55 protein-coding genes and 1 riboswitch (2 of these 56 cut by a window edge) are annotated in these 56,951 nt (G+C 56.9%); of the genes, 26 read left to right on the top strand and 29 right to left on the bottom strand.

What is annotated here, in order from left to right:
- Window positions 1–280: the start of an allantoinase PuuE gene (gene puuE, locus ACR0NN_RS08070; protein ID WP_170721327.1), read on the bottom strand. The gene continues 1,139 nt to the left of window position 1, outside the view; 280 of the gene's 1,419 nt are visible here — the first part of the coding sequence; the start codon lies at window positions 278–280; its stop codon lies beyond the left edge, outside the window.
- A gap of 162 nt (window positions 281–442) precedes the next feature.
- Here puuE and uraH point away from each other — a divergent pair, with 162 nt between their 5' ends.
- A complete protein-coding gene (gene uraH, locus ACR0NN_RS08065) occupies window positions 443–799 on the top strand; it encodes a hydroxyisourate hydrolase (RefSeq protein ID WP_170721330.1) in 357 nt (118 codons plus the stop codon).
- A 2-nt stretch (window positions 800–801) separates the two neighbouring features.
- Here uraH and ACR0NN_RS08060 read toward each other — a convergent pair whose 3' ends face one another.
- On the bottom strand, window positions 802–1,716 hold the full coding sequence (locus tag ACR0NN_RS08060) for a LysR family transcriptional regulator (protein WP_170686039.1): 915 nt from the start codon (window positions 1,714–1,716) through the stop codon (window positions 802–804).
- Between the two features lie 96 nt (window positions 1,717–1,812).
- On the opposite strand from ACR0NN_RS08060, the gene ACR0NN_RS08055 reads away from it, so the two are divergent.
- From ACR0NN_RS08055 to ACR0NN_RS08045, 3 genes are all read left to right on the top strand, one after another.
- Complete coding sequence (locus ACR0NN_RS08055; protein WP_170721333.1) at window positions 1,813–3,036, top strand: urate hydroxylase PuuD; 1,224 nt, start codon at window positions 1,813–1,815, stop codon at window positions 3,034–3,036.
- 153 nt (window positions 3,037–3,189) lie between these two features.
- A complete protein-coding gene (locus ACR0NN_RS08050) occupies window positions 3,190–4,995 on the top strand; it encodes a BamA/TamA family outer membrane protein (RefSeq protein ID WP_170721336.1) in 1,806 nt (601 codons plus the stop codon).
- On the top strand, window positions 4,995–9,077 hold the full coding sequence (locus tag ACR0NN_RS08045; protein WP_170721339.1) for a translocation/assembly module TamB domain-containing protein: 4,083 nt from the start codon (window positions 4,995–4,997) through the stop codon (window positions 9,075–9,077). The genes ACR0NN_RS08050 and ACR0NN_RS08045 overlap by 1 nt, the downstream gene beginning before the upstream one ends.
- 63 nt (window positions 9,078–9,140) lie before the next feature.
- On the opposite strand, the gene fdhF is transcribed toward ACR0NN_RS08045, so the two are convergent.
- The 3 genes from fdhF to ACR0NN_RS08030 all read right to left on the bottom strand — a co-directional run bounded on the left by fdhF (window position 9,141) and on the right by ACR0NN_RS08030 (window position 14,612).
- A complete protein-coding gene (fdhF, locus tag ACR0NN_RS08040) occupies window positions 9,141–11,927 on the bottom strand; it encodes a formate dehydrogenase subunit alpha (protein ID WP_170721343.1) in 2,787 nt (928 codons plus the stop codon).
- 14 nt (window positions 11,928–11,941) lie between these two features.
- On the bottom strand, window positions 11,942–13,645 hold the full coding sequence (locus ACR0NN_RS08035) for an NAD(P)H-dependent oxidoreductase subunit E (RefSeq protein WP_170721345.1): 1,704 nt from the start codon (window positions 13,643–13,645) through the stop codon (window positions 11,942–11,944).
- Between the two features lie 85 nt (window positions 13,646–13,730).
- Window positions 13,731–14,612, bottom strand: coding sequence for a LysR family transcriptional regulator (locus tag ACR0NN_RS08030; protein ID WP_170721350.1), 882 nt, complete (start codon window positions 14,610–14,612; stop codon window positions 13,731–13,733).
- Window positions 14,613–14,756: 144 nt separating this feature from the next.
- Here ACR0NN_RS08030 and ACR0NN_RS08025 point away from each other — a divergent pair, with 144 nt between their 5' ends.
- Window positions 14,757–15,125, top strand: a complete 369-nt coding sequence (locus ACR0NN_RS08025; protein WP_480684380.1) for a YybH family protein — start codon at window positions 14,757–14,759, stop codon at window positions 15,123–15,125.
- Window positions 15,126–15,148: 23 nt separating this feature from the next.
- On the opposite strand, the gene ychF is transcribed toward ACR0NN_RS08025, so the two are convergent.
- Window positions 15,149–16,246 (bottom strand): redox-regulated ATPase YchF, encoded by a 1,098-nt coding sequence (gene ychF, locus ACR0NN_RS08020; protein WP_170721353.1) that lies wholly within the window; start codon window positions 16,244–16,246, stop codon window positions 15,149–15,151.
- Between the two features lie 200 nt (window positions 16,247–16,446).
- On the opposite strand from ychF, the gene ACR0NN_RS08015 reads away from it, so the two are divergent.
- The 7 genes from ACR0NN_RS08015 (at window position 16,447) to ACR0NN_RS07985 (ending at window position 22,476) form a co-directional block, all read left to right on the top strand.
- Window positions 16,447–16,932, top strand: coding sequence for an acyloxyacyl hydrolase (locus ACR0NN_RS08015; RefSeq protein WP_170721356.1), 486 nt, complete (start codon window positions 16,447–16,449; stop codon window positions 16,930–16,932).
- A gap of 79 nt (window positions 16,933–17,011) precedes the next feature.
- Complete coding sequence (gene trpA, locus ACR0NN_RS08010) at window positions 17,012–17,803, top strand: tryptophan synthase subunit alpha (RefSeq protein WP_170686049.1); 792 nt, start codon at window positions 17,012–17,014, stop codon at window positions 17,801–17,803.
- 161 nt (window positions 17,804–17,964) lie between these two features.
- Window positions 17,965–19,131 carry an alpha-hydroxy acid oxidase gene (locus ACR0NN_RS08005; protein ID WP_170721358.1) on the top strand — a complete coding sequence of 389 codons (1,167 nt, stop codon included), beginning with the start codon at window positions 17,965–17,967 and terminating at the stop codon, window positions 19,129–19,131.
- A 254-nt stretch (window positions 19,132–19,385) separates the two neighbouring features.
- Entirely contained in the window at window positions 19,386–20,042 is a 657-nt protein-coding gene (locus ACR0NN_RS08000) for a 50S ribosomal protein L25/general stress protein Ctc (RefSeq protein WP_170721361.1), read from the top strand.
- 130 nt (window positions 20,043–20,172) lie between these two features.
- Window positions 20,173–20,850 carry an aminoacyl-tRNA hydrolase gene (gene pth, locus ACR0NN_RS07995; protein WP_170721367.1) on the top strand — a complete coding sequence of 226 codons (678 nt, stop codon included), beginning with the start codon at window positions 20,173–20,175 and terminating at the stop codon, window positions 20,848–20,850.
- Window positions 20,851–20,922: 72 nt separating this feature from the next.
- Window positions 20,923–22,086: a serine hydrolase domain-containing protein gene (locus ACR0NN_RS07990; RefSeq protein ID WP_170721370.1), complete on the top strand. Its 1,164-nt coding sequence runs from the start codon at window positions 20,923–20,925 to the stop codon at window positions 22,084–22,086.
- A gap of 9 nt (window positions 22,087–22,095) precedes the next feature.
- Window positions 22,096–22,476, top strand: a complete 381-nt coding sequence (locus ACR0NN_RS07985) for a DUF2237 domain-containing protein (RefSeq protein ID WP_170721373.1) — start codon at window positions 22,096–22,098, stop codon at window positions 22,474–22,476.
- Here the strand turns inward: ACR0NN_RS07985 and ACR0NN_RS07980 are convergent.
- The 9 genes from ACR0NN_RS07980 to ACR0NN_RS07940 form a co-directional block, all read right to left on the bottom strand.
- Window positions 22,473–23,105 (bottom strand): class I SAM-dependent methyltransferase, encoded by a 633-nt coding sequence (locus ACR0NN_RS07980; RefSeq protein WP_170721376.1) that lies wholly within the window; start codon window positions 23,103–23,105, stop codon window positions 22,473–22,475. The genes ACR0NN_RS07985 and ACR0NN_RS07980 overlap by 4 nt on opposite strands.
- A gap of 50 nt (window positions 23,106–23,155) precedes the next feature.
- Window positions 23,156–24,403 (bottom strand): tryptophan synthase subunit beta, encoded by a 1,248-nt coding sequence (gene trpB, locus ACR0NN_RS07975; protein WP_170721381.1) that lies wholly within the window; start codon window positions 24,401–24,403, stop codon window positions 23,156–23,158.
- Window positions 24,404–24,470: 67 nt separating this feature from the next.
- The gene (locus tag ACR0NN_RS07970) at window positions 24,471–24,806 is read right to left on the bottom strand and encodes a hypothetical protein (RefSeq protein WP_170721384.1); all 336 of its coding nucleotides are present in this window, start codon (window positions 24,804–24,806) and stop codon (window positions 24,471–24,473) included.
- Window positions 24,807–24,850: 44 nt separating this feature from the next.
- The gene (locus tag ACR0NN_RS07965) at window positions 24,851–25,495 is read right to left on the bottom strand and encodes a phosphoribosylanthranilate isomerase (protein WP_170721387.1); all 645 of its coding nucleotides are present in this window, start codon (window positions 25,493–25,495) and stop codon (window positions 24,851–24,853) included.
- 8 nt (window positions 25,496–25,503) lie between these two features.
- Entirely contained in the window at window positions 25,504–25,854 is a 351-nt protein-coding gene (locus ACR0NN_RS07960) for a LapA family protein (RefSeq protein WP_170686123.1), read from the bottom strand.
- A 6-nt stretch (window positions 25,855–25,860) separates the two neighbouring features.
- Complete coding sequence (gene ihfB / locus ACR0NN_RS07955) at window positions 25,861–26,145, bottom strand: integration host factor subunit beta (RefSeq protein WP_170721389.1); 285 nt, start codon at window positions 26,143–26,145, stop codon at window positions 25,861–25,863.
- Between the two features lie 270 nt (window positions 26,146–26,415).
- Entirely contained in the window at window positions 26,416–28,092 is a 1,677-nt protein-coding gene (gene rpsA / locus ACR0NN_RS07950; protein ID WP_170721393.1) for a 30S ribosomal protein S1, read from the bottom strand.
- Between the two features lie 334 nt (window positions 28,093–28,426).
- Window positions 28,427–30,112: a tryptophan halogenase family protein gene (locus ACR0NN_RS07945; RefSeq protein ID WP_170686059.1), complete on the bottom strand. Its 1,686-nt coding sequence runs from the start codon at window positions 30,110–30,112 to the stop codon at window positions 28,427–28,429.
- Window positions 30,113–30,280: 168 nt separating this feature from the next.
- Window positions 30,281–30,817 carry a hypothetical protein gene (locus ACR0NN_RS07940; RefSeq protein WP_170721396.1) on the bottom strand — a complete coding sequence of 179 codons (537 nt, stop codon included), beginning with the start codon at window positions 30,815–30,817 and terminating at the stop codon, window positions 30,281–30,283.
- Window positions 30,818–31,035: 218 nt separating this feature from the next.
- Between ACR0NN_RS07940 and ACR0NN_RS07935 the strand changes: the two genes are divergently transcribed.
- Entirely contained in the window at window positions 31,036–31,512 is a 477-nt protein-coding gene (locus ACR0NN_RS07935; RefSeq protein WP_170721400.1) for a YHS domain-containing (seleno)protein, read from the top strand.
- Window positions 31,513–31,538: 26 nt separating this feature from the next.
- Here the strand turns inward: ACR0NN_RS07935 and cmk are convergent, their stop codons facing one another.
- The 10 genes from cmk to miaB all read right to left on the bottom strand — a co-directional run bounded on the left by cmk (window position 31,539) and on the right by miaB (window position 42,059).
- Window positions 31,539–32,153, bottom strand: a complete 615-nt coding sequence (gene cmk / locus ACR0NN_RS07930; RefSeq protein ID WP_170721403.1) for a (d)CMP kinase — start codon at window positions 32,151–32,153, stop codon at window positions 31,539–31,541.
- Window positions 32,150–33,496 carry a 3-phosphoshikimate 1-carboxyvinyltransferase gene (gene aroA, locus ACR0NN_RS07925; RefSeq protein ID WP_170721406.1) on the bottom strand — a complete coding sequence of 449 codons (1,347 nt, stop codon included), beginning with the start codon at window positions 33,494–33,496 and terminating at the stop codon, window positions 32,150–32,152. The genes cmk and aroA overlap by 4 nt, the downstream gene beginning before the upstream one ends.
- 68 nt (window positions 33,497–33,564) lie before the next feature.
- A complete protein-coding gene (gene trmB, locus ACR0NN_RS07920; protein ID WP_170721415.1) occupies window positions 33,565–34,275 on the bottom strand; it encodes a tRNA (guanosine(46)-N7)-methyltransferase TrmB in 711 nt (236 codons plus the stop codon).
- Between the two features lie 127 nt (window positions 34,276–34,402).
- On the bottom strand, window positions 34,403–35,584 hold the full coding sequence (gene metK / locus ACR0NN_RS07915) for a methionine adenosyltransferase (RefSeq protein WP_170721417.1): 1,182 nt from the start codon (window positions 35,582–35,584) through the stop codon (window positions 34,403–34,405).
- 5 nt (window positions 35,585–35,589) lie between these two features.
- Window positions 35,590–35,638: riboswitch (SAM-SAH riboswitch) on the bottom strand.
- Between the two features lie 21 nt (window positions 35,639–35,659).
- Window positions 35,660–37,186: an apolipoprotein N-acyltransferase gene (gene lnt, locus ACR0NN_RS07910; protein WP_170721421.1), complete on the bottom strand. Its 1,527-nt coding sequence runs from the start codon at window positions 37,184–37,186 to the stop codon at window positions 35,660–35,662.
- On the bottom strand, window positions 37,183–38,067 hold the full coding sequence (locus tag ACR0NN_RS07905; protein ID WP_170686067.1) for a hemolysin family protein: 885 nt from the start codon (window positions 38,065–38,067) through the stop codon (window positions 37,183–37,185). Before ACR0NN_RS07905 ends, lnt begins: the two co-directional genes overlap by 4 nt.
- 36 nt (window positions 38,068–38,103) lie before the next feature.
- Complete coding sequence (ybeY, locus tag ACR0NN_RS07900) at window positions 38,104–38,598, bottom strand: rRNA maturation RNase YbeY (RefSeq protein ID WP_170721424.1); 495 nt, start codon at window positions 38,596–38,598, stop codon at window positions 38,104–38,106.
- Window positions 38,599–38,639: 41 nt separating this feature from the next.
- Window positions 38,640–39,662 carry a PhoH family protein gene (locus tag ACR0NN_RS07895; protein ID WP_170721428.1) on the bottom strand — a complete coding sequence of 341 codons (1,023 nt, stop codon included), beginning with the start codon at window positions 39,660–39,662 and terminating at the stop codon, window positions 38,640–38,642.
- 147 nt (window positions 39,663–39,809) lie between these two features.
- Window positions 39,810–40,574 (bottom strand): outer membrane beta-barrel protein, encoded by a 765-nt coding sequence (locus ACR0NN_RS07890; RefSeq protein ID WP_170721431.1) that lies wholly within the window; start codon window positions 40,572–40,574, stop codon window positions 39,810–39,812.
- Window positions 40,575–40,739: 165 nt separating this feature from the next.
- Complete coding sequence (miaB, locus tag ACR0NN_RS07885) at window positions 40,740–42,059, bottom strand: tRNA (N6-isopentenyl adenosine(37)-C2)-methylthiotransferase MiaB (RefSeq protein WP_170721435.1); 1,320 nt, start codon at window positions 42,057–42,059, stop codon at window positions 40,740–40,742.
- Between the two features lie 120 nt (window positions 42,060–42,179).
- On the opposite strand from miaB, the gene ACR0NN_RS07880 reads away from it, so the two are divergent.
- The gene (locus ACR0NN_RS07880; RefSeq protein WP_170721839.1) at window positions 42,180–43,043 is read left to right on the top strand and encodes a hypothetical protein; all 864 of its coding nucleotides are present in this window, start codon (window positions 42,180–42,182) and stop codon (window positions 43,041–43,043) included.
- A gap of 3 nt (window positions 43,044–43,046) precedes the next feature.
- Here ACR0NN_RS07880 and ACR0NN_RS07875 read toward each other — a convergent pair whose 3' ends face one another.
- Window positions 43,047–43,844: a phytanoyl-CoA dioxygenase family protein gene (locus ACR0NN_RS07875; protein ID WP_170721438.1), complete on the bottom strand. Its 798-nt coding sequence runs from the start codon at window positions 43,842–43,844 to the stop codon at window positions 43,047–43,049.
- A gap of 85 nt (window positions 43,845–43,929) precedes the next feature.
- On the opposite strand from ACR0NN_RS07875, the gene ACR0NN_RS07870 reads away from it, so the two are divergent.
- A complete protein-coding gene (locus tag ACR0NN_RS07870) occupies window positions 43,930–44,826 on the top strand; it encodes a LysR family transcriptional regulator (RefSeq protein WP_480684372.1) in 897 nt (298 codons plus the stop codon).
- A gap of 3 nt (window positions 44,827–44,829) precedes the next feature.
- Here the strand turns inward: ACR0NN_RS07870 and irrA are convergent, their stop codons facing one another.
- Window positions 44,830–45,246: an iron response transcriptional regulator IrrA gene (irrA, locus tag ACR0NN_RS07865; protein WP_170686075.1), complete on the bottom strand. Its 417-nt coding sequence runs from the start codon at window positions 45,244–45,246 to the stop codon at window positions 44,830–44,832.
- Window positions 45,247–45,432: 186 nt separating this feature from the next.
- Here irrA and fabA point away from each other — a divergent pair, with 186 nt between their 5' ends.
- From fabA to ACR0NN_RS07845, 4 genes are read left to right on the top strand one after another with little or no spacing between them, the layout of a single operon-like run.
- Entirely contained in the window at window positions 45,433–45,942 is a 510-nt protein-coding gene (gene fabA, locus ACR0NN_RS07860) for a bifunctional 3-hydroxydecanoyl-ACP dehydratase/trans-2-decenoyl-ACP isomerase (RefSeq protein WP_039538618.1), read from the top strand.
- Window positions 45,943–45,972: 30 nt separating this feature from the next.
- A complete protein-coding gene (fabB, locus tag ACR0NN_RS07855; RefSeq protein ID WP_170721445.1) occupies window positions 45,973–47,202 on the top strand; it encodes a beta-ketoacyl-ACP synthase I in 1,230 nt (409 codons plus the stop codon).
- A 5-nt stretch (window positions 47,203–47,207) separates the two neighbouring features.
- A complete protein-coding gene (locus ACR0NN_RS07850) occupies window positions 47,208–47,999 on the top strand; it encodes an enoyl-ACP reductase FabI (RefSeq protein ID WP_170686077.1) in 792 nt (263 codons plus the stop codon).
- Between the two features lie 59 nt (window positions 48,000–48,058).
- On the top strand, window positions 48,059–48,247 hold the full coding sequence (locus ACR0NN_RS07845) for a hypothetical protein (RefSeq protein WP_170721449.1): 189 nt from the start codon (window positions 48,059–48,061) through the stop codon (window positions 48,245–48,247).
- A gap of 11 nt (window positions 48,248–48,258) precedes the next feature.
- On the opposite strand, the gene ACR0NN_RS07840 is transcribed toward ACR0NN_RS07845, so the two are convergent.
- The gene (locus ACR0NN_RS07840; RefSeq protein WP_170721452.1) at window positions 48,259–48,687 is read right to left on the bottom strand and encodes an FKBP-type peptidyl-prolyl cis-trans isomerase; all 429 of its coding nucleotides are present in this window, start codon (window positions 48,685–48,687) and stop codon (window positions 48,259–48,261) included.
- Between the two features lie 124 nt (window positions 48,688–48,811).
- Between ACR0NN_RS07840 and ACR0NN_RS07835 the strand changes: the two genes are divergently transcribed.
- From ACR0NN_RS07835 to ACR0NN_RS07805, 7 genes are all read left to right on the top strand, one after another.
- On the top strand, window positions 48,812–49,498 hold the full coding sequence (locus ACR0NN_RS07835; RefSeq protein ID WP_170721464.1) for a haloacid dehalogenase type II: 687 nt from the start codon (window positions 48,812–48,814) through the stop codon (window positions 49,496–49,498).
- Window positions 49,498–50,325: an alpha/beta fold hydrolase gene (locus tag ACR0NN_RS07830; protein ID WP_170721467.1), complete on the top strand. Its 828-nt coding sequence runs from the start codon at window positions 49,498–49,500 to the stop codon at window positions 50,323–50,325. The genes ACR0NN_RS07835 and ACR0NN_RS07830 overlap by 1 nt, the downstream gene beginning before the upstream one ends.
- Complete coding sequence (locus ACR0NN_RS07825) at window positions 50,322–51,296, top strand: threonine/serine dehydratase family protein (RefSeq protein WP_170721470.1); 975 nt, start codon at window positions 50,322–50,324, stop codon at window positions 51,294–51,296. The genes ACR0NN_RS07830 and ACR0NN_RS07825 overlap by 4 nt, the downstream gene beginning before the upstream one ends.
- A gap of 76 nt (window positions 51,297–51,372) precedes the next feature.
- Window positions 51,373–52,161, top strand: a complete 789-nt coding sequence (pcaD, locus tag ACR0NN_RS07820; RefSeq protein ID WP_480684369.1) for a 3-oxoadipate enol-lactonase — start codon at window positions 51,373–51,375, stop codon at window positions 52,159–52,161.
- Between the two features lie 12 nt (window positions 52,162–52,173).
- A complete protein-coding gene (locus ACR0NN_RS07815; RefSeq protein ID WP_170686084.1) occupies window positions 52,174–52,887 on the top strand; it encodes an alpha/beta fold hydrolase in 714 nt (237 codons plus the stop codon).
- A gap of 164 nt (window positions 52,888–53,051) precedes the next feature.
- On the top strand, window positions 53,052–54,146 hold the full coding sequence (locus tag ACR0NN_RS07810; protein ID WP_170721476.1) for a Zn-dependent alcohol dehydrogenase: 1,095 nt from the start codon (window positions 53,052–53,054) through the stop codon (window positions 54,144–54,146).
- A gap of 21 nt (window positions 54,147–54,167) precedes the next feature.
- The gene (locus ACR0NN_RS07805) at window positions 54,168–55,400 is read left to right on the top strand and encodes a mandelate racemase/muconate lactonizing enzyme family protein (RefSeq protein WP_170721478.1); all 1,233 of its coding nucleotides are present in this window, start codon (window positions 54,168–54,170) and stop codon (window positions 55,398–55,400) included.
- A 22-nt stretch (window positions 55,401–55,422) separates the two neighbouring features.
- Here the strand turns inward: ACR0NN_RS07805 and ACR0NN_RS07800 are convergent, their stop codons facing one another.
- Window positions 55,423–56,951 carry the 3' portion of a cyclic nucleotide-binding domain-containing protein gene (locus ACR0NN_RS07800; RefSeq protein ID WP_170721841.1) on the bottom strand. The gene runs 1,468 nt beyond the window's last position, so only the last 1,529 of its 2,997 coding nucleotides appear in the window; the start codon falls outside the window, past its right edge — the gene reads right to left on this strand; its stop codon occupies window positions 55,423–55,425.

The raw sequence follows: 56,951 nt of genomic DNA, 5'->3' as shown, positions 1-56,951 counted from the left end.
GATCTTTCATCAGACGATGCAAGCGCCAGAACCCCGCCCGCGCACCGTACTCATAGATCGATTCCATGTTCCAGTGTCGCTGGCCCGGCCACTGCGCCGCCCCAACAATTTCGGACAAGAACGCCTCAGACGCGGCATCCCCGTGCAAAACACAATTCTCGCCACCCTCTTCGTAGTTCAACACGATCTGAACAGCCAGTTTTGCCCCACCGGGCCACGCGGCATCAGGCGGGTTGGCTCCGTATCCGATCATGTCGCGAGGGTAACGAGGCGGCTGCATAGGGTCTTCCAGTCAGATTAAGTGTTTCCACAGCTTTACCCCAGAAACGTGGGATAGATTATCAAATCAATCCGAATACTGCTTCCGATTCTTTCGGCATTTCCACGGTTTTGCGGTTTGCCCAGACTGTGGCACACCAAACGACACACACAGGAGAGACCTTTGGCTGGCTATCTGACGACCCATGTTCTGGACACCGCACGCGGCTGCCCCGCCGAAGGTCTGAAAATCGCGCTTTATGCGGTGTCGGGAAATTCGCACCGCAAACTGGTCGAGATGGAAACCAACGCGGATGGACGCACCAACAGTCCGATCCTGCCGCAAGAGGACTTCAAGACCGGGACTTACGAGCTGATCTTCTTTGCTGGGGATTATCTGCGCGCGACAGGACAGGATGGGGATGACCCACTGTTTCTGGATCAAGTTCCAATCCGTTTTGGCATGTCTGATGCGGAAGCGCACTACCATGTACCGCTGCTACTGTCGCCTTACGGCTATTCGACCTATCGCGGCAGCTAGCCTCAGGTTTCGGTACTGCGTACCACCTTACCGATCCGGCCAATCATGAAATCCATGAACAACCGCGCCTTGGGGTCCTGATGACGGCGATGTGTGTACAAGCAGGCCATTTGCACCGGCACCGGAGGCGTTTGCACCGCCACCGGGATCAGCCGCCCTGCCTTCAGATGCTCAGACACCTCAAAGGTGGGTTTCATGGCAATCCCCTGCCCTGACAAAGCCCAATCGGTCAGAACATCCCCATCGTCGCATTCATAGCGGCCCGACACGGCGAACCGTTTCGGACCGTCTGGCGTCTCCAGCATCCACTGAAATTCAGTCGCGCCCGGAAAGCGCAGATTCAGGCACTCATGTTTACCTGAAATCAGATCCGCGCCAGTTTCCGGCATTCCCCGCTTTTTCACATAATCGGGTGCTGCGCATAATACGCGCTGGCAGTCTGCGATCTTTCGAATGCGCAGAGTGCTGTCCTCGGGCTGGCCGATGAAAAAGGCCAGATCCAGCCCCTCGGTGGTCAGATCAACCGATCGGTCCGTCAACCTGAGCCGAACGTCAATCTCAGGGTATTCTGACAGAAAATCAGGCACATGAGGCGCCAACAACCGGCGCCCCACCCCCAAAGGTGCGGCTACAAACAATGATCCTCGGGGGGCTTCGGTCAGATGCGTTACCTGAGCCTCTGCCTCATCCACTGCATCCAGAACCGCGACCGCTCCGGGGTAGAATGCCCGGCCCTGTTCGGTCGGTGTCAGGTTGCGGGTGGTCCGCTGAAACAGGCGCACGCCCAAATGATCCTCAAGCTGAGAAATCCGCGCCGAAGTCACAGCAGGCGAGATACGCATATCGCGTCCGGCGGCAGACATGCTGCCCAAATCATAAACCCGGACAAAGGTGCGAATGTTGTCGAGATAGGACATCTTATCGTTTTTTTTGATACAGTTTGACAATATACGGGAATACCGAAGAAAAGCCCGTTTGCCTAGTGTGGCGGCAACTTATCGGAGACCTCATCGATGTACGACTTCGCCGTTTTCTGGGATTGGATTGGTTTTGGCGTGCGCTGGCTGCATGTTATCACCGCGATCGCCTGGATCGGATCATCCTTCTACTTCATCGCGCTGGACCTTGGCCTGAACCGCGACATCCCCGGACCTGCGGACGGTGAGGAATGGCAAGTTCATGGCGGCGGCTTCTATCACATCCAGAAATATCTGGTCGCGCCAGAGCGCATGCCGGATCACCTGACCTGGTTCAAATGGGAAAGCTATGCCACATGGCTCAGCGGTGCTGCGCTTTTGATGATCGTCTATTGGGTGGGCGGAGAGCTATATCTGATCGACGCCCAAAAGGCCGATCTGGCGTTGTGGCAGGGCATCCTGATCTCGGCTGCATCGCTGACTGTCGGCTGGCTGGTCTATGATTTCCTCTGCAAATCAGGTCTTGGCGAACGTCCAACGTTGCTGATGGTTCTGCTGTTCGTGCTGCTGGTGGCGATGGGCTGGGGCTACAATCAGATTTTCACTGGCCGGGCGATGATGCTGCATCTGGGGGCCTTCACGGCCACGATCATGACGGCAAACGTGTTTTTCATCATCATGCCAAACCAACGGATCGTGGTGAATGATCTGAAAAACGGACGCACGCCTGATCCAAAATACGGCAAGATCGCCAAGCTGCGTTCGACCCACAACAATTATCTGACCTTGCCCGTCGTATTCCTGATGCTGTCGAACCACTACCCGCTGGCCTTTGCCACCGAGTACAATTGGATCATCGCAGCGCTGGTCTTCCTGATGGGAGTCACGATCCGCCACTATTTCAACACCCGACACGCGCGCGCCGGGAACCCGACCTGGACCTGGCTGGTGACGGCCCTGCTGTTCATGACCATCATGTGGTTGTCGACCGCTTCGATGAACGACCCGTTAGAAGAGACCGAGGCGCGGCAACTAACGCCATACGAACAGAAATTCGCATCCGCAGATGGTTTTGAAGAAGCGCATGACATAGTTCTGGGCCGCTGCTCTATGTGCCACGCGCGCGAACCTGTCTGGGAGGGCATCCTGTGGGCGCCCAAAGGTGTCTTGTTGGAAACCGAGGCCGACATTGCGCAGAACGCACAGCAAATTTACCTGCAGTCCGGCGTCACTCACGCCATGCCACCCGCGAATGTGACCTATATGGAGCCCGAAGATCGGGACGCGATCATCCGATGGTTTCGAAATGCCAATCTGTAGCGAATTGGTACGCGGTAAAGACAATAATAATTGCCAAGTTTGGTTTAGTCCTTCCCCTAAGCGCCGCCAAATGCTCTAAATGAATTCAACAAGCCGCATTCTTTGGTTATTGCGGTTATAGCGATTTCGACTTGGGGCAGTTGGAGCTAGGAAATGACAGGGAGCAGACCGCGCAGCGCTCTGAAAGGCTGGCTTTTTGGTACGCTTGTGGCCCTATCCCCAAATCTTGCTATCGCGCTAGAAACCACACTGTCCGCCCCCGGCGCATCCGAAGATTTGGTCGACCGACTGGAAGAAACCTCATCTGTTTTCACTTCGGAATCTCGTGGGTTGGATACCTCGCTGGAAATTCTGTCGGCGGCCTTGTCCGATTACCGCACCATCGTTCAGATCCTGTATGACGAAGGCTATTTCAGCCCCGTCGTCAGTATCAAGCTGGACGGTCAAGAAGCCGCTGAAATTGACTCGCTGCACGTTCCGGCCCAATTCAAACGGGCGACGATCTTGGTGACACCTGGTCGAAAGTTCAAATTCGGAACGGCGATTGTGCAACCGCTGGCAACGGGTACGGAGCTGCCCGAAGACTTCGCAACGGGCAAAACCGCAACCACCGGGGCGATCCAACAGGCAGCTTCGGCGGGGGTGCAAGGCTGGCGCGACACCGGCCATGCAAAGGCGGAAGTGGCCGATCAAAAAGTGATCGCCCGTCATGCGCAGGCAAGGTTGGACGCGACGATCGATCTGGCCCCCGGGCCCAGGTTGCGGTTCGGTAAGATGATCATTCAGGGCGATACAAATGTGCGCCATCGGTCGATCGAAAAAATCGCAGGTTTCCCCTCAGGCGAAGTGTATTCGCCGGAACAGGTGCAAAAGGTTGGCACGCGACTTCGCCGAACCGGGACATTCGCGTCGGTGTCTCTGAGGGAGAAGGATGAGCCGAACCCTGACGGTACGCTGGATTTCGATGCCACTTTCGAAGACTTGCCACCGCGTCGCCTGACCTTCGGCGCAGAAATTGCATCACGCGACGGTGTGGACCTCACCGCCACCTGGACCCATCGCAACGTATTCCGCCGCGCCGAACGGCTGCGGTTCGAAGCTGCAATCCGCAATATCGGCGGGGCCGAGGATATCGATGGGCGCATCGGTCTGCGTCTGGATCAGCCTGATCGGCTTGGACCCGACGACAATACCTTCTGGAGCGCCCTGCTGGAGCGGCGCAATACCGAGAACTACAACGTCTCGGTCGCTTCGCTCGCCTATGGTGCCCGTCGTACCTTCTCGGACCGGCTCTATGCCGAAGCCTCAGCCGGTTTCCAATGGTCGGATGCGGATGACGCCTATGGTGATGGGCGCAAGTTTCGGTACTTCATCCTGCCCTTCCGGTCAGAATGGGACCAACGCGACAGCAAGGTCAGCGCCACCCGAGGCTATTATCTGGATTCGCAGGTTATGCCGTTTGTCGGGTTCTCCGGTTCGGATACCGGCTTGAGAATGTTCTTTGACGGGCGCGCCTACAACGATTTGGGCACTGCCGGTCGACTGGTTCTGGCGGGCCGGGTGCAGCTGGGTTCAGTCCTTGGCCCACCAGCTGATGGCGTGACTCCGGATTTTCTGTTCTTCTCGGGTGGTGCCGGAACCGTTCGCGGCCAACCTTTTGAAAGCCTCGGCATTCCGGTCGGAGACGGCGTTGCCGGTGGCAAATCTTTCCTTGGTCTCTCGGCAGAGGTTCGCGGCAAAGTCACCGACGCCATCTCATTGGTCGGGTTCTATGACTACGGCGTGGTCGACACGTCCTCATTCATCGGCAGCGGCGCGGAAGAGCATTCTGGCGCGGGCATTGGAATCCGCTATGATCTGGGTGGCTTTGGCCCTCTGCGTTTTGACCTAGCCGTGCCTGTTCAGGGCGACACGGGCGACGGGCTGCAATTCTATCTTGGGATCGGACAGGCCTTTTGATGCGTCGCGTTATATATCCCCTGTTGCTAAGCTCAGCAGTGATCTCCGTCCCCGTCGGGGCGACCGCCCAGGACGAGGGCGGCAGCATGATCGAACGGTTCCTGCAGGACACGCTCTCGGGTGATGATCAGAACGTGCGGGTGATTGGCCTGGAGGGCGCGCTAAGCTCTCGCGCGACCATTCAGGAGATCACAGTCGCCGATGACGAAGGTGTATGGCTGACCATCAAGAATGCCGAACTGGATTGGAACCGGCTGGCGCTGCTGCGGGGGCGATTCTCGGTCAACACCTTGTCGGCAGAGGAAATTGATGTTGCACGTGCACCGGGTACGACCACCAAGGATACTCCACCACCGTCAGCCGAAACCCAACCCTTTCAACTGCCTGAACTTCCAGTCTCGATCGAAATCGGTGAGCTTAAGGTGAATGAGTTGTCACTGGGCGAACCCCTGATTGGCGTCGCTGCTGATCTTGCGGTGAACGGCAATCTCTCACTTGCGGATGGAACGCTGGATACCACGCTGGATATCGACCGACTGGATCGCGCGGGCGATACGATTGATCTGAAAGCGGGGTTTCAGAATGACAGCCGCCAGATCGATCTGGATCTGACGGTCGCCGAAGCCTCAGGCGGGTTGATCGCAACGGCGCTATCTATCCCCGATGCCCCGCCGCTGGAGCTGACTGCAAAAGGTTCGGGGCCGGTCTCCGATTTCAATGCTGATATCGGGCTGAGCAGTGATCAACAGCTTCGTGTATCTGGCCAGGTGCGGCTGCGCACCGCCGACGAAAATGGTACCGCAGCCGACGGAATTGCCTTTACGGCTGATGTCGGGGGCGACCTTACACCGTTTCTGGCTGAAGAGATGGACACATTCTTTGGCACAGATACACGGCTGTTCGTGGACGGGCGCACCCATTCCGACGGTGCGCTGGATATTTCGGAAATCGAAATCTCTTCAGAAGCGCTGGAGCTTAAAAGCGAACTCCGCCTTGCCTCGGGTGGAGTTTTGCAACTGGTCGCTCTGCAGGGCCGTATCACCCCTCCGGACGGTGACAAGGTTGTTCTTCCGGTCAGCGGAGGTGAGACGTCCATCGGCGCGGCTCAGATTTCGGCCTTGTACAATACCGAGAATGGCAACCACTGGGACCTGAGCCTCACGACCAACAATGTAGAAACCCCAAATCTGAACCTCGATCACGCCAGGATCAACGGGCAAGGCACGTTGGACCAATCCGGTGGATTATCAGTCGATGGCGATCTGCAGGCTGTGCTGGATGGTATCGATTTGACCGACCCGGCACTGAATGCCGCCGTTGGCGATCAAATCACGCTGGATGGGCAGTTCGATTATGGCAGCGACCAGACGTTGAAATTGTCCGGGTTCGAATTGGTTGGCAGCGACTATACTCTTGATACCGATGCGCTGATCAGCGGGCTTGCCTCCGGGCTGCAGGTCGATGGGACCGCACTGCTGCAGGCAACCGATCTGTCGCGCTTTTCTGAACTGGCTCAGTTGCAGCTTGGTGGTCAAGCTTCGGTCGGGGTGACAGGCAAAGGGTCTCCGCTGGACCGCAGCTTTGACGGTAAGGTTACGGTGAATGGCCGCAATCTGGTGACCGGGCGCGACGATATCGACCCGGTGATCGCGGGCGAGACCGAAATCGTGCTGGATGCCAAACGCGACACAGACGGGGTGTCTATCCGTGAATTCACCATCGACGGTGACGCACTGACCGCCCAAGCCAGCGGCACGGTTACGACCCCCGATGGCAACTTGACGATTGACGGACAGGCCAGCGTGAACGCCCCCGATCTTGCCGTGTTCTCGGGCCTCGCCAAGCGTGACCTTGCAGGGGCTGTTCAGGCACGGCTGGATGGCAAAGGAACAGTGCAGACGCTCGAGTTCGACGGTCAGGCCAGTGTGATTGGAACAAACATCCAAACCGGGATGAGCGAGTTCGATCCGCTGCTGAAAGGCCGAACTTCGATTAATTTCGACGGCGCACATGCGGACAATCGGGTCGTTATCCGAACCGCCACGGTCAAAAGCGCCGCTTTGACTGCCGAGGTCGGCGCGACCATTGAGGACCCTACGGGCGATATCGCGGTAGATGGCAGCGCCAAGGTGAATGCACCAGACCTGTCTTTGTTCTCAGGCCTCGCCGGGCGTGATCTTGCGGGATCGATCAACGCGGATGTCACTGGACGCGCGGCGCAAGGCAGCAAGACTTTTGACGTCAAAGGCACCGTCATCGCGGATGACCTTGGGACAGGCATCAACCTTGTCGATGAATTGGTTCAGGGTAGAACCACGTTGAACGTGGATGCGGCCAATGATGATCAGGGCCTAAACATCCGTACATTCAGCCTGAATGGCACCGCCTTAACTGCGGATGCATCAGGTCGGTTGGACCGCGAAGCGGGTGGCCTCGATTTCTCAGCCATGCTGGATAATGTTGGTCGCATTTCTCCAACACTATCGGGTCCGCTGAAACTGGAAGGCAACGTTGCGCCGACCGGCTCCGGGTTAGAGGGCAACGCGCGCCTGCAGGGTCCTGATAGCTCATACGCCAATCTCACTGGAACGGTTGAGACCAGCGGTACGGCCGATCTCGACTTTGAAGCCCGGCTAAACAAGCTTGAACGTTTTGTTCCTGATTTCCCCGGCACAGTTTCGGCCAACGGCACCGCGCAGCGCGACGACGGAAAATGGACAATCGATGCGAAGGCTGACGGCCCCGCTGAAATCAACACGACGATTGCCGGAACCTATGACGAAACTAGCGGCGAAGCAGACCTGAAGATGCAGGGCGGTGTCAACATCGGCATCGCCAACGCTTTTATCTCACCCAACAGTCTGGCCGGTACGGCCCGATTTGATCTGGCTCTGAAAGGGGCGCCCGCATTGGATGCGCTCAGTGGAACGGTTTCGACTTCCGGCGCGTCGATGGCCTTGCCCGATGTGGGACAGACGATCACTGGCATCGGGGGTTCTGTTAACATCGCGCAAAGCCGCGCCACGATTGCACTGCAAGGTGGCGTACGTGCGGGCGGAGGGTTCACCGTCAACGGCCCTATTGACCTGACACCGCCTTTCAACGCCCAGATCACAACGGCGATCAACAATCTCGTGCTGACTGACAAGCTGCTTTACGAAACCATATTGAATGGCCAGATCGCCCTAACCGGTGCACTGGCAGGAAACAGTTCGCTGGCCGGTCAGATCAATTTTGGCGAAACCAACATCAATCTCGCCGCCGCTGCAGGCGCAGTTGGTGCAGCGCCTATTCCAACTATTGAACACTTGAACGAAAGCCGCGCAGGTTACGTGACCCGGGAACGTGCAAATTTGGTGGAATCCGAAGATGCAACCAAAAACAATTCGCGCATGTCGCTCGACATCGGATTGCTTGCGCCCAAGGCCGTCTTTGTCCGAGGGCGTGGTGTGAACGCCGAACTGGGCGGGCGTATACAGATAGGCGGAACCACAACCTCTGTTGTCCCATCAGGTCAGATTGAGCTTATCCGCGGCAACATCGATATCCTTGGCCGCCGCCTCGCGCTGACCAAAGGGTTGGTAACGTTACAGGGCGACCTCACCCCGTATATTGAGTTCGAATCTACAACCAGCACCTCGGATGGGACTGCGACGATCGAAATCGCCGGACCGCTGGATTCGCCCGAGGTCGACGTGTTCTCGGACCCTGAGCGTCCGACCGAAGAAGCACTGGCCATGCTGTTGTTCGGCAATCGTTTTTCAGAGCTGTCACCGTTTGTCATCGCGCAGATGGCGGCCTCATTGGCCCAACTCAGCGGCGCAGGTGGAGACGCAACGAAGGGCCTTCGTGACACCACCGGCCTCGACACAGTTGATCTTGGGGCGACAGAGGGCGGCGGAGGCAGCCTGGGCGCTGGTGCCTATCTGAGTGACAATCTCTACACCGATTTCACCGTGAACACCGAAGGCGATACCGAGGTGAACCTGAACCTGGATGTCACCGACAGCTTCACGGTGCGGGGCACGGTAGACGGGCGCGGCGAAACGGGTCTTGGTATCTTTTTCGAGCGTGACTACTGATTGCATCGAGCATTAAAAAGGGCGGCCCCTAAGGACCGCCCTTCGTTCCAATTCAATCGCAGTTTATTCCGCTGCGATCGCATCTTCGATCTTGTCGACACGAATGGCCGAGAACTTGAACTCGGGGATCTTGCCGTATGGGTCAATGGCCGAGTTGGTCAGGATATTCGCTGCCGCCTCGACATACGCAAACGGGATGAACACCATGTCTTCAGCAATCGCCCTGTCAGCGCGGACCATGATCTCGATGGACCCACGGCGGGTGGTCAGGCGGATTGTCTCACCCGGCTCGATGCCCATCAGCTTGAGCGTTCGCGGGTTCATCGAACAATTCGCCTCGGGCTCAACTGCATCCAGAACGGTCGCGCGGCGGGTCATCGAACCCGTATGCCAGTGCTCAAGCTGACGACCTGTGGTGGCGATCATCGGATATTCGTGGTCCGGCGCCTCGTCGGGTGGAATGACACTGGCAGGCGTAAAGCGCGCCCGACCATCCGCACGCGGGAAGCCATCGCTAAACACGATCGCTTGGCCCGGATCAGTCTCGGACAGCGACGGATAGGTGATTGTCTCGGTCTCAAGCCGTTCCCAAGTGATATTGTCGAGCGAGGCCATCGTCAGCTTCATTTCGGCAAAGACCTGGGACACATCGGTGCAATCCCAGTTCAACCCGATCCGCTGCGCAAGCTCGACGGTGATCTTCCAATCCTCGCGCGCCTCACCCGGAGGAGCCACAGCTGGGCGCACACGCTGCACCTGGCGGTTGGTGTTCGACACGGTGCCGTTCTTCTCATAGAGCGCCGAGGCTGGCAGGATGATGTCGGCATAGTTCGCCGTTTCGGTCAGGAAGATATCCTGCACAATCATCAGTTCCAGCTTGGCCAAGGCATCACGTGCGTGGCTGACATCCGGGTCAGACATGGCCGGGTTTTCACCCTGAATGTACATGCCCTTGATGTTGCCCGCATAAGCTTGATCAATGATCTCGGTCACGGTCAGACCCTTCTCGTTCGAGAAGTCCCGCTCGTCACTCCAGACATTGTTGAACTTGGCCCGGATACCATCGTCGGTGACCGACTGGTAATCCGGCAGGAACATCGGGATCAGACCCGCGTCCGAGGCCCCTTGCACGTTGTTTTGACCGCGCAACGGGTGCAGACCCGCGCCCGGCTTGCCCACGTTACCGGTCATCAAGGCCAGCGAGATCAGACAGCGAGAATTATCAGTGCCGTGGATGTGCTGGCTGACACCCATGCCCCAGAAGATCAGACCGGCCTTGGCTTGTGCAAAGGTGCGCGCCACACGACGCAGCTGATCCGGTTCGATACCGCAGATCGGCGACATCGCTTCGGGCGTGAACTGACGCAGGTGCTCTTTCTCGGCTTCCCAGTTCTCGGTCCAGCGGTGGATATACTGGCTGTCATAGAGCTCCTCTTCCACGATCACATTCATGATCGCATTGAGCATCGAGACATCGGCACCGGGACGGAATTGCAGCATCTCATCTGCAAACTTGCGCATCCCAACGCCGCGCGGGTCCATCACAATCAACTTGCCACCACGTTTGGTGAACTGCTTGAAGTAGGTCGCCGCAACGGGGTGGTTCTCGATCGGGTTGGCCCCGATGATGATCGCCACATCTGCGTTTTCGATCTCGTTGAAGGTCGCTGTCACCGCGCCCGAGCCCACGTTTTCGATCAGAGCCGCCACCGAAGACGCGTGGCACAGACGGGTGCAGTGGTCGACGTTGTTGTGTTTGAAACCCTGACGGATGAACTTCTGGAACAGGTACGCCTCTTCGTTAGTGCATTTGGCCGATCCAAACCCGGCCACGTAGCGCGGGTCTTCGTCGCGCAGGGCCATCAGTCTGGAGGCGGCGAGATCCATCGCCTCTTCCCACGATGCTTCACGGAAATGGGTGTCCAGATTGCCGGGATCGACGTTCAGCCCCTTGGCAGGCGCATCCTCGCGCCGGATCAGAGGTTTGGTCAGGCGGTGCGGGTGGTGGATATAGTCGAAGCCGAACCGACCTTTGACGCACAGGCGGCCTTCGTTGGCGGGGCCGTTGATACCCTCGACATATTTAACCTTGCCGTCTTTGACCTTCAGCGAGACTTTGCATCCAACGCCGCAGAACGGGCAGACGCTTTCGGTCTCGGAATCGTAGTCCTTGCTGTCGCCTTGCTGCTGGTCGTCCAATACGGTTGCGGGCATCAATGCCCCTGTCGGACAGGCCTGAACGCATTCGCCACAGGCCACGCAGGTCGACGCTCCCATCGGATCGTTCTGGTCGAACACAACCTGTGCCGTATGGCCGCGACCGGCCATGCCGATCACGTCGTTCACCTGCACGTCACGGCAGGCTCGAACGCAGAGGTTGCAGTTGATGCAGGCATCCAGATTGACTCGCATCGCGACATGGCTGTCATCCAGCAGAGGGATTTTCTCTGCCTCTTTCGCCGGGAAACGGCTGTCGCTGACGTCGTTTAACTTGGCCATATCCCAGAAATGGCTGGAAGCGTCATGCGGCTGCTCAGGCTGATCCGCGACCAGCAATTCCATAACCATCGCGCGCGATTTCTCGGCACGCTCGCTATCGGTTTTCACGACCATTCCGTCCGCCGCAGGGCGAATGCACGAGGCGACCAGAGTACGTTCACCTTCCACCTCAACCATACAGGCGCGGCAGTTGCCGTCGGGTTTGTAGCCCGGCTGAGGCTTGTGGCACAGGTGCGGAATGGTGGACCCCTGCCCCTTGGCGGCTTCCCAGATGGTCCAACCCTCGGGCACGGTGACATCTTCGCCGTTCAGGTTGAAGGTGACGGTCTTGTTTGGGCTTGCGTCAAGCATGGCTCTGTCTCCCCTCAGATTTCGTCAGCGAAATGTTTCATTACAAGTCGGATAGGATTCGGAGCTGCCTGCCCCAGACCACAGATCGATGCGTCGCCCATGACCTGACACAGATCTTCCAACAGATTCTGATCCCACTTGTCGGCCTGCATCAGCTTGACCGCCTTTTCGCAGCCAGCCCGGCAGGGCGTGCATTGGCCGCAGCTTTCATCCTCAAAGAATCGCAGCATGTTCAGCGCCGCATCGCGGGCCGTGTCCTGATCAGACAGAACCACAACCGCGGCAGACCCGATGAAGGTGCCCAGCGGCTGCAATGTGTCAAAGTCGAGCGGGACGTCGTCGATGCTGGAGGGGAGAAGACCTGACGACGGCCCGCCCGGTTGATACGCCTTAAACACATGACCTTCGGCCATGCCGCCGGCGGCATCAATCACGTCGAGAATGGTCGATCCTGCGGGCAGCAGGTAAACACCCGGCTTCGCAACGCGGCCCGAAACCGAATAGCTGCGCAGCCCCTTGCGGCCATTCTTTTCCGTGCTGTTGAGGCATTCCGGCCCTTCGCGGCACACTTTGGTGACCCAATACAACGTCTCAACATTGTGCACCAAAGTCGGACGGTTAAAGACGCCAACCTGCGCCACGAACGGAGGGCGATGACGCGGCAGTCCCTTTTTACCTTCGATCGACTCGATCATCGCGGATTCTTCGCCGCAAATGTAGGCGCCAGCCCCGCGGCGCAGGTCGATATAGCCCGGCTCGACGATCCCGGCCTGTTCCAGCGCGGCGATCTCACGGCGCAGAATTTCCAGCACGGCAGGATATTCGTCGCGCATATAGATAAAGCATGTCTCGGCCTCGACGGCCCAAGCGGCGATCAGCATACCCTCAAGGAAGACATGCGGCGTGCGTTCCAGATAGTAACGGTCCTTGAACGTGCCGGGCTCGCCCTCGTCGCCGTTGACGGCCAGATAGCGCGGACCTTCGTTCATACGAACAAAGCCCCATTTCTTACCCGACGGGAAACCCGCGCCGCCCAGACCACGCAGGCCCGAAGACAGGACGTCTTCCTGAACCTTTTCCCAATCGCCGCCTTCGCGCAGCTCTTTCAGCTTGGCATAGCCCCCACTTGCCTCATAAGTCGCGAAGGTATCATAGTCGGGCAGATGCGCATGGGTGTCGCCCGCAGCAATCGTGGCCTGCACCTTTTCGGGTGTGGCATGGTCGATATGGTTATGACCAATCTCAAGCACCGGAGCTGTGTCGCAGCGACCCATGCAAGGGGCACGGACAACACGAACCTCAGCAGGGTCCAACCCGTCCTCCAACGCCTTTTGCAGCTGCTGGGCACCGGCCATTTCGCAAGACAGAGAATCACAGACCCGGATGGTCAACGCGGGCGGAGGTGTTTCGTCTTCTTTCACCACATCGAAATGGGCATAGAAGGTGGCAGTCTCGTAAATTTCGGCCTGTCCGATCCGCATCTCAACGGCCAGTGCCGCGATGTGATCGGCACTGATATGGCCGTGTTCGTCCTGAATCAGGTGCAGAAATTCAATTAGCAGGTCGCGGCGGCGCGGGCGGTCGCCCAACAGGCGCGCGATTTCAGCCTGTGCCTCATCCGTGAATTGACGTCCTTTGGGCGTGTGCCGCCCTTTGCCTTTACCTGACTTCCAGACGCCCTTGGGTGCGCCCGATGGCTTGGTATCTAGTGGTGCCATGATGCCCTCCGATTAAGGCCCCGTGTCTCATCAGACTAGCATATCGTCAAATCGCATATTTCAATCGCACGATAACGACAGATTATCACCGTAAAGACGTCACCACGTCACGCAATGCGCCGACAGTAGGCAATTCCGGGTCACGCATCAGGGTCGCCAGACAAATCGGCTTGCTGACCACCGGGTCGATCAGCGGCAACACTTTGGTGCCTTTTAAATCACCCAGCGCCCGTACAAGCACACGCGGGATCACCGTGGCGGCCAGCCCCTCGCGTGCCATAACCATCGAGGCGGTAAAGCCGCTGGTCTCAGCGACCACATCCGGATGCAGGCCTTGTTCAGCGAATATCCGGTCCAGTATTCGTCGGTTCTGCATCTGCGGCTCTAGCAGGCTAAGCGGAAACTCAGCCACGCGCGCCCAAGGGACCGGGCCGGTCTCACCAGTCATGTGCGAGGGCACCAGCAGTACATAAGTTTCCTCGTACAACGGTTGCACCTGCCTCAGATCGGTGCCGATGCTGTCGCCATAAGTGATACCAGCATCCAGGCTGCCTTCGTCCAGCCGGTGCAGGATTGCGGTCGCAGACATGGTCTCGATACGGGTCACAATGCGGGGATGAGCATCGCGGAGCCGCTTGGTCAGACGTCCGGTAAATGCGATAGCCGTCGGAATCACGCCGAGGATCAGAGTCCCCGTGATCTCACCCTTCGCAGCTAGCACCTGTTGTTCAAGAGCTTTGGTGTCATCGAGGATACGCCGCGCGCGCAGAACGATCATCTCGCCCTCTTCGGTCAGGCCCTGAAACCGGTTGGCGCGGCGGACGATGGATACGCCCAGCCGGTCCTCAAGGTTTCGGATTCGCATCGAGAAGGCGGGCTGAGATATTCCGCATTCCTCCGCCGCCTTGGCAAAGTGACGATGCCGAGCCAGGGCGCTGAGAAGTTGAAGGTCACGGATTTCGATCATGATTTAGACTTCCAACTTCTGGCCCAATGTAACTCTAACCGCTTTTTTCCAGAGGAACAGCGCAGTCTCCGCCTACTAGCTGGTAACTCAGAGTTCTTGTCTCGCGTGCTCGACATGCCTCTAATGGATAGAGCGTACGAACGAATGGAGCGCACGATGGTGGCAAAGGATATTTTTCAGCAATTGTATAACGGTTACGTCGATAGGTATCGATCAAAAGACGCCGCGGGATGCGCTTCGTACTTTACAGAAAACGCAGAGCTTTATTCGCCATACGGTCCTGCAGCGATCGGACGGAGCGCCATAGCAAATATCCATTCAGATTGGGTTCAGGAAGGCGGGGAAGACAAAGTTATCGAAGTCATGCACGCTGATATCAACGACAATGTCGGTTGGTGCCTTGCACATTACAGTGAAGGAACGAACGGCCAGGGTACTTCATTGAATGTACTATACAAGCAGGCCGACGGAAGATGGCTGATCACCCAGTGCAGCTTGAACGAAGCACTCTGAAAACCTACGATAACCAGATATATTTACGTGTTGAACAGGAAATGCATCACATCGCCATCCTTGACGATGTAGCCTTTACCCTCGGCCCGCATCTTGCCTGCCTCTTTGGCGCCTTGCTCACCGTTCGCGGCAATGTAGTCGTTATAGGCGATGGTTTCGGCGCGGATGAAGCCTTTCTCAAAGTCGCCATGAATAACACCAGCGGCCTGCGGCGCTGCGGTGCCAGTGCGGATGGTCCAGGCCCGGGCCTCTTTCGGGCCGACGGTGAAATAGGTTTCCAGCTTAAGCAGATCGTAACCAGCCCGGATCAGGCGGTCGAGGCCGGGTTCTTCCAAACCCATTTCCTCAAGGAACATCTGAGCTTCGTCCTCTTCGAGCAGGCTGATCTCTTCTTCGATCTTGGCGCTGATGATGACGTGGGCATTGCCCTGAGCTGCAGCCATCTCGGCCACTTTCGCGGAATACGCGTTACCTTCGGAGGCTTCTTCCTCAGACACGTTGCAGACGTAAAGAACCGGCTTGGTGGTCAGCAATTGCAACATCTTCCACGCCTTAGCGTCTTCGTCAGAAACTTCGACCAAACGCGCGGGTTTACCGTTTTCCAGCATTTCCTGCGCTTCGGCCAACAGACGGTCCTGCTGCTGGGCTTCTTTATCGTTGCCCTTAAGCTTGCGCACCAGATTGGCGCGGCGCTTTTCAATGCTTTCCAGATCAGCCAGCATCAGCTCGGTCTCGATCGTGTCGGCATCGGCGACGGGATCAACGCGGCCATCCACATGGGTCACGTCACCATCTTCGAAACAGCGCAGCACATGCGCAATCGCGTCTGTCTCACGGATGTTGGCCAGAAACTGGTTGCCCAATCCCTCACCTTTTGAGGCACCCTTCACCAAACCAGCGATGTCCACAAACGTCATGCGAGTTGGAATGATCTGCTTGGACGACGCAATCGCGGCCAGTTTATCCAGACGATCATCAGGAACGGCTACGTCACCCACATTGGGTTCTATCGTGCAAAACGGGAAATTCGCCGCCTGAGCTGCTGCGGTTTTGGTCAGCGCATTGAAGAGGGTCGACTTGCCCACATTCGGCAAACCCACGATTCCCATTTTAAAGCCCATGACGGCCTCCTGATACCATTCGAGCGCTGCTTCTAGGCAGGTCCGCTCCAATGCGCAAGGCAAAGTGCCTGTTCGCTTGCTCGAGTCCATTCTGCCACATCACAATAATGGGATCGCATTGTGATCTTGCCTGCGTTGAAAACATGCATCTACATTCCTCAATAAAATCAAATCAAAGAACGACGGACAAAGTAGGTACAATGAAATCCCTAGGTATATTGGCCATTGCGCTGGCAGCCGCAACGTCAACACAGGCCCAATCGATTATTTTTGGCGCGGGTTATGCAGACTATTCAAATGCTGAAGCCGAAGATCAGGCAATTGTTTCGCTTGAGTATCAGCATCGGCCCTTTCACGAGGCCACCCGTTTCAGCGCAACCTGGGGCGCGGCCTTGTCTGTTGATGCGGATGGAAACACGCATATCGGCGCAGGCCTGATCGGGCTATATACATTCGCAGACCGCTGGTTCGTGGAAGGCAGCGTCATGCCGGGATATTACACCGAATCTGACGAACGGAACGATTTGGGCGGCAGCTTCCAGATTCGAAGCCTGCTGGGTCTGGGATATACGCTGGAAAGCGGCAATAAATTGTCTGTTGCGATTACACATAAATCCAACGCCAGCACTCAGGAAGATAATCCCGGCGTGAATGCCTTGCTGCTGCGGTATCACTATTCGTTCTGATCGCAAGCTTTCCAAGCGGGATTGATTTTCAGCGAAAGTTTCTGCACATCAGGTCCAAACCCGAGTGCAAGGACATCCGATGACCCGTATCGACGCCAAATTCGCCGCCCTGAGAGACCAGGGCAAAAAGGCATTTGTAGCTTATGTGATGGCCGGTGATCCCGACTATGACACATCGCTAGAGGTCGTGAAGGGTTTGCCAGGCGCAGGCGTCGATGTGATCGAATTGGGCCTGCCCTTTACCGACCCGATGGCGGATGGCCCTACCATTCAGGCCGCCGGTCAAAGGGCGCTGGACGGTGGCATGACATTGCAGCGAACGCTGGATCTGGCGCGCGCGTTCCGTGAAACTGATGAAACAACACCCATTGTGCTGATGGGGTATTACAACCCGATCTACAGCCGAGGGGTCGAGACCTTTTTGGCCGATGCAAAATCCGCCGGAATTGATGGCTTGATCGTAGTGGATTTGCCACCTGAAGAAGATGCGGAACTCTGCCTGCCTGCGCAGGCGGCCGGTTTGAACTTTATTCGTTTGGCAACACCTACCACCGATGACAACCGCCTGCCTCGCGTTCTGCAGAATACCTCTGGCTTTGTGTATTATGTCTCGATTACCGGCATCACAGGCGCCGCCGAAGCGCAGGCGACCGATGTCGGCCCCGAGGTCGCACGGATCAAAGCAGCAACCGATCTACCCGTGATCGTCGGGTTCGGAATCAACACGCCAGAGAAGTCTCGCAACATCGCCAGCGTGTCCGACGGAGCGGTTGTTGGGTCTGCAATTGTCAGTCAGATTGGGGCTGGAAAGCCGGTCTCTGAGGTTTTGGACTTTGTCAAATCTCTGGCTGACGGCGCGCACTCCGTTTAAATCATTTCTGCGATTTCAGACTAAATTCCACCGCAGCGGGCGTTCAGCTTGCTGCGGTTTTTTGCTTCTTGCGACGCGGCATCCAACCGCATCAGACAGGCATTGCAGTACGATGCGATAATTGGTAAAGAAAGTTAACCAATCTGTCGAAAGCCTGATCTATGCCTGTCATTACGAATATCGAAGACCTCAAACGGATCTATGAACGCCGCGTTCCCCGTATGTTTTTCGACTATGCCGAAAGCGGCAGTTGGACCGAGCAGACCTTCCGCGAGAATACCTCGGATTTTGAGGATATTCGCCTACGGCAGAGGGTTGCAGTTGACATGACCGGGCGCTCGACTGCGTCTCAGATGATTGGGCACGACGTAACAATGCCGGTCGCATTGGCCCCGGTGGGCCTTACGGGAATGCAACATGCCGATGGCGAGATCAAAGCGGCCAAAGCAGCCGAAGCCTTTGGTGTGCCGTTTACGCTCTCGACCATGTCGATCAATTCAATCGAAGACGTTGCCGAGAACACATCAGCTCCGTTCTGGTTCCAGCTCTACACCATGAAAGATGACGACTACATTAGACGGCTGATCCAGCGCGCGAAGGATGCGAAATGCTCGGCCCTTGTCGTCACGCTTGACCTGCAGATTCTGGGTCAACGGCACAAGGATCTCAAAAATGGCCTATCCGCTCCGCCGAAACTAACGCCCAAAACTATCGCCAACCTTATGACCAAATGGGCATGGGGTATCGAGATGCTGGGGGCCAAAAGACGCGAGTTCGGTAACATCGTCGGTCATGTCGACAGCATCACCGATACCCGCTCACTGGGAACATGGACTGCCGAGCAGTTCGACCCCAGCCTTGATTGGGGCAAGGTCGGGAAACTGATCGAGCAATGGGATGGCAAAGTCATACTCAAAGGTATTCTAGACGCCGAAGATGCCAAGATGGCCGCCAAGCTGGGCGCGGATGCGATTGTTGTATCCAACCACGGTGGGCGACAGCTGGATGGCGCGCTGAGTTCAATTCGCGTCCTGCCTGAAATCTTGGATGCGGTTGGCAATGATGTCGAAGTACATCTGGACAGCGGTATTCGCTCGGGTCAGGACGTGCTGAAAGCGCTGGCGCTTGGGGCCAAGGGCACCTTCATTGGTCGCGCCTTTGTCTATGGGCTGGGTGCGATGGGTCAGAAAGGTGTAACTACGGCTCTGGAAATCATCCACAAAGAGCTTGATACGACAATGGCGCTCTGCGGTGAACGCAATGTGGCTGACTTGGGCCGTCACAACTTGCTGATCCCCGAAGATTTTGGAGGTCGCTGGCAGGCCTGACCTTCTGTCGCTGGGAAAGTGGGGGCGCTGCCGCCGCCGCCCGATGGAGGCCTCCCCCGGGATATTTGGAGCCAGATGAAGCAGAGGATCCGCTCTTCATCTGGCCCAAGATATCCCGGAGCGCGAGGCAGAGCCTCGCAAAATTAACAGGGCCACAAAAAGCCCTTTCCAATCCAACTGAATCAAGCTAAGGACGCGGCTTCACGCGGGCATACAGCCTTGGAGGATGCCCGCCCTAACATTGGAGAATTATCATGGCTGGAGAGATTCCTGATCTCGTAGCTCTGGAACGGACGGGGACAGGCAAGGGCGCCGCTCGTCAGGCACGCCGCGATGGCATGGTTCCGGGCATTGTATTTGGTGGTGACAAAGAGCCGCTGCCGATCCAGATCCCGTTCAACGAACTGTTCAAGCGTCTGAAAGCAGGCCGGTTCAAGTCGACCCTGTGGAACCTGAAGGTTGAAGGCCACGACGACGTTCGCGTTATTTGCCGCGATGTTCAGCGTGATGTCGTCAAAGACCTGCCGACCCACCTGGACCTGATGCGCCTGCGCCGGACTACCAAGATCGCGCTGTTCATCCCCGTTGAATTCGTCAACGAAGAAGCTGCGCCCGGCATCAAGAAAGGTGGCGTTCTGACCGTTGTTCGCCCTGAGGTAGAGCTGCTCTGCACTGCTGGCGACATCCCTGAGAAGATCACCGTTGATCTGACCGGAATGGAAATCAACGATGTTGCCACCATTTCGTCGGTCAGCCTGCCCGACGGCACCAAGCCGACCATCGATCGTGACTTCGTGATCGCCAACGTCTCGGCACCCACCGGTCTGTCGACCAGCGACGACGAAGAGGGTGAAGAGGAAGAAGTGGCCGCAGATGAAGTTGAAGTCATCGGCCAGGAAGAAGAAGAATAAATCCGGATCAGTACCGGATTTGAAACGGGGCCCCATCCGGGGCCCCGTTTTCTTTTGCGGGTGCGGGGCTGGAAACCATCCCTGAAACCATGCAATGAGAGAGCGATGCGAGACTGCAAAGGGCAATGCGATGAAACTGTTTGTCGGTTTGGGAAATCCAGGAACCAAATACGCCCGCAATCGACACAATATCGGTTTCATGGCATTGGATCGGATTGCCGAGGATCATGGATTTGGCCCGTGGAAATCCAAGTTTCAGGCAGAAATTGCCGAAGGCCGTCTGGGCGGCGAAAAAGTGCTGTTGGTGAAACCTCAGACTTTCATGAACAGGTCCGGCCAATCCGTCGGCGAGGCGATGCGGTTCTATAAGCTCGATTCGACCGATGTGACTGTTTTTCATGATGAGCTGGATCTGGCCCCAGGCAAAGTGCGCGTAAAAGCGGGTGGCGGCCACGCGGGACACAACGGGTTGCGCTCGATCCACGACCATATCAGCCCAGCCTATGATCGCGTACGGCTGGGCATCGGTCATCCGGGCCGGAAAGAGATGGTCTCACCCTATGTTCTGAGTGACTTTGCCAAGGCCGATGCGGACTGGCTGGAAGATGTATTGCGCGGCGTGTCGGACGGGGCCTCTTATTTGGTCAATGATGAAGGCGGAAAATTCATGAATGCAGTGGCCTTGCGCACCACCCCCCCCAGATCATCAAAACAACCTGCTAACGCCGAAACAGCGCCCAAAGCCGCGCCTGAATCTTCGCCTGATGAGCGTTCGGCGATGCAGAAACTGTTGGATAAGTTCAAATAATCATTCCGCAACGTAGCAATTGCGCAATTCGGCGGACCGGGTTCCAATGTCCGGGATAGATGGAGGCGTCGCATGAGAACTACGCTAAAATGGATGCTGCGGATTGTATTGGCGTTGGCCCTGGCAGCATTGGTGGTCGGGTTTTGGAAACGCGAAGAGATTCAACGCCTGATGGCCGTGAACTCATTGTTTTCAGAAGAGAAGATTGTTCACAATTTTTCCCATATGGATGAAGCCTTTTTAACCGTCGACCTACCGCGCGGTGATGGCCCGACGTGGGAGCTGCCCTATGGGCCCGAGTTTGACCTACCCGAAGGAACGGACCAATGGATCGAGGATCGCGCTGTAACCTCTTTATTGGTGATGCAGGACGGCGATATCCGGTTTGAGGAATACTACCTTGGCTCCGGCCCGGATGATCGGCGGATTTCCTGGTCTGTTGCGAAAAGTTATTTGTCCGCTCTGTTTGGCATTCTGATGGAGGAGGGTGCTATTGCATCGCTGGACGATCCGGTTGTGCAATACGCACCTGAACTCAAAGGTAGCGCTTATGAGACCACCTCGATCCGGAATGTGCTGAATATGGCCAGCGGCGTAACATTCGACGAGGATTATCTGGATTACAATTCAGACATCAACCGCATGGGCCGGGTCGTGGCGCTGGGGGGTGAATTGGATGACTTTGCCGCCTCGTTACAAGACAGCTTCGTCGCACCGGGTGAGACATGGCAATATGTGTCGATCGATACCCATGTGATCGGAATGGTTATCCGTGGTGCATCAGGACGCAGCGTAGCGGATCTGTTGACCGAAAAAGTGATCGAACCACTGGGGCTAGAGCGGGATGGCTACTACATCACCGACGGCGCGGGTGTTGCATTTGTCTTGGGCGGCCTCAACTTTACAACACGGGATTTTGCACGTTTCGGGCAGCTGATTTTGCAGGACGGCGCGCGTGGCGGGCGACAGATTGTACCTTCGGACTGGATCAGCGCATCGACCTGGCCCAGCGCACCGACAGAGCCGGGCAAGATTGGCTATGGTTATCAATGGTGGATACCCGTTGGCGCCCATGAGGGTGAGTTCATGGCGCGCGGTGTATATGGGCAGTATATCTATTTCGATCGGCCCCGTGGCGCCTTGATCGTAACAACAGGCGCTGACCGGAAGTTCCGCGATCCCGGTGTCAGCACGCAGAACATAGAAACATTCCGCAAGATCGCGCAAAGCCTATAGGGTGCAGCCATGCAAAAGCAAGACAGCATCAATGTTTTAGGTGGCGTACTCGCCCCTTGTTCACGCGATCCCCTGACCGGGTTCTTTCGCGATGGCGCGTGCAACACCTGCCCCGAGGATCAGGGAAGCCACACCGTCTGCGCCGTCATGACGGCCGAGTTTCTGGCCTATTCCAAATATGTTGGCAATGACCTGAGTACACCGCGCCCCGAGTTTGACTTTCCCGGCCTGAAGCCGGGCAATAGCTGGTGCTTGTGCGCGTCGCGCTTCCTGCAAGCCTATGACGAAGGCTGCGCGCCCTTGGTACATCTAGAAGCTACACACCAGCGGGCGCTGGAAATCGTGCCGTTGCGCGTTTTACAGGCGCAACGGCACGACAACCAATCCTAGATTGCAAGGGCCCGGTAGCCGCGTGACGTGCGTGACGGAGGTCCCGTCGGAAAGTTGTATTCAGATTGCAAATCCCACCCCGAACGCGCCAACATATCTGCCACCGCTTCTGACCGATAGGTTCGGTGCCGCCACTGGAACCAGATAATCGCATTACACCAATGCGGTTTGCTTACGACCAGCCAAAGTGTCGAACCCGGCTCAACCAGTTCGCGCATTTGGCGCAACGCGGCTGCGGGATCGGCGCAATGTTCCAGAACATGAGCCGCCAGCAAGCAGTCGAATCGGACCTCCGGCTGAAACTCTTCCAGACGCGATTGGATAAGCGATGCGTTAGATCCGCGCCTCTGCAAAGCGGATTGCGCCAAATCTAGCATGCGGGCCGATGGCTCAAGCAGTGCGATTTGTCCCTCTGGCCGAATGACTGCGCGTGCTTCGGCAAAAGCACCGGTCCCACATCCGATATCCAGCGCATTGCGGCTCAAATCCACAAGCGGATCTGAAGACAAAAACCCCAGATAGGCATCGAAATACCCGAGCAAACGCATCTTGTCCGCCCAGCCGGGGGCGGCCCGATCGTATTTCTGATCCAGCCGATCAGGATCGGCCTTTGAGGATGCGCTGCACATGGCTGCAAATTGGCACAGTTCCTCAAAGGCGCAAAGCCTGATTGCGTGGTTTAGTCCGCAGCCCGGCCCTCGGTGTCGGACATATCGAAGTTCAGGTACCGTGCGACTGTTTGAACATCCTTATCCCCGCGCCCACACATGTTCATGCAGATCAGGTGATCCTCAGGTAGATCGGGCGCGATCTTCATGACATGCGCCAGCGCGTGACAGGGTTCCAGAGCCGGGATGATGCCTTCCGTGGCGCAGCACAGCTGGAACGCCTCCAGCGCCTCTTTGTCGGTGATCGACACATAGTTGGCGCGGCCAATATCGTGCAGCCAGGAATGTTCAGGCCCGATGCCCGGATAGTCCAGACCGGCCGAGATCGAATAACCTTCCAAAATCTGCCCGTCATCATCCTGCAGCAGATAGGTGCGGTTGCCATGCAGTACGCCAGGGCGACCACCGGTCAATGAGGCGCAATGCTCCATTTTTTCGTTCACGCCTTTGCCACCCGCTTCGACGCCAATGATATTCACATCCTTGTCGTCGAGGAACGGATAGAACAGGCCCATGGCGTTCGACCCACCACCGATGGCGGCGATGATCGTGTCAGGCAAACGCCCTTCGGCCTTCTGCATCTGCTCTTTGGCTTCTTTGCCAATGATCGATTGGAAATCGCGCACCATCGCCGGATAGGGATGAGGCCCTGCAACAGTACCGATGCAATAGAACGTATCGCGCACATTGGTCACCCAATCGCGCAGCGCGTCATTCATCGCGTCTTTCAGAGTACCACGGCCAGACGTGACAGGGATCACCTCGGCCCCCAGCAGGCGCATGCGGAACACATTCGGGGCCTGACGCTGAACATCATGGGCACCCATATAGACGATGCATTTCAGGCCGAACTTGGCACAGACAGTTGCAGTCGCCACGCCGTGCTGCCCTGCCCCGGTTTCTGCGATAATGCGAGTTTTGCCCATCCGGCGCGCCAGAATGATTTGGCCCAGCACGTTGTTGATCTTGTGCGCCCCGGTGTGGTTCAGCTCATCCCGCTTGAGGTAAATCTTCGCCCCACCCAGATGCTCGGTCAGACGCTCCGCATAATATAGCGGCGAGGGGCGGCCCACATAATTGGCCCACAGATCGTCCATTTCGGCCCAGAAGGTCGGATCATCCTTGGCCTTATCATATTCCTCTTCCAGCGACAGGATCAGCGGCATCAGCGTTTCGCTGACAAAACGTCCGCCAAAGATGCCAAACCGGCCCTGCTCATCAGGTCCGGACATGAAGGAATTGAAAAGATCGTTGGCCATGGGTATCTCCCTCGTCGTACCAGATGTTCATAGGAGGTAGGCGCGGGATTTGCCATCGCAAAACGTATTATTCCGCTGCCTGAGCGCGCTGTTCCCAGACCCGAAGCGCCTGATCCCGACTGGGAACGGCAATACATGGAAATTGACAAAATACACTGATCTCAGCCAGCCGCGCCGACGCCCGCACCACGCGTCGATGGGGCCCGGAATGAGCGAATGTCAGCATCGCTTCGACGTCGTGCCAGACGGTGTAAGAGAAATAACACCCTTCGTGCATGAACACCTCGGCGTGCAGGCACAGCGAGTCGCCGCGCGCTTGTCGTAGTGATTGATGCGCGCGCCAAAAGAACTCTGGCCCGTGATACCATCGCCTGAGTGAAACTCCGCCGATAACAGCAAGCATATCCTTCCCCTCTTTGGAGGATACGCAGGCACTTTGAAGTCAGATCAATTGGCGGCGTCAATAAACGCGCGGATCAGGGCAGCGTCCTTAACGCCGGGGGCGCTTTCAACACCAGATGCTACATCGACCTGTTGCGCGCCGGTCATTCGGATCGCCTCAGCGACGTTTTCTGGATTCAATCCCCCGGCCAACATCCACGGTTTGCGCCAGTATTTGCGCCCTGCCAGCAATCGCCAATCAAACGCCAAGCCATTGCCGCCCGGCAGTACGGCATCTTTCGGCGGCTTCGCATCGATAAGAAGCTGATCGGCTACCTCACTATATTCGTCAATTTTGACCAGATCATCAGCATCGGCCACACCAATGACTTTCATCACCGGCAATCCATAGCGCTGCTTGACCGCCTGAACGCGCTCAACGCTCTCATCGCCGTGCAGCTGAAGCATATCGAACGGCGCGGCTTGCGTGATGCTGTCCAAAAGTTCGTCAGATGCATTCACCACCAGCGCCACGCTCGCCACTCCCGCGGGAACGGCGGAGATCAATGCCGCGACATCGGTAGGCGCCACATAACGCGGAGATTTCGGGAAAAAGTTGAAACCCAAATAGCCCGCACCGGCTTCTGCTGCAGCGCGCACGTGATCGGGGGCGGTCAGGCCGCAGATTTTGACACGAATATCAGAGGGCATCGTCGGCCTCAGCTTGCCTCATCCAGCAGAGCCAGAACATCGTCCTGCCCTTCGTTCTGCTTTTTCTTGAGCTTCTTGACCTCGCGCTCAAGCTTGCGCACTTCGCTTTGCTTGACGGTCGCATCCTTGCGGTGCTTGTGCTCGCGCAGCCACTCCCAAAGGAAGCCGATAACCAGACCGGCCACAACACCACCCAAAACAACCAGGAAAAGCGGAAGCGAGGTGGAGAAATTGAACCCAAGCAACTCTGCCAGCGCGTCCGGCATCAGTTTCAGTTCAACCAGCTCACGATTGGCCAGCGAGATAGAGACCAGAATGATCCCTAAAGCAGCAAGAAAAGCATAACGAATATAGCGCATCATGGCTTACGCTTTATCGTTCAACCGATCCCTTAGCAACTTGCCGGTCTTGAAAAAAGGAACACATTTTTCCTCGACCTGTACGGTTTCTCCGGTGCGTGGATTGCGACCGACGCGGGCATCGCGCTTCTTAACTGAAAACGCGCCAAAACCGCGCAGCTCAACGCGATCACCGCGCGACATTGCGTCCGTCACTTCTTCGAAAACCGTGTTTACGATCCGTTCAACGTCCCTTTGGTAAAGATGCGGATTCTCGTCTGCGATTTTTTGAATCAGTTCTGAACGGATCATGCGCATTACCCTCCCAGGCGGCCGGTGTGACTGGTCTACTGATTTGACAGTATAGGAAAAAACCCGGATCGGGGGAACGCATACTCTGCATGGATTGGCTTTATTTTGCCATATTCTAGCGCGAATTTTAGTGCACAGACCCGATTTCCACACCTATTGAGCGATCATGACCGGAAATAACCCGGATAATTGGAACATATTGATTCGCAACAAAAACGGCCCCGCGCATCTGCACGGGGCCGAAATATTGATCAAGTTAAGGTCCGAGATTTAGTCGCCGGACTTCAGCGCTGCACCCAGGATATCGCCCAGCGACGCGCCCGAGTCGGAAGAACCGTACTGTTCCACGGCCTCTTTCTCTTCGGCGATTTCGCGTGCCTTGATCGACAGACCCAAGCGACGGGTCTTGCTGTCAACGTTGGTCACGCGGACGTCGACCTTGTCACCGACCGAGAAACGCTCGGGGCGCTGTTCGGCGCGGTCACGGCTCAGGTCCGAACGACGGATGAACGACTTCATGCCTTCGTATTCGACCTCGATGCCGCCATCTTCGATCGCGGTGACTTCGACAGTGATGACCGAGCCACGCTTCACGCCGCCCACGGCTTCGGCGAACTTGTCACCGCCCAGGGCTTTGATCGACAGCGAGATACGCTCTTTCTCAACGTCCACTTCCGAGACAACGGCCGAAACCATGTCGCCTTTGCGGTAGTTCTGGATCGCATCTTCGCCACGCTCGTCCCACGACAGGTCGGACAGGTGAACCATGCCATCGATGTCGCCTTCGAGGCCAATGAACAGACCAAACTCGGTGATGTTCTTGACTTCGCCTTCGACCTCGGTGCCCTCGGGGTGAGTTTCTGCAAACACTTCCCATGGGTTGCGCTGAGTCTGCTTCAGGCCCAGAGACACGCGACGCTTGGCGCCGTCGATTTCCAGAACCATGACGTCGACTTCCTGGCTGGTCGAAACGATCTTGCCTGGGTGGACGTTTTTCTTGGTCCAGGACATCTCGGACACGTGCACCAGACCTTCGACACCAGCTTCCAGCTCGACGAACGCGCCGTAGTCGGTGATGTTGGTGACGCGACCCTGATGGACCGAGCCCAGCGGGTATTTCGCAGCAACCAGATCCCACGGATCTTCCTGCAGCTGCTTCATGCCCAGGCTGATGCGGTGGGTCTCTTTGTTGATCTTGATGACCTGAACCTTGATGGTTTCGCCGATCGTCAGGATCTCGGACGGGTGGTTCACACGGCGCCATGCCATGTCGGTGACGTGCAGCAGGCCGTCAACGCCGCCCAGGTCAACAAATGCACCGTATTCGGTGATGTTCTTGACGACACCCTCGACGGTCTGACCTTCGGACAGGTTGCCGATGACTTCGGCACGCTGTTCGGCACGCGATTCTTCCAGGATTGCGCGGCGCGATACAACGATGTTGCCACGGCGGCGGTCCATTTTCAGAATCTGGAACGGCTGCTTCAGACCCATCAGCGGGCCAGCGTCGCGCACAGGGCGAACATCAACTTGCGAGCCGGGCAGGAACGCAACTGCGCCACCCAGATCGACGGTGAAGCCACCTTTGACGCGACCAAAGATTGCACCTTCGACGCGCTGGTCGTCGGCATATGCTTTTTCCAGACGGTCCCATGCCTCTTCGCGGCGGGCCATCTCGCGCGAGATGACAGCTTCGCCACGGGCGTTTTCTGCAGCGCGCAGGTAAACTTCGACCTCGTCGCCAACAGCGATTTCAGGGGCTTCGCCGGGATTTGCGAATTCTTTCAGATCAACGCGGCCTTCCATTTTGTAGCCTACGTCGATGATAGCTTGGCCGGCTTCAATCGCCAGAACCTTGCCTTTGACAACAGTACCCTCTTCGGGTGTGTCCATTTCGAAGCTTTCATTTAGGAGGGCTTCGAATTCCTCCATGGATGCGTTAGCCATGTGGCGTCATTTTCCTTTACATACGTTTTTGCTGGCCGAGCGGTTGTCTCCGCCGGTCTTGTTTCATGGTGCCTGAATGCGTGATCCAGAACGCGCCCGAGCTAACAAACACAAAGGGCCGAGGTGACCCGGCCCTGCTCAGATACGTCATCCGGACGTTGACCGCCCTTGTTCAGACAGCGCGCGTATAGGCGGATTCCGCATCATGCGCAAGGGCAAAGCCCATAATTACAGGGCAATACCACAGAATCGACGCATCAGAGGCCTGCATCGATACTGAGCAGCCAAACTGCTTGCTAAACTCGCCGGTTCTTTGGCCTGGTCCGAAGCCACCCTAAAACAATTGCAGATCTTTTTTGCCGCTTTGAATCTCGGCAAGGTTCGGCATGTTCTCGATCACAACTGGTGCGGGTTTGACGCCCGGCATCGCCACGGTCGGTTGCGCCGCGACCGCTTTGCCAAAGGCCGGTTTTTCAAGCTCTCCGCGGATATCGCGCAGCAGCGTCTTGTGATCCGGCATGGTTTTGAGGATCTGCGCCAGGTCCATTTTCGCACCTTTCCACCATTGGAACCAAATCGGTTTCTTCAACGGTCGAATGCGATCACGAATACCGGTGCCATAACCGGTATCATAGACCTGCTTGCCCAACAGGACTGTCTGATAGACGCGGAAATTGAACAGCGTCGCGAACTCGATATCGTGCTCCATCGGCAAGCGGTGCTGCCACAGCTCAAGGTTCTCGGCCAACCGATCCGGGATCTTCATCTCAGTGCGCGCATCGATCCAGTATTGATCATCGGTGCGGTTGCCCAATCGGTAGTGCAGACAGATGAAATCCAAAACTTCATCATAGAGCTTGTTCATCTGTCGGTTATAGCGATTGCGCAATGCAGGCTCGATATCGCGCGTTGGCAAGTGTTCAGCAAACCAGCGAATTGCATGGTCGATCATGTGGATTGCGGTACTTTCAAGCGGTTCGATGAATCCGCCGGACAATCCGATTGCCAAACAATTCTTCACCCATGCATTCCGCACACGCCCGACCCGCATCGGGATCACGCGCGGAGTCAAGCCTTTACCGCTGTCTCCAAGCCATTCCAAATACTCATCGGCCGCCTGATCATCCGTCCGATGCGCCGACGAATAGACATAGCCCGTGCCCACACGATTGTAGAGCGGCACCCGCCAAGTCCAACCAGCGCCAAGTGCGGTCGAGCGTGTAACGCTTTCGATCTTCTCGGGATCAGGATGTTCGATCTGCAGCGCCATGGCGCGGTCATTGGGCAGATAGTCCGAATAATCCATAAACGGCTCGCCCAGCGCCTGATTGATGATCAACCCGCGGAACCCAGTGCAATCTATGACCATCTCGATGTCATGACGACCCTTGTGCTCCAGCATCAGGTGGCTCACATTGCCCTGCTCATCCAGTTCGACAGATTGCACTTCATCCTGAATATGCTCAACGCCGCGCTTGGTGCAGACCTTGGTCAACATGCCTGCAAATTTCACGGCGTCCAGATGATAGGCATATCCAAACCGTTGCTCGAATTCAGGCGCGCCCAAGGGCCGCGCCCCTTTGCACAGACGCGCCAAATCATCATGGGGCGAGATCGACTGCGTGAAATCCCGATCCCCATTGCCAAAGCGCAGGAAGTATTCGGCCGACTCCAGACCTTCCAGCAATTGGCCATGAGCAAAAGGGTTCACATAATCGATACGATTGCCCTTAGCGTCCCTGTTCCAATTGCAGAACTTGACACCCAGCTTGAACGACGCGTTGGTTTCGCGGAAAAAATCCCGCTCGGAAATGCCCGCCTGGCGCAAGGTGACCGGCATGCGCGGAACCGTCGCCTCACCAACGCCCACGGTCGAGATGTTGGGGCTTTCGATCAGGCAGATACGCGGACGATCTTTTGGCGCTGAGGTGCGGGAAAACACCATGTCGAGGATCAGCGCGGTCATCCAACCCGCTGTGCCACCACCTACGATGGTGATCTTGCGCAAACGATTGTTCATATTTTCTTGTCCCTGTTGGCTCGGTGGGATTGTTTGGCTGCTGCCCCATTTTGAATTGGGGTTCGTGTCGCAGCCTTCCCTTTCTTGGCTTTAGGGAAACTATAACAGCTTTATTACGTTCAGCTAGAGCTTATGGCGTCGCGATTTGACGGAAAAACCGAACGAAATTTAAATCTCCTCGCCCTTTTTCAGCAATTCTTCGATCAGTTCACGCTGAAGATCGTGACTGTCGCCACCTCCGAACTCGGCAGCGCCGCCGGTGTACAATGTGCCATAGGTCTTAGCGATGTTCACGGTTTGAGCGAGCCCCGAGATCAGCTGGTCTCGTTCCAGCAGTGACAGCGGGTGAATGAACGCCGCCCACAAGGTACCATTTGCGATCGCGTAACGCGCATCCAGCGTGCTGTCGAAATTCGCCTGCATCATGCGCTGTAGATCGGAAGGCGACAGATCAGCAGCGCTGCCAATTGCAACCATCGCCCGCATGCGATCGGCATTGGTATCGGTGACAACCAGCATCGTCACATCAGATATGGTCAGTTCAAACCCCGGTCCAATTGGCCGCGCCTCTGGGTCCAGCGCAAATATTATCTTGCCCAACCGTTCGTAAGTCATCCGAGGCTCGGCCTCAGGCACCGGCGCATCAGATTGCTGTGCAGCCACACTGCCCGCAAGAAAGAAAAAAATCATGGCTAGTCGGATCATGGGGCACTCCTACGGTTATCCGCACAGCTTAGGCGGCCAGAGGACGGGTGGCTAAACAAAGCTATGTGAACAGTTTTGGCAAAACGCCCTGATCTTCGGACGATCTGCATCATCTCGCGACTTATCTGCGATTCACCGTCCGCCACACCTTTCCTAACTTAGTCTCATCGGCTTGGGGCGGACCCGAGCCTTGAACTAAAATGGAAAGGACAACTGCCATGAAATCACTTGTACTTACTGCGTTTGCAGCAACACTTGCACTGACGGCTCCGGCATTTGCCGCAGATGAAATCAACGTCTCCAAAGGTCTTTCGGCCGCGGGCGCCCCCCTTGCAGCGCATGGCGTTGATCTGGTCGCGCTGGTCACCGGCGGCAACCCGGTCGAAGGCTTCGCCAACCACTCGGCGACCTATGATGGGGCCTCCTACTACTTTACGAGTGCAGAAAACCGCGAGGCGTTCGAGGCCAACCCAGCAGCCTACTTGCCACAGCACGGCGGCTATTGCTCGTTCGGTGTGTCTGTTGGCAAGAAGTTCGACGGTGATCCGGATCAATACCTGATCGCAGACGGCAAACTGTATCTGTTTCTCAACGCAGATACCCGTGCCGCCTTTCTGAAAGACGTCGCAGGTACTACGCAAACTGCAGATGACCAGTGGGCCAACATCAAGAGTATAGCAGTGGGTGAGTTGTAACTGACCAACACTTGCCCGCGGCGCAATTAGGTCGCGGGCAGGCTGCTTTCAATGATTTCAAGCGCCCGCGCCAGCGCGGCCTTGATGTTCAGGTTAGATGTATCAAGCTGCACAGCATCATCTGCCGGCTTCATCGGAGCTGTGCTGCGCTCGGCGTCGCGCGCATCACGTTCTTTGACATCCGCTAGAACCTGTTCGCGTGTCACATCTGCGCCTTTGGCCGCAAGCTCCTGATACCGCCGTTCAGCCCGGACTTCGGGACTGGCGGTGACAAACAACTTCACCTCGGCCTTCGGGCAGATCACAGTTCCAATGTCTCGCCCATCCAGAACCGCACCCCCGGCACGTCGGGCAAAGGCCCTTTGGAAATCAACCAACGCGCTGCGGACCTCGGGGATAACTGCAACTTTTGAGGCCGCTTGTGCAATCTCAGCTGTGCGCAAATCGCCTTGCTGCAGTTCTTCTGCAGTCAGGGACTGGGCCGCAGAAACGGCCTCTTCGCCCTGTAGCACCCGACGTCCCACAGCGCGATACAGAAGACCGGTATCCAGATGCGCGAACCCGAAATGCGCGGCGACACCCTTGGAAATCGTCCCCTTACCCGCCGCCGCAGGCCCGTCGATTGCAACGGTGAACCTCATCCACGCGCGACCTTGGCACCAAGCGCAGCCATTAAAGGCTCAAAAATCGGGAACGACGTTGCAATCGGGCCGCCATCATCAACCGAGACCGGCGCCTTTGCTCCCATCCCCATGACCATAAATGACATGGCAATGCGATGGTCCAAAAAGCTCTCGCAGGTCCCGCCACCAGGCACGCCACCAATACCAAGACCGTCGACCGACCACCATTCGTCACCTTCATTGACCGTTACGCCATTGGCGCGCAATCCCCGAGCCATCGCATCAATCCGGTCACTTTCCTTAACGCGCAACTCTTTGACGCCACCCATCATCGTGGTGCCCGTTGCATTTGCCGCCACCACGGACAGCACCGGATATTCGTCGATCATCGATGCCGCGCGCTCGGACGGAACATTGATCCCCTTCATGTTAGGCGAATATTTTGCGCGCAGATCGGCAACCGGCTCGCCACCTTCTTCGCGTTCGTTTTCATAGGTCAGATCCGCGCCCATTTCACGCAATGTGGTGAACAGCCCTGCACGTGTCGGGTTCAGCCCGATCCCAGGGATCAAAACGTCCGAACCGGGGGTGATCAAAGCGGCACAAACCGGAAAGGCCGCACTGGACGGGTCACGCGGCACGGCAATGATCTGCGGCTTCAGCTCTGGCCGACCGGTGAGCGTAATGACCCGCCCCTCATCCGTATCTTCGACAGTGATTTCGGCGCCAAAGCCTGCAAGCATCCGTTCTGAATGATCGCGCGTCGCTTCTTTCTCGATCACGACGGTCTTGCCGGGGGCGTTCAGACCCGCCAGCAGAACTGCAGATTTCACTTGCGCCGAGGGTACGGGCACTTCGTAACGTACCGGGGTGGGATCTGCAGCGCCGATAATGGTCATCGGCAGACGCCCGCCCGAACGGCCAACGGATTGCGTCCCAAACAAGGCCAGCGGGTCGGTAACCCGGGCCATCGGGCGTTTGTTCAGGCTGGCATCCCCTGTGAAGGTCGCCGTAATCGGTGACGACGCCATCGCCCCCATGATGAGGCGCACACCGGTGCCGGAGTTTCCGCAATCGATCACCTGATCAGGTTCTGCAAATCCACCAACACCCACACCATGGACAGACCACTCACCTCCACCGTGATCGGTCACTTCCGCCCCGAAAGCACGCATCGCTTTGGCGGTGTCCAGAACATCTTCGCCTTCCAGCAGGCCCGATATCTTGGTCTCGCCAACGGCCATCGCCCCGAGGATCAGCGACCGGTGCGAGATCGACTTGTCGCCCGGCACCTCTGCCGTGCCGGTCAGCGGGCCGCAAGGGTGCGACGTCATCGGGATGGGCGTGCCGTGTCCGGACATGGGGGCTCCTGTTCTCGCTATCAGTTCAAGGCGGATTAGCGAATTGGGGCCAGATGGTCCAGCGGCAATCAGCCCTTGCGGCGGAAGGTCAGGTAATGCGGGGTGCGCCCTTCGCGCAGCGCCTTTTGTTCATAGCGGGTGGAAATCCAGTCACCCCAAGGCTCGCGCCAATCCGCAGGACGTTCGGCCAGCCATTCGAACCCGGCGCGCGGCACCTCTTCCAATGTCTGCCGGACATAATCCGGTATGTCTGTGGCGACACGGAAGATGGAACCTGGTTTCAGGACCCGCGCCAGCGGCTCCAAATGTTCCTGAGTGACGAACCGGCGCCGGTGATGCCGTTTCTTGGGCCAAGGATCAGGGTATAGCAGGAAGGCCCTTGAGATGCTGGCCTCGGGCAGTACATCAAACAGGTCTCGTGCGTCGCCGGGATGCACCGCAAGGTTCTTAACACCGGCTTCGCGAATCTTGCCCAGCAACATGGCGACGCCGTTAATGTAGGGCTCTGCCCCGATGATGCCGATATCAGGATTTTGCTGGGCCTGATGCACCAGATGCTCACCACCGCCAAAGCCAACCTCAAGCCAGACAGGTTTGTCACCAAACAATCCGTCAAGGTCAAGTGGCTTACGTTCGGGATTGGCCTCCCAGTCGACCGCACCCGGAGACAAGGCGCTGAGATCCTCGTTCAAATAGGCCTTCTGGCTGGGCTTCAGGGTTTTGCCCTTGAAGCGGCCATAGAAGTTTCTGCGCGGGCGTTGTGGGGTCTGTGTGCTCATGGCGGTCGCCATACTGCCATGCGTGCTATCTGGCAATAGGTGCAGATGTGGGTCTGCACCTACACCACGATTGTGATTTCAATTGGAAAAAGAGCGCGCCCGTCAGGGCGCACAATTTAACAGGTGCTTAGACGGCCGCTTTCAGGGCTGCTGCCAGATCGGTGCGTTCCCAGCTGAAACCACCGTCTGCGTCAGGCTCGCGGCCAAAGTGGCCGTATGCCGCTGTACGCTGATAGATTGGCTTGTTCAGCTGCAGATGCTCGCGAATTCCTCGTGGTGTCAAATCCATAACCTGCCCAACTGCCTTTTCGATCACTGCATCCGCGATCTGGCCAGTGCCGTGGGTATCCGCATAGATCGACAGGGGTTTAGACACACCAATCGCATAGCTCAGCTGGATGGTGCAGCGTTCTGCCATGCCTGCCGCAACAACGTTTTTGGCAAGATAGCGCGCCGCGTAGGCCGCTGAACGATCGACCTTGGTCGGGTCTTTACCTGAAAACGCACCACCGCCGTGAGGTGCCGCACCGCCATAGGTATCAACGATGATCTTACGCCCCGTAAGCCCTGCGTCTCCGTCTGGCCCGCCGATAACGAACTTTCCGGTTGGGTTCACGTGCCACTCGGTCTCAGCTGTCAGCCAGCCATCGGGCAATGTTTCGCGAATATAGGGCTCGACTATTTGGCGAATATCATCTGAGGTCAGTGCCTCATCCAGATGTTGGGTAGACAGGACGATCGAACTGATACCAACGGGTTTGCCATCGCGATAAACCACCGACAATTGCGATTTTGCGTCCGGGCCAAGCGCAGGCTCGGAGCCATTCTTACGCACCTCGGCCAGCCGACGAAGGATCGCGTGGGAATATTGGATCGGCGCTGGCATAAGAGCAGGCGTTTCGGTCGTGGCGTAGCCGAACATAATGCCCTGGTCACCTGCACCTTCGTCTTTGTTGCCGGCTGCATCCACACCCTGCGCGATATGGGCCGATTGCTCGTGCAGCAGGTTGGTCACTTCGACGGTTTCGTGGTGAAACTTGTCCTGTTCGTAACCGATATCCTTGATGCAAGCCCGCGCGATATCGTCGATATGCGCCATGTAGTCTTGCAGCTTCTCCTGATCCGACAGGCCCACTTCTCCGCCGATAACCACGCGGTCAGTGGTTGCGAAGGTTTCGCACGCCACGCGCGCTTCTGGTTCTTCACGCAGGAACGCATCAAGCACTGCATCAGAAATTCGATCGCAGACTTTATCGGGGTGCCCTTCGGAAACGGATTCCGAAGTAAAAGTGTAATTCTGCCGGGACATGAATGTGCTCCATTAAGATTTCCCCATCACGTCAGGAAGCCGTTGTGACGGGCGGTCGTCCGAATACGCGCACTGTCAGGCAGCGTCAATCGATATTTGATCATCGTGCCGCTTGGTGTGACGCCAAAGCAATGCAAGTAGCGCCAGCAAGGTCAAAAGTACTGGATTGTCGCCTATGCGCGAATAGATCGTGGCGCTTTGAGCGCTTGGTAACTCAGCATCAATGAAGCCTGCTTGTCCAAGGGGCAAGGACTCGGTGATCCGGCCCAATGGGTCGATCATCGCCGACACTCCGGTATTGGCCGAGCGCATCATTGGCAGACCTTGTTCGATCGCACGCATCTGCGCCTGAGCAAGGTGCTGATACGGGCCTGACCGAGTTCCAAACCAGGCATCATTGGTAATCTGCAGCAGAAAATCCGCACGGTCAGGCGCGGCCAGAACATCCTGCGTAAAAACCGCCTCGTAACAGATTAAAGGCAGCGCTCTGCCAAGCGGACCCGCATCCATCAGCGCGGCCCCCGGTCCGGCACTAAAGCCATTGCCGGTTGTGGCCGCCATTCCGTGGATACCAAATCGGGCCATCACATCGCCGAATGGTACATATTCGCCAAACGGGGCCAAATGATGCTTGTCATAAAGCCCCACCCGCTGACCCTCCTCATCTAGGTAGATCATCGAGTTATAGATCTGCTGACCTTCAGCACGCTGGATACCCAGGAAAACCGGAGTGCCCTGTGCGGCTTCACCGATAGCCGCCAGATAAGGCTGTGCGCTGTCCAGCCATGCCGGGACCGATGATTCTGGCCAAACGATCAGATCCGGCCGTGGCTCGGCTGCCGTGAACTCCAACTGTCGCGCAAAGAACAAAGGCGCATAGGCGGGATCCCATTTCTGGTGCTGGGGCGCGTTGGGTTGAGTCAGGCGCACGATGTGACCTGAGGATACGATCGGCGGTCGACTTGCTGAATAGACTAAGGCCAGCACCAAACAACCCACAGTGGACGCGATCGATACGGCAAGGTTGCGGCGGCTTTGACTACTGAATAGTGCAGCTCCCAGCGTTAAAGTGGCGAGCAGGGTCAAGGCGCCCAAGCCATAGGGCCCGACAAGTGAGAGAAGCTGCGCGAATGGTGTATCCACCCAGATTTGTGCGATGCCTGCCCAAGGAAAGCCGGTCAGAACATAACCGCGCGCAAATTCGGCCAGTGACAATACAACGGACAACGACATCGCCTGCAAGATGGGCGATCCACCAATGCGTTTCGCAATTCCAAAGGCCAGCGCCCAGAATAAGGCCAACCCGCCCGACATGAAGATCAGCGCAAATGGCGCCATCCACGCATGGCGCTCGGCATCAACCAGAAACGGCTCGACAATCCAGCTTAGCGCGTGCGCAAAATACCCTGTTGCAAAGACCCACCCCAGCAAGGCCGCTCGGCGACCTGTTTCGGAGGTCAGATATAACGGCGCGATCAACACCAGAGAAATCAGGGTAATCGGCCAGTAACCCAATGGTGCAAGGCCACAGGCCGCCGCAACACCCAATATCGCCGCCAGCACCATTCGTATCAAATAGGGCCAACCCTTGGCAGGGTTCATGCGGCAATGTCCGGCAACATGACACGCAACCGTTTTATTCGGCGGGGATCAGCGTCGATAACCTCGAATTCGGGACCTTCGGGATGACATACAACCTCACCACGCGCCGGAACCCGTCCCGACAGCATGAAGACCAGACCGCCCAGCGTATCAATCTCTTCCTCGTCCACATCCTCGTGACTGGTCAGAGAGCGACCGATCTCAGCCTCGAACTCTTCAAGCGGCACACGTGCTTGCACCACATAGCAACCGGGCTTTTCCTGTATCCATAGCTGATCTTCATGGGCGTCATGCTCATCGGCGATTTCACCAACAACCTGTTCGATCAAATCTTCGATCGTCAGCAATCCATCGACCCCACCATATTCATCGATCACCAGCGCCATATGGCGTCTTTCGGTCTGCATCTTGGTCAGCAGAACTCCGATTGGCATCGAGGGCGGAACAAACAGCAACGTCCTGAGCATCGACTTCAGATCGAACTCGGCCGAGTTGCCATTGAAGCCATGAGTCAGCGCAAAATCCTTGAGGTGTACAAATCCCAAGGGTGTATCCAGCGTTCCGTCATACACAGGGATTCGCGACAATCCGCTATCCCGGAAGATTTGCGCCAGCTCATCCTTTGGAGTCGTAACGGGTACCGAGATGATCTCGGCCGTGGGGATAGCGACATCTTCGACCCGCATTCTGCGCAAGTTGATCATGCCCCTCGGTTGGGCGCTGACCGTCTCAGCCCCATTTACCTGACTGGTGTCTTCGTCCTGAGAAGAAAATGCGTCGAGAAGCCGCGAAAATAGCCCGCCTCTTTCGTCGCTGTCATTATCGCTGTTCTGAGAATGCGCGCCATGCGCCGCCCTAGAACTGCCGTCTGTTTCACCCATTATCCTGTTCCAATTGATCGGGCTAAAGTGCCCATGTCATACATTATATGGGTCATCTATACCCAGTTTGCCAAGTATCTCGACCTCGACCCTTTCCATCAAAGTGGCGTCGAGGTCACGAATGTGATCATATCCTAGCAAATGTAATGTACCGTGAATGATCAGGTGCGTCACGTGATCGTCGGTGCTTTTGCCAGCCTCGGTCGCTTCGCGGGTGCAGGTGTCATACGAGATCGCAATATCGCCCAGCGCGATTTCGCCGGTAAAGTCAGGCTGCGGCGTCTGTGGTATCTTCCCCGCCTGCTCCGGAGCCAAATCTTCGGCAGGCCAACTAAGAACGTTGGTGGGCGTCGGCTTTTCCCGAAATTCGGCATTCAATTCAGCGATCCGGGCATCATCGCAGCCCAACACGCTGATCTCGCATTGATCCGCCTCAAGACCGCAATACTCCAGAACAGCCGCAATAGCGCGCACGGCCAATGGCTCCAGCCCGCGCCAACGCTCATCCTCAAGGGTGATTTCCAGATTCATGCCATCGGTCCCAAGCCCAGATTCAACTAGGGCCTCAGAGGTTATCCGGTTTCACGACCCGCATCGGCCTCATACGCTTCGATAATGGCTGCGACAAGCGGATGGCGGACGACATCTTTCGAGGTGAAATAGTTGAAGCTGATATTTGGGATCGTTTTCAATAACCGCTCGGCATCAGCCAAGCCTGAATGCACACCACGCGGCAGATCAACCTGTGACCGGTCTCCGGTGATGACCATCCGGCTGCCTTCACCCAGACGGGTCAGGAACATCTTCATCTGCATGGTCGTGGCATTCTGCGCCTCGTCCAGAACAACAAATGCATTCGCCAGAGTGCGCCCTCGCATGAAGGCCAGCGGAGCAATTTCGATCCGCTTTTCCTCGATCAACTTGGCCAATTGTTTGCCGGGCAGGAAATCATTCAGCGCATCGTAAAGCGGCTGCATGTAAGGATCGACTTTGTCCTTCATATCACCGGGCAGATAGCCTAGTTTTTCCCCCGCCTCGACCGCAGGACGACTGAGAATGATCCGATCCACATGCCCACCGATGAACATCGACACACCGACCGCGACGGCCAGATAGGTTTTACCAGTTCCCGCAGGGCCAATGCCAAAGGCCAGTTCATTGTTGAACAACGACTGGACATAGGCTTTCTGGGCGTCCGTGCGTGGCTCGACCAGTTTTTTACGGGTCTTAATTTCAACTGTGCCACCCTTGAACATCTCAAGCTGGTCACCATCCCGCGTGCCGGTTCCGGCCTCGGAATTGCCCATGCGCAGCTCTCGATCGACATCTGCAGCCTCCACATCACGCCCGCCTTCGAGCCGGGTATAAAGCGCCTGCAATACTTCTATCGCCTGCTTTTGCGAATCTTCGTCACCAAGCACCACCAACTGATTGCCGCGTCGCACAATCTGCACCGAAAGCTTCTGTTCGATATCGGTTAGATTACGGTCATATTCACCGCACAAATCGATCAATAGTCTGTTGTCTGGGAATTCAACAAGCGCCTCACGCTGGGGCATGTCATCTTGCGGTGGGGTCAGGGCACCGATGGCCAATCCGTTCTCCTGTCTTGGCGTTTCACCTTGAGCGTAGACAAACTCGGAAGGGAGACGCAAGCGGCAGTTTCAATTTTTGTGATTCACATGACAAAAGCGCCGATCGGCGCTGCATCATCAACCGAAACACGCAATTCAGGCAATTCTTCAGAACGTATAGTTCAACCCAATCCGCAGCCCGCGATAGCTTGGAGTGGATTTGGTCGAGAATGTCGAACCCAGTTCAACCGTCTTTGATTCGAATTGCAGGTACTCGATCTCACCGGTGATTGACCAATTCTCGTTTAGTCTGTGTTCCGCACCAAGGCTGGCCGAGAATCCTTGTCGACGATCCTCGCTTTCGAACCGGCTTGTCCCACCTGCATCTGTTAGGGAGCCTGTCGTGGTGATATCGCCACGAACATATCCTACGGTCACGAAATACAAAACGCTGCGGCTGCGGTTCGTCAGTCCGTTTCGCAGGCGGATGGACAATACGTCGGAAATTGCAGACCTGCCGCTGACCTGCCCCGAAGGAGTCTGAGACGTCGTGCTGTCATCCAGCGTGCCAAAATCATAGCCCACTTCCAGGCCATAGACATAATCCCGCCCACCGCTGGCAGGCAGGATACCGCGCCAACCGCCACGAAACCCGACAAAATTCCCACTAGGCTTAACGTTGCCTGCAGCAAGCGGGTCTCCGCTATCGACGCGCAGACCAAACTCATCCGACCCTCCGGAAGCATGCCCGGCACTTATTCCAAGATAGAATGCATTCACATCCCGCGCAAAACGCTGAGATGAAACGACATCAGGCTCGGTCACATCCCCGATCACATCCCCGGCCAATGTCGGTGCCGCACAGGAAAGTAAAATGGCCGCAGCAGTCAAAACACGGGAAAGGTTCACACTTGGAAAACGCATCCAACTCATTACTCGTACCCTCCTCCAATCCAGGCGGTCAGTCTGAGTGGGCGCTTTCGCCGACACCCCAATAACAGCCCGGAAAATTCTGACCTCCCTCCGAACATAGTTCCAAGCCATAAATCAAGGGTTAAATTTCAGCGTTTGGAACTCTGGCGGCCCCATTGCTGTTGGTCAGATCAACTCGCCCGCTAGCGAGTTTGCGCCAGAGGCCTTGATCCTTACCTTGCGTAAGTCTCCGCTCGCAACATCGGCGTCTGCGACATGAACCGCGTGAAGATACTCGGATTTTCCAACCATCTGACCTAGTTGCCGCCCTGGTTTCTCGAACAGAACATTCACTGCCTTGCCAACCATCGAGTCCTGAATCTCGCGTTGATGGCGTGTGATCATCGCCTGCAGGCGCTGTAGTCGTTCATCCGCCACTTCGGCCTCGACCTGTGGCCGTTCTGCTGCAGGTGTGCCGGGACGCGTAGAGTACTTGAATGAATAGGCGTAGCCGTATTTGACCTCTTCCACCAAATCCAGAGTGGCTTGGAAGTCCTCTTCCGTCTCTTCCGGAAAGCCTACAATGAAATCGCCAGACATCAGAATATCAGGCCGCGCCTCGCGGATGCGTTCGATCAGCCTTAGATAGCTTTCGGCCGTATGGCTGCGATTCATGCGCTTGAGGATTTTGTCCGATCCTGACTGCACAGGCAGATGCAGATAAGGCATCAGCTTTTCGCAGGTGCCATGTGCTTCGATCAACGCATCGTCCATGTCGTTGGGGTGCGAGGTGGTAAAGCGGATACGCTCAAGCCCATCGACCTTGTTCAGTTCCCAGATCAATGCGGCAAGTGTCATATCGCCGTTCGGACCAGCCCCGTGATACGCATTGACATTCTGGCCCAGCAACGTGATCTCGCGCACGCCGCGTTCGACCAGATCGCGCGCCTCATTCAGAATGCGATCCGCCGGGCGGCTCACTTCGGCCCCGCGGGTATAAGGCACCACGCAGAAGGCGCAGAACTTGTCGCAACCCTCCTGAACCGTCAGAAACGCAGTCGGGCCACGCTTGGCCTTCGGGCGGTTCTTAAGCTTTTCGAACTTATCTTCTTCCGGGAAATCGGTATCCAGAGCCTTTTCACCCACGCGCGTCTTCGCCTCCATCTCTGGCAAGCGGTGATAGCTTTGCGGCCCCACCACCAGATCGACGAGTGGCTGGCGGCGCATGATCTCTTCACCTTCGGCCTGAGCCACGCACCCGGCGACACCAATCTTCAGGTCTGGCTTGCCCGCTTTAAGCCCCTTGAAGCGGCCCAGTTCAGAATAGACTTTCTCGGCAGCCTTCTCACGGATGTGGCAGGTATTGAGCAGAATCATATCTGCTTCGTCAGGTGTTTTGGTCTCAACATACCCTTGCCCGCCCAGCGCTTCGGCCATGCGTTCGCTGTCATAGACGTTCATCTGGCAGCCATAGGTCTTGATAAACAGCTTTTTCGGTTCAGACATGGGTTGGCCTTTGCAGTCGCTGGGTCGGCGTCGTCTATACGGATCGAACGCCGCTTGCAATGCTGGCGCAATTACCCGAATTTGGCGGGAATTTCCAGCGAGGCTGAAACAGCACCCACGATGCAGTACCAATCCCTTGATCACCTTCTGAATTCCGGCCGCAATACCCTGCAGAAAGGCCCCATCGCACTGATATTTGCCGAAGATGATGTCGAACTGGAAGGCACACTACTCCATCATCTGAAACTGGGGTTCAAATCCGTGATCGCATTCCTGCCGCAGGAATTCACGCTGGATGAAGCGTTAGAAGCAAAGGTTCATCGAGTGACGATGACCTGCGCGCCTAGAACCGTCGTATTTGAGGTCATCAATCGGATCATTCAGGCCGCCCAAGGTATCTGGATATACTACTGCTACAACGCTGAATATCTGTTCTACCCTTTCTGCGAAACCCGCACGGTCGGAGAGTTACTGGCTTTCCATTCTGAAGAACGGCGCAAGGCCATGCTGACCCATGTGGTCGATCTGTATGCGAATGATCTGACGACCTATCCCAACGGGGTGGCCCCCGATCACGCAATGCTGGACAAGACCGGATACTACGCCCACACGCGGCATGACGCATCTGGCAAGCCGCTGGAGCGCCAACTGGATATGTCGGGTGGTCTGCGCTGGCGGTTCGAAGATCATATCCCGTATGAACGGCGCCGCATCGATCGGATTTCGCTGTTCAAAGCAAAACCCGATCTGAAACTTCTGCCTGATCACACATTCAATGAGCCGGAATACAACACCTATGCTTGCCCGTGGCACAACAACCTGACCGCCGCGATCTGTTCGTTCCGGGCCGCCAAAGCACTGAAGACGAACGCCGGATCGACGTTTGATATCTCCAACTTCTGCTGGAGCCATTCAACTCCGTTCGAGTGGGACTCGCGCCAATTGCTGGATCTGGGCCTGATTGAATCGGGCCAATGGTTCTAGGCTCTATCGCTGTAGCAGAACTGGGAACCAGTCCTCGCGCAGCCGCTGCCCCGGCACCATGTCATGTCCCGGAAATGGCGGAGACGTTCGGCCAGGACGTTCGACATACCGCGCGTCATCACCAACCAACCGCAGTGAGAAGGCCCGACGCCGACTTTCCGAAGTATTGCCTCGGGCTCCGTGCAGCGTGCGGTAGTTGAAAGCTACGGCGTCGCCCGGCTCCATCTCGAACTCGACGATCTTCATCCCTTCGGCATCCGGGTCGGGGATCGGCATGTATTGACCCTCATCGGGGAAGAATCCCTCTTCCGAGACCCAGCGGGTAGGCAGCACTTCTTTTTCCCAGCGGTGCGAACCGGCGACGCAACGCAAGGTCGCGTGTTTCACCGAATCCAGTGGTGACCAGAAGCTGATATTTTGTTGACCTTCGACAAAATAGTAAGGCCCATCCTGATGCCACGGCGTCGCCATTGAGGTCCCGGGCTCCTTCACCAGTACATGGTCATGGAACATCTGCACGGATTGCGATTGCATAAGGTCGGCCGCTACTTCAGCGGCAGGAGAGTTTTCGATCACCTCACGAAACTGCGGGATACGCGACCAGTTGCAGTAATCATCGAAAAAACGACCAGTCTCGCCTTCTTTCTTATTCTCTGATGCATAAGGTCCGGGTTTTTCCATATTCGCGGAAACCCCGGCCCGCAGGGTTTCAACATGATCGGCGAACAGACCCTTGACCAACACAACGCCATCGTTTTGGTAGTCGTCAATCATCGCTTGCGAAACAAGAGGATGGGTCATCGCGGTCTCCTTGGATTTGTCACCTGATCTGCGCATGAATGAGACCTCTGTTCAAATCATATCTTTGGACTTAGGTATTAACCTGATGTTATACCTTACGCTCCGCCAGTACGAATATGCCTGTGCCATTGGTCGGCACGGAAGCCTGTCTGCGGCGGCACAACGCCTGAACGTCTCGCAACCCGCCTTGTCCAATGCGCTGACGCGGGTCGAATCGCATCTGGGATATCCACTCTTTGCCCGAAGGCGGGGCGCCGCAATGGCGCTGACCCCACAGGGCCGCAAGTTCATCGAAGAAGCCGAAGCCTTGTTGAACCGAGCCGCGCAGCTTGAAGATGCAAAGCAGCCAACTTCGGGCGAAAGCCGATTGCGTCTTGGGTGCTTTGTCGATTTGGCCCCCTTTCTACTGGCTAAATCTCTGCACTGCCTGCGCGAGGCAGTACCAGATATTTCCCTGACGCATGGGGTTGAGACATTCGAAGGCCTGATATCCGGTCTTATCGATGGAAAATACGATTTTGCAATGACTTATGATTTGGGGATGGACGCGAGTTTCTCGTGCTCAAAGCTGTTCGATAGCATCCCGTATGCATTGCTGTGTCCTGATCATCCGCTGGCGATTTCTGAGCAGGTTACCTTGGCTAATCTTGCTGAGTTTCCACTGATTCTCTCCAAAGAAGGCCTGTCAGCACAACACGTGCTTGGATTGTTCAGACGCGACGGGCTTAACCCTACTGTTTCACACCGCGCGGAAACGCTCGAGATTCAGCGCAGTCTGGCCGCTCATGGTGAAGGCGTTGGGATCAGCTATGCCAGCCCGACAAGTGGCTTCAGCTATGATCAGGTGCCTCTGGTTAGTCTGCCGATCATTGATGCAGATGCAACCGAAGCCGTCGTGTTGGCGCGTCACGGCACTGGCCCAACAGAGCCGCTGATCACGACGGCTGGACGCGCATTGGTTGATTTATTGCAAACGGCCTAAAGGTTACTTCTTCCGCAGCCGGATCACCACATCGACCGACGCGATCTCAACCCCTTCGGGCGCTTCGGGCAACTGTTGGATCACCAATTGATCGGACGGCGCGTCGCTCAGGCGGCTTTCGTCTTCCCAGAAGAAATGCGGATGATCATGGGTATTGGTGTCAAAATAGCTTTTCGATCCGTCAACGGTGATCTCTTGCAGCACCCCGGCATCGCAGAACGCCCGCAAGGTGTTATAGACGGTGGCCAATGAAACCGCGTCACCGTTGGATTTGGCGGATTCGAACAGGCTTTCTGCGGTCACATGTCGATGCAACCCGTCGCCCACAAGCAATTCGGCCAAGGCAACCCTTTGGCGCGTGGGACGCAAACCGGCGTCAACCAACCAATTTGTAGCTATGTCACGGCTCTGAGGTGTCATGAATCCGATACCTGTGTTTTGCTGCCCTTAATATAAGTGCGCCCGACCCGCAATTTCAAATGAAATTCATTCGCAAGAAGTATCGTCATCACAACATGATATGGCGTGCTGGTCTTGCAGGACCTTGCAAACGGGTGATAGACGAGGCCAGATATAACGAACAGACCAGGCAGGAGAGGCGGCAGAATGGCCCAATTCCCAAGCAGTTTTGACAAGGACGATCTGCTGAAATGCGCCCGCGGCGAGTTATTCGGCCCCGGTAATGCGCAATTGCCCGCTCCGCCGATGCTGATGATGGACCGCATCACCGAGATTTCCGGCGATGGTGGTGCGCATGGCAAAGGCCATGTACTTGCTGAGTTTGATATAACGCCCGACCTGTGGTTCTTTGACTGCCATTTCCCCGGCAATCCCATTATGCCCGGCTGTCTGGGCCTGGACGGTCTGTGGCAACTGACCGGCTTCAACCTTGGCTGGCGCGGCTGGCAAGGACGTGGCATGGCCGTTGGCGTCGGAGAGGTCAAGTTGACCGGCATGGTGCGCCCGGACCGGAAGATGCTGACCTATAAGATTGATTTCAAAAAGGCGATCCAGACGCGCCGCCTGACCATGGGTGTGGCAGATGGCATCGTCGAAGCCGATGGCGAATTGATATACGACGTCAAAGATATGAAGGTCGTTCTGTCAGACGCCTGAGCCTGACCGGCCGCAATAAGGAGTACGCACATGCGTCGAGTAGTCGTCACCGGTCTGGGGGTTGTGTCCTCGATCGGGAACAATGCCGAAGAGGTGCTCGCCTCGCTCAAAGCAGGCAAATCCGGCATCGTAGCAAGCGAACAGATGGTCGAGCACGGCTTTCGCAGCCAGATCGCCGGTTCGCTGAAAATCGACGTCGCCGAACACGTGGACAAACGCACACTTCGGTTCATGGGACCGGGCGCAGCCTATGCCCATATTGCGATGAGCCAGGCCATCGCTGATGCCGGGCTGACCGAAGATCAGGTCGTTAATCCGCGCACCGGTCTGGTGGCCGGTTCGGGCGGTCCATCGACCAGCGCGATGCTGACTGCGCACCAGACCGTGCTGAAAACCGGCGCAACCAAGCGGATCGGTCCGTTCGCGGTGCCGAAATGCATGTGTTCGACGATTTCCGCCAACCTTGCGACCGCATTCAAGATCAAAGGTATCAACTACTCGATCACCTCGGCCTGCTCGACCTCGCTGCACTGCATCGGCAACGCAGCCGAGCAGATCATGCTGGGCAAGCAGGATGTGATGTTCGCCGGTGGGGGTGAAGAGCTCGACTGGACCCTGTCCTGCCTTTTCGACGCGATGGGCGCGATGTCGTCGAAATATAACGACACGCCCGACAAAGCCTCGCGCGCATTCGATCAGAACCGCGACGGATTTGTGATTTCCGGCGGTGGCGGCATCGTGGTTCTGGAAGACCTAGAGCATGCGCTGGCGCGCGGTGCGAAAATCTATGCCGAAGTAACCGGCTATGCCGCAACATCTGATGGGCACGACATGGTGGCCCCCTCTGGTGAAGGCGGCGAGCGTGCGATGCGTCTGGCGCTCTCCACTGTGCCCGAAGGCCGCAAGGTCGGCTATATCAATGCCCACGGCACCTCGACCCCAGTGGGCGACGTTGGAGAAGTCGAAGCCGTGCGCCGCATTTTTGGCGAAGGCAGTGTGCCACCGATTTCATCGACCAAATCGATGACCGGTCACGCGCAGGGCGCGGCAGGTGCGCTTGAAGCGATCTTCTGCCTGCTGATGCTGGAGCATGACTTCATTACTCCGTCGATCAATGTCGACACACTTGCCGACGGCATTCTGCCCGGTGAAATTGCAACGCAAGTTGTTGAAAACGCAGGCCTGGACAGCGTGATGACCAATAGCTTCGGCTTTGGCGGCACCAACGGATCCATGGTTCTGTCGAAGTATAACGGGTGAATAAGATGTCGGATATTCTCAAGGGTAAACGCGGCCTGATCATGGGCGTGGCAAATGACCGCTCGATCGCGTGGGGCATCGCCAAAGCCATGCACGAGGCGGGCGCTGAGCTGGCTTTCACCTATCAGGGCGAGGCTTTTGGAAAGCGGCTCGAACCGCTGGCCCAGAGCCTTGGAAGTGACTTCATGGTCGATGCCGACGTCACCGACGACGCTTCGCTGGAGCGCGCATTTGGCGAACTGGCCGAGCGCTGGCCGACGATCGATTTTGTGGTGCATGCCATCGCCTATTCGGACAAATCCGAGCTGACAGGCCGGTTCCTGAACACCACCCGCGCAAACTTCAAACACTCGCTGGACGTGTCGGCCTATTCCTTCATCGAGGTTGCGCGCCGCGCCTATCCGCTGATGAAGGACAACGGCGGCACGCTGCTGACCCTGACCTATCAGGGCTCGAACAAGGTTGTGCCGAACTACAACGTCATGGGTGTCGCCAAGGCCGCGCTGGAATCCGCGACCCGCTATCTGGCCAATGATCTGGGTCCCGAAGGCATTCGGGTGAACGCCATCTCGCCTGGCCCCATGAAAACGCTGGCCGGGGCGGCCATTGGTGGTGCGCGTAAAACTTATAAATTCTGCGACCAGAACGCTCCGATGCGGTCGAACGCAACGCTCGAGGCTGTTGGCGGCACCGCCGTCTATCTGGCGTCAGACGCGGGCAGCTATACCTCGGGTGAGATCATTCGGGTCGACGGCGGTTATCACATTCTGGGCATGCCGCAACCCGAAGCCATGTGACCATATCTTTCCCTGCCGGTGCCAAGATTTAACCATCTTTGCCCGGCAGGGATTACGATATGAGCAAGCTTGAACAAATCCTCGCGAGCAATTCGCGCTCGCCAGCTTTGAAACGCAAGTCAGCAGGTGGCCGTGCGCGCCTTTTGTTGCTGGTCCTCACATCGCTGCTGATTGCTTTTGTGTTTCTGACCCAGCCTCAGGTACGCGATGCGCTTGAACCGTTGATCTCGCAGATTCCGGGCCTTTAACCCGAACTCGGTCAATTGATCGAGACAATCTCAATATCAAAGATCAGATCCTTACCGGCCAGCGGGTGATTTGCATCCAGAGTCACCGTCGCCTCATCCGCCTCGACAACCGTCACCGGTAGCGTCTGACCTTCCGGGGTTTGCATCTGCAGCTGTGTACCGGGTTCCAGAGGTATGTCATCCGGAATACCCTCGCGGGGGATCTGCTGCTGCATACCCGGATTGATCGGGCCATAGGCGTCAACGCAATCGATCTCAACACGCTTTTTCTCACCAATCTCCATCCCCGGCAGAGCAGCATCCAGACCAGGAATAATCTGGCCCGAACCTACCGCAAACTCCAGCGCATCGCGCCCTTCGGAACTGTCAAAGACTTTGCCGTCCAGCAAGGTTCCGGTGTAATGGATGCGAACAGTGTCGCCTTGTTTGATTGCGGTCATGGTGGCCTCCGGCCTGAAGATAAATGAACGGCGGAGCCTAGTGGCTTGCACAGCATTGTAAACCCTGCCCTCTTTAACCCCTCGGACGGTTGTGTTTACCTGCGCCTGATCAGGGGAGGATTGGATGGCTATCACCACATGTGTATTCGACGCATACGGCACTTTGTTTGACGTGGCCGCCGCCGCGCGGCAGGCCGCAGCAGAGCCAGAGTTCCATGCGTTGGCGGACAAATGGCCTGCATTGGCCGGACACTGGCGCCTGAAGCAACTGCAATACACCTGGCTGCGGGCAGTGGCAGATGCGCATTGCGATTTCTGGGATGTCACCCAAGACGGGCTGGATTGGGCGCTGGAAGCGGTTGGTTTGCAGGGGGATGCCCCACTGCGACAGCGCCTGTTGGATCTCTATTGGGAATTGCAGGCCTATCCTGAGGTCCCTGAGATGCTGAAAGCGCTGAAAGAGGGTGGCATGAAGACGGCCATATTGTCTAACGGATCCCCTCCGATGCTGGAAGGCGCGGTACAGTCCGCGGGAATCGGCGATGTGCTTGATGACGTGCTATCGGTTGAAAGCGTGGGTGTCTTCAAACCCCATGCCAGCGTCTATGACCTTGTGCAGAACCGGTTCGGCTGCGCGCGCGACGAAGTGCTGTTCGTCAGCTCAAACGGCTGGGACGCCGCCGGGGCAAGCGGATACGGATTTGTCACCGCCTGGGTGAATCGCGCAGGTGAGCCAATGGATCGCCTACCGTGGAAACCGGCACATGTTCTGCCTGACTTGACCACCATCCCGAAACTGGCAGGGCTTTGATGGCGTATTTCACGACCTCAGACGACAAGCGCCTTTATTACGAGGACACAGGTTCAGGCCAACCGCTGCTTTGTTTGGCGGGTTTGACCCGCAATAGCCGAGACTTTTCGTTTCTTGCGCCACATGTGACCGACCTTCGCATGATTTCGATGGACTATCGCGGGCGCGGACAATCCGATTGTGATGCAGACTACATGAACTACAACATCCTGCGCGAGGGGCAGGATGCGGTCGAGTTGCTGGATCATCTGGGATTGGACAAGGTGACTTTGCTCGGCACCTCGCGCGGGGGGCTGATCGCCATGGCGTTGGCCCTAAGCCATCCAGATCGCTTGGCCGGAGTAATCCTGAATGACGTTGGGCCCGTGATCGAACTTGGTGGCATCACCAAGATCATGGATTATGTCGGCAATCGCCCGACCTCAAAAACCTACGACGAAGCGGCGCAAGCGCTTCGGGCGATGATGGGGTCGCAATTCCCCGGCATCCCGCTGGACATCTGGAGACAGCAGGTTGAATACCAGTACATCCAGACCGACTCCGGGTTAGACCTGCGCTATGATCCCGCCCTGAGACAAGCACTGATCGAGCAGGCGGCGATCACGCCCGCGCCAGATCTCTGGCCCTTGTTCGAGGCTTTGCAAGATATCCCAACCGGCGTTATCCGAGGCGTAAATTCAGACCTGCTGAGCCCTGCAACCGTACAAGAAATGCACGCGCGTCACCCCAAATTGATCTCGACCCAGGTGCCCGATCGTGGTCATGTTCCGTTTCTGAACGAACCGCAATCCCTTGATCTGATCCGCCAAATACTGGACGCCACATGAGCAACATAGACATGATCGAAGCCGCCGCCGAACGGCTAAAAGGTCACGTGCGTGAGACGCCGCTTTTGTCTTCGCCGTTTGTGGATGAGCTCGCTGGACGCCGTGTGCTCGTGAAACCCGAATGCCTGCAACACACCGGCAGCTTCAAGTTTCGCGGTGCTTGGTCCGCAATCTCAGCGCTGGATGACACGGCGCGAGACAGAGGTGTCATCGCCTTCTCCTCCGGCAATCACGCACAGGGCGTTGCCTATGCAGCAACACAACACGGGATATCTTCCGTCATTGTCATGCCCTCAGATGCACCGACGCTGAAAATTGAAAACACGCGCGCGCTGGGGGGCGAGGTCGTCCTCTATGACCGCGCCAATGAAAGCCGCGAGGACATTGGTGAGGCATTGGCCGCCGAACGCGGATTGACGCTGATCCGGCCTTATGATGAGCCGCAGGTGATCGCGGGCCAAGGAACAACAGGCTTGGAGTTGGCGCGACAAGCGCGGGTACTGGACGTTACCAATGCAGATGTTTTGGTTTGTTGCGGCGGCGGAGGATTGACTTCCGGCATCTCGCTGGCTTTGGAACGTCACGCGCCCGGGTTGCGCGCTCGGCCATGTGAGCCTGAAGGGTTCGATGACGTGAAGCGCTCTTTGGCGTCTGGCAGCATCCAGGCCAACGACGCAACCTCCGGCAATATTTGCGACGCAATCCTGACACCGCAGCCGGGGGATATCACATTTCCGATCCTGCAGAGACTTTGCGGCCCCGGCCTGTCAGTATCGGAACAGGAAGCCTTGCACGCGATGGCCCTGGCCTTTCTGCGCCTGAAAATCGTGCTGGAACCGGGCGGAGCTGTCTCGCTGGCGTCGGCTCTGTTTCGCAAGGATCAGATCGAAGGGAATGCGGTAATCGTTGTTGCCTCGGGCGGGAATGTGGACCCGCAGGTTTTCGCTCGGGCGTTGGAATTCCTTACCTGACAAACTGTTACGACCGGTGCACAATCCTTATGTGGTCAATTAAGACCGACAGCCTGAATTGACGGGAACCCTGCACGTGCAAATCGCTGACCTCAAAGATGTGAGGATACACTACCGCATAGACGGAGATGCCACCGGCGCGCCCATCGTGTTCGCCAACTCGTTGGGCACGGATATGCGTTTGTGGGATTCGATTTTACCGCTATTGCCTAAAGGCTTGCGCATCATCCGCTATGACAAACGCGGGCATGGTCTGTCTTCCGCGCCCGATGCGCCCTATTCCATGGGAAATCTGGTGCGCGATGCTGAGCAACTTTTGGACTATCTTGAGGTCAAGGATTGCGTCTTCGTCGGCCTGTCAGTCGGCGGCATGATTGCGCAGGGTCTGGCCGTAAAGCGCATGGATCAAATCCGTGCTCTGGTCCTGTCGAATACCGCAGCCAAAATTGGGACACCGAAGATCTGGCATGAACGGATGGACGCCATTCGCGCAGGTGGGATCGAAGCTTTGGCAGACGCCACGATGGAGCGTTGGTTCTCAAAGTCGTTTCACTCAAGCCCCGAGATGGCTCTGTGGCGCAACATGATGGTTCGGCAACCTGCCGAGGGCTTTCTGGGCTGTTGTGCCGCCATTTCGGGCGCCGATTTCTACACCCCAACCAGCGGCCTGCGCTTGCCGACGCTTGGCATCGCGGGCAGCGAGGATGGCTCAACCCCGCCCGATTTGGTGCGTGAAACAATTGATCTGATCCCGGGCTCAAAATTTGCCGTGATCCGAAAAGCAGGCCACCTGCCCTGCGTCGAGCAACCTCAGGAATATGCCAAGCTTCTTGGCGATTTCCTGACCGAGATCGGTCACATCTGAAGGAGTAATGCGTTGGCAGACTTCTTACTAGTCCATGGGTCATGCCACGGCGCCTGGTGCTGGCGGGACCTGATCCCCGAACTGACCACCTTCGGGCATACTGCACGTGCGATTGATATGCCAAGCCACGGCTCGGACCCGACCCCCATCCGGGACGTAACTCTTGCATCCTGCCGGGATGCGGTGCTGAAAGCTTCGACCCCGAACACGATCATTGTTGGGCATTCGTGGGGAGGTTACCCTGTCAGCGCGGCGGCCGAGGCCGATCCGAACGCGATGCGCGGTCTGATATATCTATGCGCCTATGTTCCCCAATCCGGGTTTTCGATGGTTGAGATGCGTAAACGTGCCCCGCGCCAATTGATCGGCGACGCAGTTGAAAAATCTGGCGACGGGATGTCGTACACAGTCGTGCCGGATCGGGTGCATGATCTGTTCTATCACGACTGCCCGCGCGAAGTTGTCGCCTATGCATTTGGCCGCCTTTGCCCGCAAGCGATTGCGCCACAGGCCACCCCACTTGCGACCGGTGAAAACTTTGCACGTGTTCCCAAGGGTTATGTCAGGACCACAGACGACCGCACCGTTCCAACCGAATATCAGGCCGAGATGGCAAGCTGCGCTGCACCCGATATGAGCGTTACGATCGATAGCTCTCATTCCCCCTTTTTTTCACATCCCGAGCATTTGGCCGGCCTGCTGCACATACTCTCTGAGCGGATGTGACAGCAATTACACTAGCCACCGGGATCATTAACGTCACGTAACTGGCGGCGTTTTTGTAGCGTCTGCCCCGCCTTGGCCCAACAACGACATATCTGTGACGGAAACCACCTTGCAGATCAGATTGCTACGGGCCACCGTGATCCCAATAGGGAGCGGGGACAGACATGCAAACCATCAAAGCAGCCGTATGCCGGGCGTTCGGCGAACCTCTGGTCATCGAAGACATCCTGATCGCGCCGCCCGCCACGGGCGAGGTCGAAGTCACGCTGGACGCGGTGGCAATCTGCCACTCGGATATCTCGTTCGCGAATGGGGCATGGGGCGGGCATCTGCCCGCGGTTTATGGGCATGAAGCGGCCGGGGTTGTTTCCGCGGTTGGTGATGCTGCCGGGGATTTCAAAGTTGGTGATCCGGTTGTCGTTACGTTGATCCGCGCCTGTGGTTCTTGCCCATCATGCGCTGGTGGCATGCCCACCATTTGTGAAACACCCTATGACACGGTCAATGGCCCATTGAGGACGGTTGATGGTGGTGCACTCACGCAAGCGATGGCCTGCGGGGCCTTTGCCGAGAAAGTCGTGGTGAGCCATCGCCAGATTGTCCGCATCCCTGAAACGCTGCCCAAAGACATTGCCAGCTTGCTGTCGTGCGGTGTGATCACCGGGGTTGGTGCCGCCGTCAACGCAGCCCAACTGCGTCCGGGTCAGGATGTCGTTGTAATCGGCGCAGGTGGTGTCGGGCTTAATGCGATTCAGGGGGCTCGCATAGCCGGAGCGCGCCGTATCGTGGCCGTCGACATGACCGAAGACAAGCTGGACATCGCGATGGAGTTTGGCGCAACCCATGGCGTTCTGGCCAGCCAGAAAGAGCCTTGGAAGGCAGCGTTCGAAGCGCTTGGAGGACGCGGAGCGGATGCGGTTCTGATCACCGTTGGTGCGATTCCGGCCTATGACCAAGCCCCCCGCTATCTGGGTTTGGGCGGCAAGGCGATCATGATCGGGATGCCCCATTCCGGCGATATGTCGACCTATGAGCCCGTAGTGCTGGCAGCACTTGGCCAAGGGATGGTTGGCTCGAAAATGGGAGATGTAGTGATTCAGCGGGATATCCCTTGGATGATCGATCTTTATGAGCAGGGGCGGTTGAAATTGGACGAGCTGATCTCGGGCCGTTGGAGCTTGTCGCAGATCAACGAAGCGATTGAGAATACCAAAACCGGAGCCGCCAAACGCAACGTGATCCTGTTCGATCAAAGCTGAGTCCCATCAAAGGAGCGTCCGATGAAACTGCAAGATCTCGACGTTATCATCACAGCCCCACCTGCCCCGGGCTGGGGCGGGCGGTATTGGATTTTGGTCAAGGTTATCACCGATACAGGCGTTGTCGGCTGGGGCGAATGCTATGCGTCCTCGGTTGGCCCGGATGTCATGGCGCATGTCATACGCGATGTATTTGAACGACACATGCAGGGTGAAAACCCTGAAAATATCGAGCTGATGTTCCGCCGCGCCTATTCCAGCGGTTTTACCCAGCGTCCTGATCTGACTGTTATGGGCGCGTTTTCAGGGCTTGAGATCGCCTGCTGGGATATCCTCGGGAAAGATCGGGACCGCCCGGTCTACGCGTTGCTGGGTGGGCGAATGAACGACCGCATCCGGGCTTATACCTATCTATATCCACTTCCTCAGCATAACCTGACCGACTTCTGGACCGCACCGGAACAGGCCGGAGAATGCGCAGCAGAAATGGTCCGGCGCGGCTATACGGCGGTAAAATTTGATCCGGCTGGTCCCTACACGATCCGCGGCGGGCACATGCCAGCGATGTCCGACATCTCGCTGTCAGTTGCATTTTGCAAAGCTATTCGCGAGGCGGTTGGGGACAAGGCGGACCTGCTGTTCGGAACCCACGGGCAGTTCAACACGGCCGGAGCCATTCGTCTGGGCCAAGCGCTGGAACCTTATTCGCCCCTTTGGTTCGAAGAACCCACCCCCCCGGACATGATCGAGGATATGGCCCGCGTGGCCCGCAACGTCCGCATCCCCGTTGCAACGGGCGAACGGATGACAACCAAAGCAGAATTTGCTGCTGTCTTGCGCGCGGGGGCGGCAGAAATCTTGCAACCCGCGCTTGGCCGCGCTGGTGGCATCTGGGAAATGAAAAAAGTTGCTGCCATGGCCGAGGTTTTCAACGCGCAGATGGCACCCCATCTGTATGCGGGGCCAATCGAATGGGCAGCCAACATCCATTTGGCAGCCTCAATCCCGAACCTGCTGCTTCTCGAGAGCATCGAGACGCCGTTTCATGATCATTTGATCATGGGAAGTATCCGCGTTGAACATGGGTTCGTTACACCTCCGGAAGGGTCCGGCCTCGGTATCGAAGTAGATGAAGATCTTGCGCGCGCTCATCCTTACACCGGTGACGGCTTACACCTGCAGATGCAGGAAGCGCCCTGTGATTACGTAAACGGAAACGCATTTCAGGGCGGCGCACCTGCGACCGAAAGCTGACAACCTGCCGAAAGAAAAATGATCAGTTCGAGACGTAGCCTGCGATCACCTGCATCAGTTTGAAAGCTGTGGCTGCGTCATTCTCAACAACGGCGAGGAACTCTTCTTCACCGATGCGAAGACAGGACAGGTCGGTTTCGGCAACCATGCTCAGCGCCCGGGGCTCTTTGCGGATCAGCCCTAGTTCCCCGACCAATGCACCTGGACCAACAGTGATAATCAATTGGTCAGCCTCGCCCGATCGCGGCAAGTAAAGCCCCGCTTCGCCCTCAAGGACAACATAGGCGCCATCTGTCGGTTGGTCATCTTTCAAGAAGATCACTTGGCCTGCCTTCGCCTCAAACCAGCGCGCCCCAAAGGCCAGCAGGCGGAGCTGGCGACGGTCCAGACCAGAAAACAATGGCGTTTGCTCCAACGCACGCAATTTGCGCACCAGATCAGCGGACGCAGCGCCGTCACCTTCAACGTCAACCGGGCCTTCCCCGGTCACGACGCGGCCTTGACGGATCTCAACATACATGTCGAATACGTCTGGGTTTTCGAACGTGTCATTGAGGTAGATTACCGTAGTTTCAGGCAAAAGATCTCGGAGATTTTTATAAACCGCTACTTGGGTCTTCATATCATAGCTGGCCAGTGCCGTTTCTAGGATCAGAATATCCGGCTTTTTGATTGCGGCGCGGGTAAAGGCCAGCGGTTCGGCAAATACGGCCGGAAGGTTTTGACCACCCAGCGAGACAGGCACATCGTAGATCAGCTCGACCACCATTGGGCGTGCCCCGTTTTCGGCCAGAACGTCAACGATCAGTTTGCGTGCTTCATCAGTTCGTGCGCCACCGATCTGGCTGACTTTGCCGAACAACGCGTTTTCCATAACGGTCAGACCGGGTGCAATTGCACCCTCATCCAATGGCACAAAAACGTCGTGCAACGGTTCCAGCAACTTGTCGGAATGGCTGTGGCGTAACTCAAGAATGCGGTTCTTCAGCTCGTCAGAGAAGGCCGGACCGATCTGTTCAGCAGAGATTACAAACGGCACCGACAACAAGCTGGCCAATTGTTCGTCATCTAGGCCATTGCCACCCTCTTTGCGGGTTTGCTCGACCAGTTCAACCGCAGCCTCATAGGTCTGAGCCTCAAGCCCTAGTTTACGAAACAGCGGGTGATCCGTGCCATCCAGGCCGAAGATCTGGCGCAGCAATTCGATCACGTCGCGCGTCAGGCTGATCAGTGTTTCGTCCAGCCTCAACTCGCGCAACTGCTGCAGAAACACGGTCTGCTGTGCTAGCAATTCCTGAGTAACCGGCACACAAGGGGTGGCGAACAAGAGGTTTTCGGCAACCGGTAGGGCCGCGTTATACGTGGATCGATCAAAAATCAGCGCCTGCTGCTCAAGCCCAGCCTCGTGCACTGCCTTTTGCACCAATGGGCGCAGCTCAACCAGCTTTGCCGCCAACGCCGGGTGTTCGCTTGCATCAAAAACCTGCTCGGCGCCACGTTGGAACAGCGCTGCACCTGACCCCATTCCATCGATCAATTGCAGCCACCAGT

This window comes from Ruegeria sp. BA2, from assembly GCF_056539605.1.
This window is presented reverse-complemented; position numbering and strand designations above follow the sequence as displayed.

Excerpts from the sequence above, each read along its gene's own strand:
- ACR0NN_RS08035 (WP_170721345.1), bottom strand. The coding sequence starts at position 13,645 with ATGGCACCACTAGATACCAAGCCATCGGGCGCACCCAAGGGCGTCTGG.
- ACR0NN_RS07850 (WP_170686077.1), top strand. The coding sequence starts at position 47,208 with ATGTCGGATATTCTCAAGGGTAAACGCGGCCTGATCATGGGCGTGGCA.
- ACR0NN_RS07935 (WP_170721400.1), top strand. The coding sequence starts at position 31,036 with ATGAAATCACTTGTACTTACTGCGTTTGCAGCAACACTTGCACTGACG.
- ACR0NN_RS08050 (WP_170721336.1), top strand. The coding sequence starts at position 3,190 with ATGACAGGGAGCAGACCGCGCAGCGCTCTGAAAGGCTGGCTTTTTGGT.
- aroA (WP_170721406.1), bottom strand. The coding sequence starts at position 33,496 with ATGTCCGGACACGGCACGCCCATCCCGATGACGTCGCACCCTTGCGGC.
- ACR0NN_RS07835 (WP_170721464.1), top strand. The coding sequence starts at position 48,812 with ATGGCTATCACCACATGTGTATTCGACGCATACGGCACTTTGTTTGAC.
- ACR0NN_RS07875 (WP_170721438.1), bottom strand. The coding sequence starts at position 43,844 with ATGACCCATCCTCTTGTTTCGCAAGCGATGATTGACGACTACCAAAAC.
- ACR0NN_RS08060 (WP_170686039.1), bottom strand. The coding sequence starts at position 1,716 with ATGTCCTATCTCGACAACATTCGCACCTTTGTCCGGGTTTATGATTTG.
- ACR0NN_RS07845 (WP_170721449.1), top strand. The coding sequence starts at position 48,059 with ATGAGCAAGCTTGAACAAATCCTCGCGAGCAATTCGCGCTCGCCAGCT.
- ACR0NN_RS07825 (WP_170721470.1), top strand. The coding sequence starts at position 50,322 with ATGAGCAACATAGACATGATCGAAGCCGCCGCCGAACGGCTAAAAGGT.
- ihfB (WP_170721389.1), bottom strand. The coding sequence starts at position 26,145 with ATGATCCGTTCAGAACTGATTCAAAAAATCGCAGACGAGAATCCGCAT.
- ACR0NN_RS07965 (WP_170721387.1), bottom strand. The coding sequence starts at position 25,495 with ATGCCCTCTGATATTCGTGTCAAAATCTGCGGCCTGACCGCCCCCGAT.
- ACR0NN_RS07905 (WP_170686067.1), bottom strand. The coding sequence starts at position 38,067 with ATGGGTGAAACAGACGGCAGTTCTAGGGCGGCGCATGGCGCGCATTCT.
- ACR0NN_RS08000 (WP_170721361.1), top strand. The coding sequence starts at position 19,386 with ATGGCTGGAGAGATTCCTGATCTCGTAGCTCTGGAACGGACGGGGACA.
- fabB (WP_170721445.1), top strand. The coding sequence starts at position 45,973 with ATGCGTCGAGTAGTCGTCACCGGTCTGGGGGTTGTGTCCTCGATCGGG.
- rpsA (WP_170721393.1), bottom strand. The coding sequence starts at position 28,092 with ATGGCTAACGCATCCATGGAGGAATTCGAAGCCCTCCTAAATGAAAGC.
- trmB (WP_170721415.1), bottom strand. The coding sequence starts at position 34,275 with ATGAGCACACAGACCCCACAACGCCCGCGCAGAAACTTCTATGGCCGC.
- ACR0NN_RS08030 (WP_170721350.1), bottom strand. The coding sequence starts at position 14,612 with ATGATCGAAATCCGTGACCTTCAACTTCTCAGCGCCCTGGCTCGGCAT.
- ACR0NN_RS08055 (WP_170721333.1), top strand. The coding sequence starts at position 1,813 with ATGTACGACTTCGCCGTTTTCTGGGATTGGATTGGTTTTGGCGTGCGC.
- cmk (WP_170721403.1), bottom strand. The coding sequence starts at position 32,153 with ATGAGGTTCACCGTTGCAATCGACGGGCCTGCGGCGGCGGGTAAGGGG.
- metK (WP_170721417.1), bottom strand. The coding sequence starts at position 35,584 with ATGTCCCGGCAGAATTACACTTTTACTTCGGAATCCGTTTCCGAAGGG.
- ACR0NN_RS07830 (WP_170721467.1), top strand. The coding sequence starts at position 49,498 with ATGGCGTATTTCACGACCTCAGACGACAAGCGCCTTTATTACGAGGAC.
- fdhF (WP_170721343.1), bottom strand. The coding sequence starts at position 11,927 with ATGCTTGACGCAAGCCCAAACAAGACCGTCACCTTCAACCTGAACGGC.
- ACR0NN_RS07985 (WP_170721373.1), top strand. The coding sequence starts at position 22,096 with ATGCAAAAGCAAGACAGCATCAATGTTTTAGGTGGCGTACTCGCCCCT.
- ACR0NN_RS07970 (WP_170721384.1), bottom strand. The coding sequence starts at position 24,806 with ATGCTTGCTGTTATCGGCGGAGTTTCACTCAGGCGATGGTATCACGGG.
- ybeY (WP_170721424.1), bottom strand. The coding sequence starts at position 38,598 with ATGAATCTGGAAATCACCCTTGAGGATGAGCGTTGGCGCGGGCTGGAG.
- ACR0NN_RS07810 (WP_170721476.1), top strand. The coding sequence starts at position 53,052 with ATGCAAACCATCAAAGCAGCCGTATGCCGGGCGTTCGGCGAACCTCTG.
- trpA (WP_170686049.1), top strand. The coding sequence starts at position 17,012 with ATGACCCGTATCGACGCCAAATTCGCCGCCCTGAGAGACCAGGGCAAA.
- ACR0NN_RS07870 (WP_480684372.1), top strand. The coding sequence starts at position 43,930 with ATGTTATACCTTACGCTCCGCCAGTACGAATATGCCTGTGCCATTGGT.
- ACR0NN_RS07990 (WP_170721370.1), top strand. The coding sequence starts at position 20,923 with ATGAGAACTACGCTAAAATGGATGCTGCGGATTGTATTGGCGTTGGCC.
- irrA (WP_170686075.1), bottom strand. The coding sequence starts at position 45,246 with ATGACACCTCAGAGCCGTGACATAGCTACAAATTGGTTGGTTGACGCC.
- ACR0NN_RS07980 (WP_170721376.1), bottom strand. The coding sequence starts at position 23,105 with ATGTGCAGCGCATCCTCAAAGGCCGATCCTGATCGGCTGGATCAGAAA.
- ACR0NN_RS07840 (WP_170721452.1), bottom strand. The coding sequence starts at position 48,687 with ATGACCGCAATCAAACAAGGCGACACTGTTCGCATCCATTACACCGGA.
- miaB (WP_170721435.1), bottom strand. The coding sequence starts at position 42,059 with ATGTCTGAACCGAAAAAGCTGTTTATCAAGACCTATGGCTGCCAGATG.
- lnt (WP_170721421.1), bottom strand. The coding sequence starts at position 37,186 with ATGAACCCTGCCAAGGGTTGGCCCTATTTGATACGAATGGTGCTGGCG.
- ACR0NN_RS07945 (WP_170686059.1), bottom strand. The coding sequence starts at position 30,112 with ATGAACAATCGTTTGCGCAAGATCACCATCGTAGGTGGTGGCACAGCG.
- ACR0NN_RS08005 (WP_170721358.1), top strand. The coding sequence starts at position 17,965 with ATGCCTGTCATTACGAATATCGAAGACCTCAAACGGATCTATGAACGC.
- ACR0NN_RS07880 (WP_170721839.1), top strand. The coding sequence starts at position 42,180 with ATGCAGTACCAATCCCTTGATCACCTTCTGAATTCCGGCCGCAATACC.
- trpB (WP_170721381.1), bottom strand. The coding sequence starts at position 24,403 with ATGGCCAACGATCTTTTCAATTCCTTCATGTCCGGACCTGATGAGCAG.
- ychF (WP_170721353.1), bottom strand. The coding sequence starts at position 16,246 with ATGGGCTTTAAAATGGGAATCGTGGGTTTGCCGAATGTGGGCAAGTCG.
- ACR0NN_RS08015 (WP_170721356.1), top strand. The coding sequence starts at position 16,447 with ATGAAATCCCTAGGTATATTGGCCATTGCGCTGGCAGCCGCAACGTCA.
- pth (WP_170721367.1), top strand. The coding sequence starts at position 20,173 with ATGAAACTGTTTGTCGGTTTGGGAAATCCAGGAACCAAATACGCCCGC.
- ACR0NN_RS07960 (WP_170686123.1), bottom strand. The coding sequence starts at position 25,854 with ATGCGCTATATTCGTTATGCTTTTCTTGCTGCTTTAGGGATCATTCTG.
- ACR0NN_RS08045 (WP_170721339.1), top strand. The coding sequence starts at position 4,995 with ATGCGTCGCGTTATATATCCCCTGTTGCTAAGCTCAGCAGTGATCTCC.
- fabA (WP_039538618.1), top strand. The coding sequence starts at position 45,433 with ATGGCCCAATTCCCAAGCAGTTTTGACAAGGACGATCTGCTGAAATGC.
- ACR0NN_RS07890 (WP_170721431.1), bottom strand. The coding sequence starts at position 40,574 with ATGAGTTGGATGCGTTTTCCAAGTGTGAACCTTTCCCGTGTTTTGACT.
- ACR0NN_RS07805 (WP_170721478.1), top strand. The coding sequence starts at position 54,168 with ATGAAACTGCAAGATCTCGACGTTATCATCACAGCCCCACCTGCCCCG.
- ACR0NN_RS07940 (WP_170721396.1), bottom strand. The coding sequence starts at position 30,817 with ATGATCCGACTAGCCATGATTTTTTTCTTTCTTGCGGGCAGTGTGGCT.
- ACR0NN_RS08025 (WP_480684380.1), top strand. The coding sequence starts at position 14,757 with ATGGAGCGCACGATGGTGGCAAAGGATATTTTTCAGCAATTGTATAAC.